We start from the raw sequence: 55,223 nt of genomic DNA, 5'->3' as shown, positions 1-55,223 counted from the left end.
TACCAGCCGGGTTCGGTGTCGGTGGGCTCCGCCCGCAGCCGCCACCAGGCGGAGGTGGCGGACTGCGGGTCGAACTGGAGGCGGTGGCGCAGGTCGGTGCTGTGCAGGACGATCTCGGCACTCAGGGGGTCGGAGACGGCGCTCCATCCGGCGGCGGCCAGACCGTGGGTGACGTGGCGGGCGTCTCCGGGGCCGGCGAGGTGGCGGGGGCTGGTGTCGAACGGGATGCGCCCGGCGTGCTTGTCTGCGTACGCGGCGAGCTGCCGTTCGCTCAGCGGCACCAGCAGCACCCCGGCTCGCTCGTGTCGGCGCTGCCGTACAGGTCGCGGAGGTCGTCCAGGACGTAGTGGAGGGTGTGCTGGTCGGTCTGCTCCCACGCGGCCGTGCGCAACTCGGTGATCAGAAGGTCGACCTGCGCGGTGCGCGGGACGTCCGTGTGGTTCTGAAGGGCACGGGCGAGGGCGCGCAGCGTGTCGGCGAGTTGGACGGGCAGGCCCGTGTACTCGTCGAGGAGAGGCTCGACGAGGGCGAGGGCCTCCACGGGGTCGGGGTTCTCGCGCAGGTAGTCAGTGAGGTCCGACAGCGTTTCGGTCAGTGTGTGGATGGTGTCCGGAGTGAGTGTGGGCATCGGGCTCCTTGGGACGGGGCGTCGGGTCAGCGGCGGGTCCGGGCGCCGCCGGCCGGGGTGTAGGGACGGGCGGTGGTGCGTGGCCGGGTGCTTCGGGCGCTGTTGCGGGCCCAGGTGGCGGCGCGGGCGGCCGTGATCCGGGCCTGCTGCCACGCACTGAGCTGGGAGGGCTTGACGGAGACTGACCAGGTACGGATCTGCGCGCTGTGCGGTACGCGTCCGCGCGGGCGCATCACGGGATCGGGGCTGGCGAGTTCGGTCGAGAAGGCTTGCACCAGGTGCATCGGGGTGTTGGGCGTGAAGTTGGCCGTCCAGCCGTTGCCCTGCTTGTCCTTCGCTCCGGTCCACCACATCGCCATGCCGTCGGGGCTGTGGTGGTATTGCATCCACGTGGTGCCGTCGGGGCTGGTCGCGGTGTAGTGATCGCCCTCGAAACGCGTGTGCCAGTTCTGCTCCTGCAACGGTGCCCACGCGTTGGGAGCGTGGGCGGAGCGGGGGCGGGTGAGGGCGTCGGTCAGACCGGCGACGATCTCCACCGGGGTCTGCCGGCCGAGGTGCGCCGTCCACTCGCCGTCGGGTCCGTCCGCTCTGCCGTGGACGGTCCACCCGCCGGGCAGGACGTAGGGGTCGTAGGCGACACGGACGGTGCGGTCGGGGCTCTCCATGAGCAGGGGGCCGTTCGTCTTGGACTTGTCCCGCCAGCCCGAGGCGCGCAGGAACGCCGCGACGTGGCGGACGTCGCCGCCGCCGGCGAGGGTCCGGGGCTGGACGAGGTAGTGCTGCTCGGCCTGTTCGCCTGGCCCCCAGCCCTGCCATTGCTTCTTCTTCACCGGTGCCGCCGGATGACGAGCGGTGCGGGTGCCGGGGGCTTCGCCGCGATGGTGGCGGGCTGGGTGCCGGCGTGCTGCAGGGTGTCCTTGTGTTCGTCCAGGTCGAGCGTGATGTCGTGCAGTTCGTTCGAGGCGCGGCCCAGAGCGAGCCATACCTCCGCGGGGAGGGCGCCTCGTTCGGCCTGGTCCTTGGCGAACACGCTGCCGGTGGCGACGAGGTGGGCGACGCCGCCGAGTACTCCGGCGTCCGGGTCGAGAACGCGGGCGATGACCTGCGCGGCCTGGGGAGGGGGGAGCTGAGAGAGGTGATCGGCGAGCTGGCCGAGCTGGCGGGTGATCTCGTCGGCCAGTCGCACCGGATAGGGGGCGGGGTGGGACATGCTCCTCCGGGTCAGGGGGTCGGTCAGTGGTGGTGGCGGTGGCCGACGCGCTGCGTCTCGGCGAGGACGGCCTCCGGGCGGGCGTCGGCCAGCGGGGAAGCGCGGTTCGGGCCGGTCGGGATGCAGGCGCGCAGATAGCGGCGGAACAGCGCGGTCGCGAGTCGGGGTTTGAGCCGGTGGCTGATCGGCGGGGGTGTGCGGGCTGCTACGGGTTTCTCCGGGATTGATTGGTGCGGTGGGCGGCCCCGGAGAGTGCCGGGGCCGCCCGGGCGGTCTTACGGGGTGCGCCGGGCCGGTGCGGGGTGCGAGGGGGAGCTGGCCGGTGGCGGATGCTGCGTGGAGGGACGGGCTGCACGGGTGCGGGCCTCGTGCACGGCTTGCCGGTAGGGGGCTTCGTCGAAGACGTCGGGCGTGCAGTTGACCTCGTATCCGGCCAGGAGCAGGGCGGGGATGGCGCGGGTCGCCAGGCGCTTCTGCTCGTCGGCGCTGAGGTGTTCGGGCACGGTGTGCCAGATGTAGAGCGGCCCGCTTGTGGGGTATTCGTGGCGTTCGAGGCCGAGTTGTTCCAGCAGGTCGTGGAGCTTGGCGGGGGCGCCGGTGGGGGTGTCGGCGTGGATGGTGGTCGTCAGGGCCTTGATGTAGATCTCGACGTCCGTGCCGTATTCGTCGGCCAGGTTGGCCATGTCTGTCTCTGCGGGGTCGGTGGCGGGAGGCCGAGGGCTGGGCGGTGCTCGGCGGCGGTGTGGGGGCCGCCGGTTGCGGAACCCGGGCGGCGTGGTTGCGGGCGCGGAGGATCACGTGCGCGGCCTGGCTCAGGGAGTTGGCGGTGTCCCCGAGCCGTGCGAGGGGTTCGGGTTCCTTGCCGGGGGAAGTCCCCTGGAGGTCGCTGGTGGCGATCCAGGCCCGGACGACCACTTCCCTGGTGCGGGGCAGCAGCCCGTTGACTGGGGCGGCGATCTCGGTCAGCACCTCGGCAGCCTCACTGCTGGTCTTGGCCGCGGAGGCCCGTTCGGCGAGATGGGCGAGGTAGCGCAGGGCCGCGTCACGTTCGCCGTCCGGTGTGGCCAGCATGTTCAGGGCGGGGTCGAGGTGGACGCTGTGGCCGGCGGCGAGCAGGGCGTGCGAGGCGGTGGTCGCCTTCAGCCGCTGCTGCTCGACGGGCAGGCTGTGGGGAAGCCGGTGGTAATCACCGCGTGGTCCGGCAGCGGAGAGGGAGCCGCCGGTTCGCTGGAGGATGTCCGCCGCCTTCTCGGTGCCGCCGATGGCGACGACCAGGCTGCTGCGGGGATCCTTGGTGATGGTGATGTACTCCAGCACCCAGAACTCGGACTCCGTCTCCTTCATCGAGCCCTGGTGGCCGACGCACGACTGCCGGCCGGAGAAGCCGGCATGGAGGCTGGGGCGGAGGTGGGCGCGGTCCGGCCTGCGGGGTGCTGGAGGGCGGTGCCGATGCCGAGCGCGTCCAGCTGCGGGCCGATCTCGCGCAGGGCGCGCGCCTGCGCCCTGGTGTCGTCACCGCCGAGGCGGTAGATGCCGCTCTGCGGGTCCTGGACGAAGCCGTGGGCGACGAGAATCACGCCGGCACGGTCGCCGAGGGGTGCGGTGGCGACGCTGCCGTCCTGCTGCCAGGTCAGGACGACCCGGTCGGCCTGGGAGGGCTGGATGCCGCCCAGGGCGTTGTGCCGGACCTGGGCGAGCGCGTGATCGTAGCGGGCGAGCAGGTCGCCGGCGACCTGCTCGGCGCCCAGGAACGGATCGTCGGCCAGGGCGATGCCGTTGGGCTCGGGGACGGCGCGGTACGCCTCGTCGGGCAGGGCGCGAGGGGCGATGGCGGCGATGAGGAAGCCGTCGCGTTCGTCGTGCCGGTCCAGAAGGACGAGCTGGGCGCCGTCCGGGCGGCTCAGGACGGCTGCCTGATGAAGCGGGCCCTCGGCGAGGGACGCGGCGACCAGGTCCAGGTCCCAGATGCGGTCGGCCAGTCCGGCGAGATCGTCCTTGGCCTCCGGCGGGAGGTGAGTGCTGGTCCAGGTGTCGGGGAGTTCGCCGATGAGGACGTCGGCGTACGAGGCGAGGCGCTCGGAGGTGTTGTGGTTGTGCATGGTGTCCTTGGGCGAGGTGGGTCAGCGGCGCAGTCCGGCGGCTACCGGTGGCGGCGGGGCCGGGAGCGTGCGCGGCGGGGGCGGGCAGGCGCACACGGCAAAGCGTTCGCGTTCGGTGGTGGGGACCTCCCCGGTGCAGGTGCTGCGGCCGGGGTGCGGGGCGTGCCGGTCGGCGAGGGCGTTGCGGGTGTGGGCGAGGTCGGTGCGGATGATGTGGAGGTGCTCGTCGGCGAGGTAGCGCAGCCGCCGGGCGGTGTAGGGGTCGGCCGCTTGGCCGAGACCGTCGTGGAAGTCGGCGGTGGCGGTGAGCACTTCCTCCAGCGCGGCGAGGATGCCGTCGTGGGCGGCGGTCAGCTCGGTCAGATCGTCGGCAGCCTCGTCCGTGGTGGTGGCGTCGCGAAGGCGCTCGGCGAGGTGGGCGACGGAGGAGCCCAGCGGCAGGTAACTGGACGGCCGGGCGTCAGTGTCGAAGTCCGGGGCGCAGTCGACGTGGTATCCGGCGGCCCGGAGGCGGGCGACGGCGTCGGTGGCAAGACGGGACTCGTCATCTTCGGCGAGGGCCGGTGGGAGCGCGATGGTAGGTCTCGTGGAGACGGACGACGGCGACGAAACCCGCGCGCTGGAGGATGCTGTGTGCCTCGGAGTCACCGCCGCAGGCGAGGAGTTCGTCGGAGTGCGGGTCGTGGCGGATGTCCAGGAAGTGGTCGGTACGGGGCAAGGAGACGTTTCTCCTACGGCGATCGGCGGGCGGTGCGCCGGGCGGCGGGCGGTACGGCGGCGACCCGGGGCTGGACCAGCTGCGCGGCGGTACTGTCCAGGTCCTGCTGGATGGCGTGGAGGCGGCGGGCGATCAGCTCCAGGCGGTGCGCCGTGTCGGTTCCGGCGGCGCCGGGCTGGCGGGCGATCCGGTGCGCGGTGTGCTCGACCAGTCCGCGGACCGTGGCCAGCGGGCCGGTCTGCTCGTCGGCGAGTTGCGCGAGGACGCTCGCGAACTGGGCCGATGCCGTGGGCGCCGTACGGATGGCGGGCCGCGCCGCGGGGCCGGAGCGGATGGGGATCAGGTGGAGGTCCTGCTCGATGCGGCGTGCCTCGGCCGAGAGGCACCGCAGGATATCGGCGGGCGGGGCGTGCCACGCGCCGTCGAGGTGGATCAGGTTGGCGATCAAATCGATGCGTCCGGGCTGCGCCTGAACGGCAATCCACCGGCAGCCGTGCTCCTTGCCGGGAATCTCGATGCCGGCAACGCGGGCGAGCCGGTGGGCGGTCTCGGCCCACTCGGGGCCGGTCAGCTCCCGGTCGTCCGGGTGAAGCCGGACGTCGAGGTGGAGGATCGCCCGCCGGTCGTCGTCCGGGCTGGCGGCGAACGGGTGCTCCAGGTACGGGTCTTCGAGGTGCTCGGCCCACTGGACCGATGTCCAGGTCTTCTGCTCGTCGTCCAGGGTGAAGTAATCCAGGCCCGGCCAGTGGGCGACGACCGTGTACTCCGTCAGACCCTCATTCGGCGAAACTGGCCGCCCCAGGGCCTCGGCGAGCGGGTCGTGCGGCGTGTGGGTCCGCTCGTGCAGGCGGGGGATCACCGGCCGCCCCGGACGTCGGCGATGTGCACGAGTTGGTTGAGGGCGGTGGTGGTGTACCAGCCGCAGTCGATCAGCTCGTCACGGCCCGCATACCGCGGCAGGAGCGCGTCTTCCATGGCCCGCAGGTAGATCAGGCAGTCCGGGCAGCGGCGCGAGAGGTGCACGAGGTAGCGGGGGTGGCCGGTGACGTAGGTTTGGGCGCCGCCGGTCGCATCACGCAGCCGCCAGCCGTCCTCGTCGGTCGGGGTGTGCCAGGACGGGGCGACGACGCGCATCGCGTCGCCCCACAGGTCCCCGCCGGCCACCCCCTTCAGGACGACGACGGTGTCGCCGGCCTGGAAGTGCTGGTGCGTGATGTCCCGGGCGGGAGTGAGCGGGTCGGGCGTCGGCGCGAACGCCGAAGTGGGCGGGGGCTGGGACATGCGGTTCCTTCCACGCAATCGGTGGCGGGGTGGGAGGAACAATGGTCCGGAGGAACGCCGGTTTGGCTAACCGGCGTTTCCCGGCTATGTTCCCCCGCCGTCAGCGGAACGGGTTCTCCGTACCGCGGTCGTTCTCGCCTGCAGCGTTGAGGAGTTCGAGCAGGTCAGAGCCCTCGGCGTCGCGCTGGTCGATCCACCATCCGGCGGCGGTGATGGAGCGGGCCTTCTCCTCCAACTCCGCCCAGTCCGCCTCGTCCCAGGTCCCTTCCACGACCAGCGCGGTGTGCGCGGCCGTCATCAGCTGGTGGCGGGAGCGCTCGCCCCACTCCAGGGCCTTGGCCGGGCCTTCCAACTGCTGCATGTCAAACTGCTTCGCCCACGCGACGGCAGCCACCTGCTCAGCGGCGCGCTTGGCCGCGAGCCACTCTTCCTTGGATTCGGTGTCGGCGTCGCGGGCGGCCTTCCAGCAGTCGGTGCAGTCGCGGCCTTCGAGCCAGCGGGCGAATCCGGCGCGCCGGTCGGCAGGTCGGTCGGACAGGTTGTGTGCCACTTCGTGTCCACAGCTGTGGACAATTTTCCAGGTCGTACGGACAGCCATATTCGGGGTGATCTCCTTGCGGTGGCGGGCAGTTCAGGGGTTAAGGGCGGGTCTGTGCGATCGAGTAGACAGATGGTGGTGGCCTGCGTCGTCGCGGAGGGTCGTACATCAGATGCACGATTCATGCGGCCCACGGAGGTGGTCTGGAGTGCTTGGCGGTGGTCTCGGGGACGCTTCCGCCTTCTGCGTCGTCTCAGCGTGTCCTGCGGATGGCGTCTGTGGCCGCCTTGGCGATGGCGACGGGAGCGCTGGAGGGCCGGGGCAGGTGCAGCAAGGTGGTTCCCGGCAGGTGCTGGGACTTGGCGGTGAGGGTGAGCTGGAGTACGGCGCAGCCGGCGGTCGTGAGCTGCTTGACGCGGGTGACGGCTTGAGCGGTTTCGTCGCTGCCGTACCGGGCGTCGGTGACGATCACGAGGAGGCGGCCGGCGCCGGGGCGGCTGAGTTCGAGGCCGTGGTCGAGTGCGTCGATGGCGTCGCCGAGGTTGTGGTGGCCGCCCTTGGCATCGAACGTCGTCACGCGCTCTGGTGCTCGGTGGGTGGGCCGGATCAGTGCGGTCAGGTGCCTGTCGTAGGCGATGGTGGCGGTGAGGGAGTCGGGGTCGGTCAGGGCTGCTGCGCGTGCCACCATCCAGGCAGCGGACGCGACGGGCGCGCAGGCGGCACGCATGGAGCCGGAGACGTCGACGGCGATACCCACACGCAGCGGTGGGGTGGGGGAGTTCCGGCGGCGGGTGTGGGTGAACGGTTCCGCGGTGGGGACCGACCCGGCCGCACGCTGGGCGTCGCGGGCGAGGGCCGCGCGCATGTTGAGGCGGCCGGGCGGGGTGGGGCTGGTGGTCCGCTCCTCGGTCCGCTCGCGGTAGGCGGCGGCGCGCAGGGCGCGGCTCAGGCGCGCGGCGGCACTCTGCTCGGCGGCGGTGGGCCTGCGGGTGCCGGTGACCGGGTTGCCGGAGGGCGCCGGTGTGCCGTCGGGGGTGACGGTGGTGCCACGGGCGTTGAAGACCGACTTGGCGGTGGCGGCGGCTTTGCGTCGCCGGCCGGCCCGCTGGGCGCGGTCCTGAGCCTGCGCCTTGGACTGCGCGGCCATGGCGTTGGTCGCTGCGGCCTGTGCCGCGAGATCGGCGGCATCGGTGGCTGCCGTGCTGTCCATGACGACCCCCACGGCGCCGGACAGCAGATCGGTGAGGTTCTCCGGCACGGGCAGGGCGGGGGCCGCGGTGTCCAGAGCGTCGCACCATTTTTGAGCGTGCGCGAGCATGGTCGTGGCGTCGTGGTCGGCGCACTGATGGGCTGCGGTCCAGATGCGGGTGAGTGTGGCCAGCAGGTCTGCGCCCAGCACCTTTTCGCACAGATCGGCGACGGCCCGGGTCTCGCCGGCGTCCAGGATGCCGACGTCACGGCGGCCGAGGACCAGGGCCGCCACGCCGGCGGCGTGCTCGATGCCCTGGAGGGTGGGGTGGGCGATGTCGGGCATGACCAGGGTTCGGGCACTGGTGCGCAGGTACGCGCGGTCCGTGGGCCGCGTGATCAGATGTGCGCCTTCGACACGGCTCTCCTCCAGCAGGAGCGCGGCCTCGACGACACGGGGGTCCGCTCCGGCAGGCTGTCTCCAGACGGAGTGGGCCGCGTGCGCGGCCTCGTGGACGAACACTCCCCAGGCGGCGGGATACCGGTCCTCATCGCCCACGATCCGCGGATGGATCTCGTGGGGCTTAAGCGGGGCGAACAGGCCGGCGTCGAACTCGACCTCGCCCAGAGTGGGGAAGAACGCGGCCGGTGCGCCGCTGCGCGTGCCGGGGCGGCAGGTGACGAGGAGGTCCTGGCGGCCGGAGAGGGCGACCAACCGATCGCCGAGTTCGGCTCCCACGCGCAGCCACGCGTCCGGGGAAGAACGGGGTTGCGCGGGCGGGGCGCCGTCGTCGTCCCATCGCGCGAGGTCGGCGTCGTCGTCCCGGGTGGTGGCGGGCGACTGGACGTGGTGGTGGGCGCTCAACGCGAGCGGCCCCGGTGCGCGGAGCCGGTGCTGCCCGCGGGCTGCCGGACGGCCGAGGCGGGGAGCTGCTTGCCGAGGGTGAGGGGCGCGATCTTCGTGACGCCGGCAGCCTTGATGACGGCGGCGGCGACGGCGTCGCGATCCTCCACAGGAGCGATGCCGACCAGGTTCGCGAGCGCGGCCTTGGTGCCGAGGACGGCCTCGGTCTTCTGGTAGCTGAGCAGTTCCCGCAGTTGGGGGGCCCAGCCCAGCTCGCCGAGTTCGACCTGGTGGGCGAGGTGTCGGGCGACCCGGACAACCCGTGCATCGATCCTCAAGGCCAGGGCGAGGTCATAGTCCGTGCCGATCTGGATCTGCACGCTGAACCGGCTCGCGAGCGCCTCCGTCAACACCGCCCCGTGGACGCCGGGATTGTGGCCCGCCACCACGTAGAAGCCCGGCTCGGCCTTGATGGTCTCGCCCTTGTGGGCCTTGACCTGGATCTGCCTGCGCCCGTCCATCGCGGGATACAGCGCCGCCAGGACCTTCGGTGAGATCAAGGTGGCATCGTCGATCAGCAGGGCGCGGCCTTCGGTCATCGCGGTGACCAGCGGACCGTACTGGAAGACGTAGGCTCCCGCGTCGTCCTGCGTGTACTCGCCGATCAAGTCGCCGACCGTGGTGTCGCCGTCACCGGCGACGGTGAGCAGGTCCTCGAACGCCGCCTCGACCAGACTCGTCTTGCCGGTGCCCGGAGGGCCGTAGAGCAGCACCGGCACGTCGGCGTCGCGCAGGCGATTCAACGCCTCGACGTCGGGCAGATCGGCCAGCTCCCGCGGGTGGTAGAGCTGGCCCCCCGCGCGGCGGATCGGGCCGGTCCGCCTGGGCCTGGCTGCTGCGGGAGTGGTCGTGCGAGCCGTGGTCGTCTGGGCGCGGGGAGAGTGGGTGCCCGGTGGGCTGATCACAGCGGTCTGCGCGGCTGCGGCGGTTTTCGCGTTCGCGCGGAACTCCGGTTGTCCACTTCCGCCTTGGTCGGCTTCGCCGCGTCGCACCAGGGTGAGGGCGGCGTTGCGGACGGCGCCGTGGGAGTGGCCCAGCTGCCTGGCCATGTCCCCGATGGTGAGCGTGTCCGCCGGCCGGTCGGCCAGCAGTCGGGCCACCTTGGCCCGTAGTTCGCCGCCCTTGGTGCGCGCTGGACCGGTAGGCGTTCCGGGTGCGGTCAAAACGAGGCCCCTTCAACAGGTGCGGGTGCGGGTGAGGGTTGGGTTGGCGATGCGCTGGAGAGGCTGGCCGCTCTCGGAGCGGATCACGGACTGTGCCGACAACGGCGACCGGGCCAACCGGGGCGTACCGTCGGCGCTCACCGGCCGACCGAGGGCTCGGTCCAGGTGCACGGGATGGCCGGCGACGAGCAGCTCGCCGGCTGCCGAGCAGGCCCGTGCGTCCGCTCCGTACCGGGTTCCGTCGCTCGGCAGACGCAGCCTGGCGTCTCTTCGAAGCCGGCCTGGAGCAGGATCCGCCGGGCGGCGGCGTTGTAGCCGGTGGTGGTGATCTCGCCGGTGATGGTGTGCCGGATCGTCATGAACGGCTCTGCTGGTGCTTCGGGCAAGGCGGATCTTCTATCGGTGGTGGCGGGAAAGTGGTGGGGTGTTGGGTGAAGGCGAGGCGGGCCCGGAGCTTCCAGCACATCAACGGTGCGTGGCTGGACCACGAACGATGGGCAATGACTGCCGACATGCTCCAGGTCTCGACGGGCCTCACCGCCCCGCAGCTACTGACTCGCCTTTCCGCACGTTCTGATAGCCGGGTGTACCAACAACAGCCATAAGTGGATCTCCTTAAAAGGGTTGAAAAGTAGGGGACTTGCGCCTTGATCAGGGCGTCTTGTGCCGGCCTCGGAGCGGGCGGCGGTACCGGCAGCCCGGAAGCTGTCCGGTGGTGCCGACGAACTGCCCGGCGCCGATCGAGACGATCAGTCACGCGTACGCCTCGCTGGTGCGGCTTGCGGGGGGTGAGGAGGCCGGCGACGTACGGGCTGCCCAGCACCGCGCTGTAGGTGATGCCCGGCGCCGGAGCCGCGGGTGCGGTCAGGGACCACGGGTGCTTCCTCGGTGGTTAGCGGTGGCGGGCAGGCGTGCTGGTGCGGGTCGGCGGAGTGGGGGGTGTGGTGTCCACGGCGGGGCGCGGGCGGATTCGCAGCACGGGGGTGCGGTGCGGCGGCAGGACGGCGACGGTCGCGCCGAGGTCCTCGGCCGCCTCCTCGACTTCGCGGGTGAGGAACTCGATCTGCCGGCCCAGCGCCGAGAGACGGGCGGCGATCTGGCGGCCCTGCACGGTCTCCAGAGCGCTGGCGAACTGGCCGCTGGTCTCCAGGAGTTCCTGGAGACGGACCATCGGGCCCGGGGTGTAGCCGCGTTGGACGGCGCCGAGGAGAGCTTCGGAGGCGTCTCCTGCGGTCCGGCCTTCGACGACGTCGCGGATGAGTTCCTGCAGCGACACCTCCGGGACCGGCGCAGGGCGGTTGAACCGGGAGACGTCCGCGCGCAGCACACCGGGCGGGACCGGGACGGGCAGTGCCTTTCCTGCCTCGTATTCGTGGGCGTAGTGCCCGATCACCTGCCAGCCCGGCGCGTCCGGGTCACCTCGCAGCGCGACCAGCGTCGAGTCGTCGTCTTCGACAAGGTGGGCGAGGGTGATCGGCTGCCCGTCGGCGGCGTACCACGACTCGGTCCGCTCAAGCCCGCCTCGCCTCTGAGCGGCCTGGGCCATCTCGGTCCACATCTGCTGTTCCTCGTCGGTCAGCGGGGCCTTGGGGCGGTGGTGTTTGTGCTGGTCGGCAAGGTTGCTGGCGATGGAGCTGTGGTCGGCCCAGGCGGTGAGGTGTGGCCACAGGGCCGAATGACGCGCGAGTTCGGCAGGGGAGCCGGGGGTATCCGGCTGGTCGAGGGCCCGGCGGATCTCGGCGGCGGAGGCGGCCAGGGCGTCCAGCACGGCCCGCCACCCGGCCAGGTGCCGGGCCGGTGGCAGTTCGTCGAGCGCACGGCGGGCGGCATCGAGCAGAGCATCGGCGTGCGGGGCGAGATGGGTGGTGTACGCCTCCACCGCAGCCCTGTTGCGGTGGGCTCGTGCGGCTGCCGCGGCGCCTGCGTGGACGGTGCGACCGTAGCGGTCGCATGTCATGTCGAGCGCGGCCTCGCTTTCGCGGTCGATGACCGCCATCCGCAGCCGGAAGTTGCGTGCACTGTCCGTGAGTTCCGGTGTCACCGGGACGGAGCCGTCGGGGGTCGGATTGCTCGCGGGCGTCATCGGGACCGTCCACTGCCCGAGGCCGTCAGGTGGACGGTCGGTGCGTAGGTGGGCTTCGGTGGGATCGGTCGGGCCGAGGGCGGGGAAATGGTGGGCGGTGTGGCGCGCTGCGTCGTTCGGCCGGCTGCTGCTTGGGCGAGACGGCTGCGGCGCTCCTGGAGCCCGTTCGGCCGGTCCGGGCGTGGTGGGCCGGCGGAGAGGGACGGGTCGGGGCGAATGTCGGCCTGCACGCTGTAGCCGAGGCTGCGCAGGTCGTGGACGGCTTGGCGGGTACGGCGCAGCCCATCGCGTTCCGGCTCGGTGAGCCGGTACAGGCCCGGCGAAAAGGGGACGGGCTCGAACTGCTCGCGGACGAGGAACCACTCGGCCAGGTGAGGGGTGAAGCTCGGTGCGGCGGTGGCGACGAAACCGTGTTCGGGATGGGCACGGAAGCGGAAGTGGTCGGACAGAGAAGGATTCCTTCTTTCTGCTGGTCAGCGGCGAGGGGACGGCGGGTGGGTCGTGGTACGCCGGGCTGGTCTCAAGGGGGCGGTCCGCCGGGGGAGGGCTGGGCGAACGTCGGGGCTGGGCATGCTGTCGCTTCCGTCGTTCCGTTTGGTGAAGGCCGGCCTGGTCCAAGGCGGTGTTGGACCACTGGTACTGCTCGCCGTGGGCGATGGCGGCCAGGGCGGCGGCGCGGCTGTAGGCGAGCTGGATCTCGGCAAGAGGGTCCGGGGGCATCCCGGGGTCTGCGGGTGTCGTTCAGTGGCGGTTCGGCTGCCGTGACTGGGCGGCGGCAGCTGGCTGGGTCCGTGGGCCGGTCGTGCGCGGTGTGGACGGCCCAGGCGGTGCCGGGGTGGAGGTCGGGCGCAGGGCGGCGGCGGTGTGGTGCAGGCGTGCGCGGGCCGCGACGTACTTCTCGGCCGTCATGATCCGCAGGACTTCGGGGTCGTTGCGCAGAGGCGAGTGGGTGAGCTCCTCCACGGCCTCGCGCTGGAAGCCGGTCGTGGCGTAGGTCAGGGCTTCGGCGAGTGTGTCCAGAACTCGCGTGATACCGGCGGCGGCCCGGGCGAGCTGGACCAGGGCGACGCGTTCGGGCGGGTAGACCGTCTGCGGTGTGATGAACCGTTCCTGCGCGTGTTCGATGGTGTGCTGCAGATGGTGGGCCAGCACGCCGATGTCATCGGTGAGCGTGACCAGGTCGACGGCGTCGGGGCTGGTGGGGAATGACGCGGCCAGTTCCTCCAGACGCCTGGCCAGATAGTCGAATGTGGCCGGAGTGACGGAGGAAGACATCAGCTCACCCCCGCCGCAGCGCTTGTCTCCCGGGCGCGGAGGGCGGCTCGCAGGCTGCGTCCGTAGTTCCACGCATGCCGCCGAGCCTCCGGCTCCAGGACGTCATAGGCGTCCTGGCGGGTCATCTGGCCAGGGTGTTTGCGGTACCGGTAGACCGGCAGGGGAAGCAGGATCCCGGGGGCGAGGCTGGTGACGCCGAGGGCGGCGCAGTAGTCCTCGCCCTGGACGAGCCCGCCCATCGGAGCGGCGCGCACCAGGTCGGTGCGGGCGAGGATCGTGGTCGGCCCGATGGGGATGGTGTCCGCCGGTGACTTCCAGTACGTCCACACGTCGCCGGCCTCGTGCCAGCCGGGCGGCACGGGACATCGCCACAGGGTGGTCGAGCCGTCGGGGTGCCGGTCCTCGCTCCATCCCGCACACCAGCCGACCCCCGTCGATTCCAGGATGTTCAGCCGTACGGACATGGCGTCGTCGGTGAACTCATCATCGTCATCTGCCCAGTTGGTGTACCGGGTGCGGACATGGGCGAGGGCCAGGTTCCGTGCGCAGGCGGCGCCCACCGGGCGCGGCAGAGCAAACGTGCGGACGCGGGAGTCCTGCGCGAGCGGGTCGGGCAGGCGGTCCGGTGAGGCGCCGTCGAGCGCGATCACGGCCTCCCACGGCACGGACTGCCGGGTGAGGCTGGCGTGCATGGCGGTCAGGTAGTCGAGCCGGTCTTCGCGCAGGCGGCTGGCGATGACGACGGTGATCAGGGGCAGGGCGTGCGAGGACAGGGGAGGCTCCGGGAAGCGAGAGTGAACTAGCGGCGCGTGGCGGGACGCGGGGCGTGGGCCTTCGCCGGGGATGCAGCGGGAGCGCCCGGGGACGGCGTGCTGTGCGATGCCCGGATAACCGGTGCGGGGTCGAGGGAGGACCAGGCCGCCGGGTCGTCGTTGAAGGCGGTGCGCGGGTCGATGGCCCAGTCCACGATCGGGCCGAGGTCCTCGTGGAGGAGGCTGATCACCTCGATGCCCTCCTTGTGCAGGATGTACCCCCACTGCATGTCCTGCTCGTCGGCGGTCTCGTCGGTGACCGACATGCGCACCGGCGGGGAGCCGTCCGGGGTGATCAGGTGGTCGAGGTTACGGCTGGGCCACTGCTCGCCGCCGGTCAGCGCGGCCACGAGCGAGGGCGGGGCGCCGTCGAGGAGGTCGGTGCCCAGCTCGTCCCAGCCGACGGCGACGTCGTCGATGAGGTGACGGGACATGGCTTCCACGTCGCGTCCGAACTTGTACTGGTAGGCGGCCAGGAGCAGCGGGAGGTGGTGGCTGGGTACGCCGTCGAGCTGGACTTGGATGCCGCTGTATCCCGTACCGGTGGTGGGGCGGGCGATGAAGGAACGTGTGGACAGGGAGTTCTCCGGATCGAGCAGGGAAGCGGGGGCGTCGGGCGGCCATCAGGGTCGCGCGGAGCGTCAGGGGCGGTGCGTTACACGCGGTCCGGTCAGGAGGCGACCGGGGGCCTGAGGCGTCGGTGCGGGCGCAGGTATAACCGATCAGTCGGGACGGTTCGGCCTTCGCGGGGACGATGGCGGCGTCGTTGCACACGAACGTGTACGTGATGGAGGTGCCGGAGGCGCGGGCGCGACGGGGGCGGTCACGGCGGGGGTTGCCTGGGTGTCGGCCGCGCTGCGCAGCATCCTCGCTGTCTGAGCGAGGCGCCCACGGGCGGCGGCGATGCGGTTGACGAGCGCTTGGTGCGCGATGGTGATGGCGTGGTCACGGGCGGGGCCTGGCGGCTGGTGGGGGAGGTCGGACAGACGACCGAGGTCGTGGACAGCGGTGCCGAGGGCGGCGAGCGCGGCCCCGGCGGGCTGGGCGGCACGGGCCAGCGCGAGGGTGGAGCGGCGGTCGGTGGCCGTCAACACGTGGGGGTAGTGAGCGGCGGCACGGTGGCGGAAGGCGGTCTCGCCGACCAGGTAGGTCAGCAAGCCGGCGAGACGACGAACTTCATCTTCCAGGACCTCGCCGATGGCGGGATCGGCGCGGATCTGGTCGGGGAGCGGTAGGTGGTCGGCGATGGTGTTGAGCCGGTCGGCCACGTCGTGCAGCAGCATCCGCTGGTCAAGATCAGAAACCAGGGGGAACTCCAGGAAGGGTGTGGGCGACCTCCGGTGCGGTCATGGGTTCCTGAGGCGTCGGGCGGCCTGGTGGTAGCGGGGCAGGAGTCGTCGGGAGACCGCGTGCGCGGCGCGGACCGCTTCTGCGGGGGCCGCGATCGCGTGCGGGGCGTTGTCGTCGCCGAAGTAGTCGTGGGTGATGCCGGCCAGAGATCGTGCGCCGACGAGGACCTGGTCGCGGTGCAGTGGGCGGTCGATCATGACGAGCTCAAGGCGATCGGGGCCGGTGAGGATCGCGGCGCGGGGAACGCGGAATTGCATCCAGGCGCTGGCCAGAGACGCGTTGTCCCACAGGTCGTCGAAGAAGTCGAGCTGGCTGTCCGGATCGGCGAAGTCGGTTACGTGGGAAGACCATTCGCCGGGCAGACGGTGACACAGGCCATGGGCGAGGGACTCCAGATCGCTGCCAAAGGTGGCGATGCGGACGGCCTCACGCTGGCAACGGCGGTACTCCCGTTGCTGGTTGTCGCGCCACAGTTCGTCGACTCGCTTGCCCGCAGCGGGAGAACCGGCGTCCGCGAGGACGCGGGGCAGGTGGTATTCCACGCCGATGCCTTGCCGGTCGGCATCGGCGAGGAACCGCCTGAGCCGGGCCGGAACGTCGTGGTCGTACCTGTCGTGGGTCAGGATGGAGCCGAAGACACCGCGTGGGCGCCAGAAGCCGTGCTCGGCCAGGAGCGTGTGGGCTGCCGTGGGGGCATCGGTGCTGGTGACGGCGATGACACCGACCTGTTCATGATCGCCGAGGCTGATGGGGTGCATGCGCTCGCCTGCGGGTCCGTCGGTGCCGGGCAACGCGACGCTCGTGCGGGTGGAGTTGGTACTGGACGTTGATGAGAAGGTCAGCTCCTGCGGCCGGTACGGTGTCGGCTGTTCAGCGGGTTCTGGCACGGGGACCTCGTGGTGTCGGGAGGGCGGGGGCTGGATCGGTTCTCGCCGTGAGCGGGTGCTTCTTCAACCTCGTGGCAGCCTCGTGATCAGGCATGCTGCGTCGGCCGAGGTCTGCTCGCGCAGGCGGAGCCGATGACAGTGCGCCCGGGGCGGGGAGGGGGTGTGTGCCGCCGACGAGGGAGGGGCGGCCATCGAGTTCGTCGAGCCAGCTCAGGAGTTTGGGCAGGTTCTTGTCGGGCCCAAACGCGAGGTAGGTGCCGTCGGCGCTGTCGCAGCCGAACCACTCGGCTATCCCCAGCCTGATCCGGGAGTTGACGCGGCCCATGTGCACGCCTTTGCCGCGGGCTTTCGCCTCGCGGGCGAGCTGTTCGGCTACGGGGCTGAGTTTCCACTCGGTCGATCCAGCCAGGAACAGGACGTCGAAGTCGTCCCAGGGCAGCAGCCCGGGGGCATCGCAGCCGTCCTGGGCCGCGTAGGCCGCGGGCACGCCCAGGTCGCGGATGCGGGCCAGCCACGGCAGGGACTCGGTGAGGGTGCCGGCGGCGTCGAACGGCTGGTCCGGGGCGAGCGCCCACAGGCAGCGATCCGGCCCGTACCGTTCCACGGTCCGGTGCAGCCAGGCGAACCACACTTGGGTTCCGGGCCAGTAGCGGCCCTTGCCGTCGCTGCCGAACTTGGAGTTGTCACAGGCATACAGCGCTCCCTCGGGGATCCGGCTGCCTTGCGCGGGGGTGGTCATGCAGCCGATGCGGCCGGCGCTCATCGCAGCCCGTATCTCAGGCCCCGAGGGAGTGCCGAGGTAGCGCACCGTGGACCTCCCCGGAGGCGACGCCGACCGCCGTCCGGGCCACCTGCCGGCCGGGCGGAAGGCCGCGAAGTGGCTGTGGCTGGTGGACCTCGCCATTTCGGGAAGGCGGCACGTTCCTGGTCTTTGAGCCGGGCGAGGGCGCGGTGAGCGTCGGGTGTGCCTGGTTCACCGTGTGCGGCCGGGCATGGGGGTGGTCGCCGTCGGTGGCCCCGGGCTCGGGCCCGGCGGGAGACCGGTCCGGGTGGTCCGACGCGTGGCCAGGGCACGCATGCGGTCGACAGCGGTGTGCAGGTCCTCGCCGAGACTGCGCAGGGTGGCCGCGGCGTCCTGAAGGTCGTAGTGGAGATCGAATCCGTCGTCCTGCTCGGTTTCCTTGGCCTTTTCCGCGGCTGCTTCGAAGAACTCGCCGAGCCGTTCCAGCAGGCCGCTGGTGGGGTCCAGGATCTGGTGCAGCATGGCGGCGGCGTCCGTAGGCGACTCGGTTGCGTTGAGCCGGTCGGTGAGCACGAGGAGTACGTCGCCGTAGACGAAGGTGCGGTCCGCGTTGCCGGGGACGTCCGCGGGCTTGGGGGTGCGGAGCGCCGGCTCGGCTGCGGACGCGGGCGTACGGGCGGTGGGCGAGGAGGGAGTTGGCAGCAGTCCGAGCTGGGCGAGGCGATGGTCGATCGACTCGATCAGGGGCTGTGCGCTGTCGCCGTGCCGGGCTTCGGGCCGCTGGGGTGCACCGGGGGCGTCGGAGGGCGCCGAGTCGTAGAGGACCTCGAACAGCGACGGGTTGTCGGGGTGCTCGCGGGTCGCGATCCAGCCCTCCGGGCTGCCGGGCGGGCGGTCGGAGGGGGGCTCCTGCGGCGGACCGATGATCAGGTGACTGCCGTCGGGGAGTGATACGCGCACGATGTAGGCGCTGAGGCCGAACTCGATGTCGCACTCCAGCCCGCGCTCTCGCAGTGGAGTGGTGATGTGCGCGTGGCGGCCCCACAGCTCCTGCCACCACGGCGTGTCCACGTTGCGATGGTCGGGAAGCGGTGCGAGCGCAGCCGCGCGGCGGGCGTCTGGAGTGCTCTCCTGGTCAGCGGCCACGGTTCCTCCTGCGGGAGGCCGGCGTGTGGCGGGGCGGAGGTATCCGGCGAGCGGGGTCGGCTTCCGGCTTCGGCACCGGACTGAAATCGAGTACGTACTCGTCGTAGGCGGCGATCAGGTCGTGCTCCATCTGAGCTTCGCGTTCGGCGACTTGTGCCATGAGGTCGTCGTGCTCGGCCTGGCACTGCTGATAGTCGGCCCAGTCGGCGTCGTTGAAGTGGGCGGGGCGGTTCAGAGGACTCCTTGAAAGGGTGGGGGCCAGCCCGGGTCAGCGGTGGCGACCGCCCGGTTTGGGCGGCGGCACCGGGCTCTGGCGGTGGGAGGGCTTGAGGAAGAAGCGGTGGAAGTCGAGGTGGTCGGTGAGTTCCTGGACTGCGTCACCGAGCGCCTGTGCCGCGCGCCGCAGACAGGCACGCGCCGTCGCGTGTTCGACGACCATGCGGTTGTCCCGGACGTAGCCGTCGTTCACTCCGTGCGGTCGGGGCAGTGAGAGCGCGGTCTGCGCGGTCTCGGCGAAGTGCGGTACGGCCTGGCTCGACAGGGTGACCGCCGACGCCAGATGGGCGAGGACGGCGCTGCCGGCACGGTTCGTACTGGAGGTGGTCCGGGCGAAGTCTGCGGTCAGCTGGACCACATCACGGGCGAGAGCCTGTGCGTCGGTGACGTGCTGGAGAAGCGCGGTGTAGGACGGCGAGGCCGGGACGTGACCGGTGTCGTCCAGCAGCTCCCACTGCTCGAACGCGCCGGAGAGTTTGCCCCTTACAGAGTTGAGCGCGTCGATGAGGTGGAGGGTGGTGGCGCGCGGGATCAGTTCACGCTGGATATCAGGCTTCATGAGCCTTTTGCGGTTTTTATGTGCATTCGGGCGTCGGTGTCGAAGAGTGCCAGCTCGTACGCGTGCAGGAGGTGCTGCACGATGAAAGATCGTCCGGCGACTTTCCACAGGCCACGCCCTCGGTTGAGGTGGGCGATGGCGTCCATTTCGACGGAGGTCAGGCCGAGAAGCGAGGCCGCGGCGTGGAGTTGGTCGGTCTCCTGGCGGTAGATGATGCGGGTGCTGCAATCGGCGAGGAGTCCTTCGGCCAGAGCTCGGCCCTGTGATCCGGCGTCGCCGGCGGTGAGCAGGTCGGACAGCCGGTGGATCACCATGAGGTTGGCGATGCCGAGGCCGCGTGAGAGTTTCCACTGGGCCTGCATGCGCTGCAGCAGGCCGACGTGCCGCATCAATCGCCACGCCTCGTCGTACACGATCCAGCGCCGGCCGCCGGATGGGTCGGAGAGGGCGGATTCCATCCAGGCGGAGGCGCAGGTCATCGCGAGGACGAGGGCGGTGTCGTCGCCGGAGCCGCCGAGCCGGGAGAGGTCGATGGTGAGCATCGGTGCGTTCGAGTCGAAGGCGACGGTGGAAGGAGCGTCGAACATGCCGGCCAGGTCACCGTGGACGAGGCGGCGCATGGCGTGGGCCAGGTCGCGGGCGGCGTCGCCGAGTTGGCCCGACATCATCCCGGCGGCCTCGTCGAGCGCGCTGGGGTTGTTGAGGGTGGTGGCGACATCGCCGAGCAGCGGGGTGCGGCCGGTGGCGGCGGCGCGGGTGACGACGGCGTCCAGGGCGACGTCCAGGGCGGTGTGCTCCATGGGCATCAGGTCCCGGCCCAGGACTGTCCGGGCCAGGGAGCCGAGCAGGAGGAGGCGCCGTTTGCGGATCTCGCCGACCCAGTCGTCCTCGGAGACGCTCTGCGGGCGCGGGGCCGCGTCCAGGGGGTTCAGCCGTCCGGGCAGTCCGGGGCCGAGAGCGACGGACCGGCCGCCGAGGGCTTGTGCCACCGGCGTCCATTCGCCCTTCGGGTCACACGGGACGTAGACGCGGTATCCGAAGGCCACCGAACGCAGCGCGAAGCTCTTGGCGAGCGCGCTCTTGCCCTGGCCGATGACCCCGGCGAGCAGGAGGTTGGGGTTGGTGAATCCCTCGACCTTGCCGTACAGCGCGAACGGATCGAAGACGAAGGACGCTTCCGCGTGGACGTCGCGCCCGATGTAGATGCCCTCCGCGCAGAGTCCGCCTTCGGCCAGGAAGGGGTATGCGCCGGCGGCCACGGCCGTCGTCATGCGGTGGGCGGGCAGCTTCAGCCGGTTGTGACGCGCGGAGGCGGGTCCGGGACGTCCGTTCGTCGGGTAGAGCGCGGTGGGCATCTCGCGCTCGGCGGACGTGCTCTCGGTCTGGTGGGCACTGGCTTCCGCGCGAGCCTTGGCGGTGGCCTCGGCGAGCCGGCGACGGGCGGCCTTGCGGCTGGCACGGTCGGTGCCGTGGGGGGTGAAGAGCGGGCTGGCGGAGGCGCGGCGGGCGCGGCGGGCGGGCCGGTGGCTCATCGGTGGCCCTCGTTTCTGCGGGTCGTGCTCATCGCACGCAGGCTGTGGTGTGCGGGCGGAGGTCGGTGGGGGTGGTCTTGCGGCGGATGACATGCCCGGCGGCGAGGTGGCGCTGGCAGATCGTGAGCACGGGCGGTCCCTCGGGCAGCCGCTCTGGATGGCATGCGCTTGTCTCGGCTTCTGCGGCCGTGTTGTTGGGCAGCAGGTGGAAGGCGGAGTGGACCTCGCTGGTGGCCTGCCAGAGGCGGGTGTGCGCGGTGGCGAGGTGCCGGCCGGCGGCGGGGTGCGCAGGCCGGGTGTTGTCGGCGAGCCGGTCCAAGAGCTGGTGCAGGGCGGTGAGGTGGGCGTGCAGCACGTCAAGGTGCAGCCGGTCCGCTGGCCGGGGCGGGTTCGCGTCCGACGGTGCCAGGGCCCGGGTGTGGTGGCGGACTCCGGCGCTCGCGGCGCGGAGGTAGGGGTGCGCGTCGTCCGGACGCGTGGGAGCGGTCAAAGGTGGTGGTCCTTCCTGCCGGCAGGCAGGGGCGGTGACGGATGATCGAAGAGCGGCGGGCGCCACTGCGCTGACCGGCGGGGACGGGCCCGGCTCACAGGGCGGTCCGGGCGAGCGGGAGCGCGCTGAGGGCGAAGGCGTCCGGCTGCTGGTAGTTGAGCCGTCGCAGATCGACGCCGGAGGTGACGGCGTGGGTCTCGATCTGTGCGCAGGCGGCGTCCAGGAGGGCGTCGGTCTCGGCGGTGACGGTGACCAGTCCGGTCAGGGCCACGTCGGCGTGTCCGGCGATGAGCTGGCGCTCACGCTGCTTGACGTCGGCGTACTCGACGGAGTCTTCCTCGCTGTCGACCTGCCCCCGGCGGGCCCTCTCGTTGGCGTCGGCGATGATCGCCGCCTTCTTCCGCTGGACGTCTCGCAGCGCGGACTCGAGTCCCTGCGGCACGTATATGAGGGAGAGGCTGCGCCGCACGCCGGCCGTGAACATGATCCCGTGCAAGAAGCCGGCCCCCATCTCCGTCCTCGGCCAGTTCTCCACCCAGTACGTCGCGTGCCGTGCGCTGTCGGTGGCGAGGCGGTCGTACTCCTCGAACTGGACGACGGGCCCGGCGGCTGCGGGATCGGCCTCGGCGCGGCCGGTCTCGGACCACTGCTGGAGGGGGGCGAGCGCCTTCGGGTCGTAGGCGGTGCGGATGACGGCGGCGATCTCCCGCGCGGTCAGCCACCCGGTGACCTGGAGTCCGGCGTTGCGGGCGGCCTGGGCGATGGATGCGGTGGTCTGCTCCATGACGGTGAACGCCCCGGGCAGCCCTCCGCCGGCCTGCGAGATCAGGCGCCGGGCGGCCTTGAGGTCGAGGGAGATGGCGAGGTAGGTCTCGTGCGGGGCGGCGGCGGGGCCGGCCGAGGCGACCAGTTCGGAGTAGATCTGTCCGGCCACTGGGGTCTGGGGCTGTCCGTTGTGGGTCCAGTGGCGGGTGAGGGTGTCGCCGCTGTCAGGGACGGTGCGTTCCAGCACCTGGACGGTGGCGATGTGCCCGGTGCGGGCGATGCCCGCCAGCGCGCGGCCCCAGCTGCTCACGTTGTGGTTCTGCGTCGCGGGGTCGAGGAGGGCGAAGGCGCGGCTGCTGACGCGGGCGATGGCGGTCAGGGTCTGCTGGTGCGGGTCGTGGATGGCCGCGGCGCCGTTGGCGGAGTCGCCGGGGGTGACCACCTTGAGGGAGGCGGTGGTGCCGGGCAGGTGGAGGATGCCGTCCTGCCGGGGCCGGGTGATGGGCCGGGCGAGCCAGAGGGTCTGGCCGGTGCGGCGGCGGTGTGCGTAGCGGGCGACGATCGGCGCCCAGTCGATGAGGGAGCGGCCGTGCCGGCGGATCGCGACGAGGGCACCGGATGCCGCCCACAGCGGGGCCAGGGCGACGGCGCCGAGCAGTCCGGTGGAGACCACCGTCATCAGCAGTAGCGCCAGCGTGCAGGAGACGAGGACGAGTTGGGGCAGGGAGAGGCCGAGGAGGATGCCGCGGCGGGACCGGTGCGGGAACTTCACCGTGACCGGGGCGACGGAGAGATCAGTCAAGGGGCGGGTCCTGGAGACGCGGGTGGAAGCCGGGGGCGGGAGGTGCAGCGCACGTCCCGCCCCCGGTAGACGGGCAGGGGATCAGAGGCCGGTCGGCGGCGGAGGTGAGGCCGACCCGCTGGACGTGGCCGTCTGTGAGCCGGAGGACGGGGGTGCGCCCTGCGGCGGCGGGGTGGTGGTCGGCGCCGCGGACTGCCATCCGCCGCCCTGGCCGGAGGCGGCGTTCGCTCCGGACCCGCCCGGCCCCGGGCTGCCGCCCGCCTGGCCGCTGGTGTCGTCGGACACGCTCGTCGGCGCGGGCTGGACGGCTTTCTCCAGACCGGACTTGACGCCACCGCCACCGGGCGAGAAGCCTGTTCCGCCGCCCTGTGAACCTTCCGTGCCCTCTCCGCCGCCGGTCGGGTTGGCGGCGACGTCGCCGGGGAAGCCGCCCCCGCCAGCGGCGTCGGGCCCCTGCGGTGCGGCGCCTGCTCCGGCGGCAGCGCCACCGGTTCCGGCAGTGGCCGCAGCCGCGGCGGCCTTACGGGCGGCCTTCTCGGCATGCGCCTTGGCGATCTGCGCTCCGGCGCCGCCGGCCCGGTGGATGGACTCGCCGTCGGTCCCGTCGGCCGCCCAGTGCACGAACTTGAAGACGGCGTACGGACACAGCAGGACCAGAATCATGATCACGATGCCGGACATGACGTCGGCCAGAGCGGCGATGCCGTCCTTGGCCTCGGTTTCGCCCATGGCGGCGATGCCGAGGATGAAGATCACGGTCATCAGGAGCTTGGAGACGACGAGGGTGGCGGTGGCCTCGATCCAGCCCTTGCGCCAGCGCCGCGCGACCTCCCATCCGCCGCCGGCGGAGGCGAAGACAGCCAGCGTGACCATGACGAGGATGCCGACTTTGCGGACCATCATCACGCACCAGTAGAGGAAGGCGCCGACGGCGGCACCAAGGCCGGCGACGACCGCAACGAGCCATCCCAGCCCGGACAGGCCCGCGATCTGGTTGACCTTCACGATGCGTCGCACGGCCGACTCGATGTTCAGGTGCGCGGTCTTGAACAGGCCGTCGCTGACGGCGTCGACCACTTCGACGGCGACTGTGGTCACAGAGATGGCGCAGAAGGCGAACAGGACGCCGCTCATGGTGCCGGTGAACGCTTGTGTGAGGGCTTGTCCGTCGCGTCGGACTGCGGCCCGCACCAGTTGCGCACAGAACGTGGCGACCAGCAGGAACAGGCCCAGTGGCAGCAGCATCTCGTAGTTGTCGACGAACCACGTGGCGTTGAGGTCCACCTTCGTGGTGGTGTTGACTGCCTCGGCGGCCAAATCGGCTGCGGCTGCTGCCAGTTCACCGGCGGACTTCGCCATCCAGTCACCGATGGCCTTGCCGGGGTCCGAGGCGAAATCGACCGCGTCGCCGACGGCGCACAGCTTGTCCGCCAAGGGGAAATCACAGAAACCCACGAGGAGTTACTCCTCCTTTCTTGTCTCAGGCGCGGGTCACTGGGTGACGCTCGGGGCGATGGCGGCCAGGGTGCAGTCGTGATTCGGGCGGCACTGGACGGCGAGGGTCACGGCCCGTTCCTCGGCCCCGCCGCCCTTCTTCCAGCTGAGCGTCTGCTTGCCGTTGACGGTGACGACGTAGATGTACGCCTCGGTGATCGCGGACGGGTCGTCGGCCAGCGCCTGCTTGAACGCGGAGGGGTAGTGGCCCTCGGTGACGCTGGCGGTGGCGTGCTGGTCCTGGTCGGCCATCCGCGACCACAGCACCGGATCGGGGACCTGGCCGGAGACCGAGGCCCAGTCGGAGTACTTGGTCTCCGTGGTCATCCAGGCGCGCATGCCGGCGAGTTGCTGGTCGCGGCTGGTGTCGCGGGTGTCGTAGGACCACAGCATCTGGGCCGCCGCCTTGGCGTAGGCGACCGGTTCGGCGATCTGCGGAGGATGGGACACCGACCCGGATCCGGAGGAAGGCTTGGGGGCGGCTTCGGAGGAGGACGGGCTGCCGGTCGGGGCGGGTGCGGCGGTGTCCGGGGCCTGGTGGCCGTTGCCGCCGCCGGTCAGCAGGGCGACGATCCCGGCGATTGCGAGCAGGACTGCGACGGCGGCGGCGACGATCGCGATGCGCCGGTTGGCCGACCAGCCCCTGCCATACGAAGACAGGGAGAGAAATCGTTTCTCCATCAGTGCACCTGCGACCCGAGGGTCGAGAAGAACGCGACGATTCCGTTCGCGGCGCCCAGACCCAGGGCGGCGCCTGCGGCCACGACCGCGCCCTTCTTCCCGTTGGCCTCGGCCTGGTGACCGCCCGTGTGGTGGCCCCAGGCCCACACGCCGAGCGACACGGCGAGGGCGCCGACGACGGCGATGATGCCGAACAGGTTGATCGAGTTGACGACGTTCTTCAGCACGCTCAGACCGGGCAGGCCACCGCCCGACGGCGTGATGCCGGGATCGTAGGCCAGGTACTGCACGGTTTCGAGTAGAGGCAAGGAGGCTCCTTGGGCACGCCGAAACCCGGCGCGCGGGAATCACAGAAGGAAAGGGAGGAACGAGGCAGCGCCTCGCAGAAAGGGCGGGCAGACACCGTGCAGGAACCGGCTGGCCCGGTCGACGTCCGCGAAGAGACGACATCGCTCGCACGAGGACGCAGCAGGTGCCGCGCCGAGGGCGCGGACCGAGCCGGTGCTCCCGGCGAAGGCGCGCCGGCTCAGGGGCCGAACCGGCCGAGGGAGACCCCTACTTTGGGGCCGACGGCTTCGGCGCCGGGTTGGTCTTGTACGGGTTCGCGCAGTTGTAGATTATGTAACCGCGGCCGATCTTCTTGCCGTCCGACTTCCGGGTGACGGTGCCGCGCGTGTACCAGGTCTTCTCGGACTGCTTGTAGACCCACTGGTCGTAGCGGACCTTGTCGTGGCGGTAGGCGATGCCCAAGACCGTGGACGTCTTCGACGGGGCTTTGCGTACCTTGACCGCACTGCAGCTGATGGTGGTGGTGCCGGTGTCGTACGCCTGGGCCGTGGTGGCGGTGGCCAGGCCGCCGGCGGCGACGGCCAGGCCCAGAGAGGCTGCCGCGAGGGCACGCTGGGCGCGGTGGCGGGTTATCAAAAAGATGCTCCGTACTGTTGGGGGAATCTCGGTCAGAGATGGTGGGCCGGGGCGGTCGCGCCCCGGCCGGTGTCAGAGGACGCGGCGGGCGGCGAGAATCGTCCAGTCCCTGATCGGAGTGATGCGGACCGGCTTGGTGGTGCGCGGTGCCTCGATCACGAGGCCCTCGCCCATGTACATGCCGACGTGCTCAGGACGGGCGGCGGTGCCGCGGCTGAAGATCAGGTCACCGGGCTTGAGCTGGGCTGGCGAGACCGCTTTGCCCTCGGTGACCTGCGTGTACGTGGTGCGGGTGAGAGTGACGCCGGCATGCGCGTACGCCTGCTGCATCAGGCTGGAGCAGTCGCAGCGGCCCATGGGGTCAGGACCATGCGCGTCGGTGCAGGAGCCGCCCCACTGGTAGAGCGTGCCGAGCTGGTGCATCGCCCACTCGATGGCCTTGTGCGCCTTCGGATCGGCGTCCTTCGGGATCGCGTAGCCCTTCGGGACGCTTCCCTCGGGGATACGGCCGAAGCCGGAACCGTCCTGGCCCGGAGCACAGCCGGTCGTGCCGGTCGATGGCTGCTTGCCCTGGTCAGCGTCCTTGCTGTCCGCGTCGGTGCCGCCGCCCGGGAAGGTCTTGGCGATGGCATCCTGCAGCGCGGTGGCCAGGCTCTCCCACTGCGCATACGCGTCGGGGTAGCCGGATCTCTGCACGGCCCGGGCGGCCTGGGCGACGGTCATCTGCTGCCAGCCGCTCACCTTGAGCAAGTGCTTGTAGAACTGCTCGGAGGCGTAGACCGGATCGCGGATCTGCTGAGCACTGCCCCAGCCCTGGGAGGGACGCTGCTGGAACAGGCCGAGCGAGTCCCGGTCCCCGTAGTTGAGGTTGCGCAGCCGGCTCTCCTGCATCGCGGTGGCGAGCGCGACGATCCGTCCCTTCCTCGGGACGTCGAGCGAGAGGCCGGCGGCCACGATCGTCGCCGCGTTGGGCACTTGTTCAGCCGGCAGGTCCAAGCCCTCGACGTGGACGTTCTTGCCGGACGCGCCGTCGAGGATCTTGGTGACCTGATCGGCGACCTCGTCGGTGTCGATGCCGGTCAGGCAGCTGCTGAAGGAGCCGCTGCTCTGCACGGCGTCGGCGGAGGAAGCCAGCATCATGCCGGTGCCGGCGATCAGGATCGGGGAGAGGAAGACGACGCCGATGCCGGCGGCGAGCGCCTTCAACCGGAGCGGATCGCTCGCCGGTCAGCGCATTCGGGCGCGGGTGGGTGGCGAGACGTCATGAGCGTGTCCTTCGGGGTGCAGTGTCCGGCCGTGCCGCGTGCGCGAGGCGTGATGGGAAGGGCGCGGCGGCCGGGGCGGGCGATCAAAGCGGGCCGGTGGGGGCGAGTTGCCGCTCGCTCCGCGTGGCCGGGCGGTGAGCTAGGTGTGCCGGGGCAGGGAGATACCTCCGTGAGGTGGGGTAGGGGATTAGTCAGCGGCGGTGTGCGCCGGGCGGTTCAAAAACAGTAGGCGCGGATCGGCGGTTGACCAAAAAGCTGGCGTGAGGTACCGGAATCCGGCACCTCGGCAATGCACTTCTTGGTCGTCGGCGCTTTCGCCTCTACAGTTTTTGGACTCCCCCTCGCCTTCCTCGGTCTGCGGCCCTGGGCTTCTGCATGCCCACTCCCGGCCCGCGAGGATTTCTGTGCGAGGCGGTTAGTTCTCTCCGCGATTCCGCACCCGAATAGGGGTTCCTCTTTGCCTTTTTCCCTGCACCAGGGCGACGCGCTCAGTGTTCTCGCCGGCCTTCCGGACGGCTGCGTCGACTCCGTCATTACCGATCCGCCGTACAACTCGGGCGGCAGGACCGCGAAGGAGCGCACCACCCGCTCCGCGAAGCAGAAGTACACCTCCGCAGACGCCCAGCACACCCTGCCGGACTTCACCGGCGAGAACATGGACCAGCGCAGCTACGGGTTCTGGCTGACGCAGATCATGACCGAAGCCCACCGCCTCACCCGCAGCGGCGGCACCGCGCTGCTGTTCACCGACTGGCGTCAGCTCCCGATCACGACGGACGCGATCCAGGCGGCCGGGTGGCTGTGGCGCGGGGTACTGGCCTGGCACAAGCCACAGGCACGGCCCCAGAAGGGCCGGTTCACCCAGAACTGTGAATTCATCGTCTGGGCATCGAAGGGAGCGATCGACGGCTCCCGGAACCCCGTCTATCTGCCCGGCCTGTACTCGGCCTCGCAGCCCTCGGGGGCGAAGCGCCAGCACATCACGCAGAAGCCCGTCGAGGTGATGCGCGAGCTGGTCAAGATCAGCCCCGAAGGCGGCACAGTGCTCGACTTCTGCGCCGGCTCCGGCTCCACCGGGGTGGCCGCTCTGCTGGAAGGCAGGGACTTCATCGGCGTGGAGAAGACCGAGCACTACGCGTCGATCGCGGCCGACCGGCTCACCGAAACGATCCGCGAGACCCTCACGCAAGACGACGTGATTCTCACCGTCTGAGACCGCGTTTGAGATCTGACATGGGACGATCGGTCGGTGACTCGACTCGTGAACCGTGACCTCTCCCTTGAGGAGCTTGAGCGCGACCGTTGGTCGGTCCCGTCGGGCGGTGAAACCCGGCTGATGGCGACCGTGCGCCAGCTTCGGCGCAATCCGATCGGTTGCCTGACGGTTGAGGACATGCGGCTATTGATCGGGCAAGACGTGGGCCTTGCCTATCTCCTGCCCCTGGCGGTGGAGGTCCTCCGGGTCGACCCGCTGGCGGAAGGCGACATGTACGAGGGTGATCTGCTGGCCGCCGTGCTCACCAGAAGTGCGGAAGTCTGGAGCGAGTCCCCTGAGCTCAAGCGGGATGTCCGCCTGATCGTCTCGGAGTTGGCCGACGTGCCGCCTGCCTTGAAACGTGAGGTTGAGAGGTTTTTGGCTCTGTAGCTCGCCGACAGCAGCTACCGCGGCGAGGGGCCGGCAGGTTGTCTACGGGGAGTGCTGCACGAGCGGTCGTGGGCCGGGACGCGTCGCAGCACGGCCCCGGGTGAGCCGACGGACCATGACGCCGATCATGGCCCATCGAATCATCGTCTCGGCGTGGGCTGGGCTGGTCTCGTAGTCCCGGGCCAGGCGCCGGTGGGCGGTGAGCCACGAGAACGTCCGCTCTACCGCCCACCGCTTGGGCTGGACCTGGAAGCCGCGCTGGTCAGGGTCCTTGCGGACGATCTCCAGGTCGCGGCCGAGGATCTGTGCGGCCCACTCGACCAGGCGGCCGGCGAAGCCCTGGTCGGCCCAGATCTTCTTGACGCTGGGGTGGTCGAGCCTGGTCCACAGCAAGGGCCGCTTTGCGCCGTCGCGGTCCTGGATGCTTGCGGCGACGACGTGGACGGCCAGGAGCAGACCAAGGGTGTCGGTGACGATGAACCTCTTGCGGCCCTTCACCTTCTTGCCTGCGTCGAAGCCTCTGGTGGCCGCGGGAACCGTGTCGGCGGTGCGGACGGACTGCGAGTCGATCAGGCCCGCGCTCGGCTCCGCGCCGCGGCCGTCGGCTTCACGGACCTTGTCGGAGAGCGTCGTGGATGCGCTCGACGGTGCCGTCGTCGTGCCACCAGGTGAAGTACCAGTACACCGTCGGCCACGGGGCGAAGTCCTTCGGCAGCTGCCGCCAGGCGCATCCGGTCCGCACGACGTAGAAGATCGCGTCGACGATCCGTCGCCGTGGATGCTTCTCCCGACGCCCGCCCTTCGGGCCCACCCGCGCAGGCGGGAGCAACGGCTCCACCAGCGCCCACTGCTCATCCGTCAAGTCTGACGGATACCCACCCCCACCACCGCTCACGCTGAGCTCAACGAACGCCTCAGTAACGGGACACGGCAGATCTCAAACGCGGTCTGAGCCGCGAGCGCGCTTCCCGCCAAAGCGACCGGCGCCCTAGTCGGCAATCCGACGAAGCGGACTTGCAACTCGCCGGCCGGTCCGAGCATCGCCGCTTCCGTCTTCCTCACATTCCGCGTCTCGTAGGAGGCCGAACTTCTTCATGCCCGAACCCATAAAACCTCCTGACGATGGGGAGTTGGAGCCGGTACGCATTCCCGATCCGCAGCTGGAAGGAATCGAGGCGAGCGTCCGACGGCTCATGGAGCAGTCGGCGCAACAGGCGCAGCAACTCGACCACCTCGCGTCCGCCCCAGCGCCGAGCGGATCGCCGTTCGCCGCGTTCGGCATGCCGGGGCTCGGCGGGCCGCCTGCCGCCGCTCCGCCGGAGCCCCGCCCAATCCTGGAACTCGACGGGGAGGAACGCGAAGACGAACTCGACGCCTTGTCGGACTGGATCGACGACTTCTTCCTCCCGGTCTACGGGGCGGAGGTCACCACCGCAGCGCCCTGGTGCCTGCAGTGGCAGGAGCACGACGACGTCGTGGCCTGGCTCCACGCCCTGTGGCTCGCCTACCAGCAACACAAGGACCCCGAAGCCGGATTGAGCGGCCTGTTCGTGTGGCACCGGGACTTCCTCACCCACGCCGTTGCAGCGATCCGCGCACCGGGCGGGCCGCTGTCGGCCTGCATGACCTCTCCCGACCGGCCCGCGCACCGTCTTCTGCCCGGCCCGCCGCCGTCCGCGCGCACGGAGACGCTGGCCACGGCGGAAGCCGGCGGGCCCGCCGAGCCGGACGAGCCGACGTCATGACCGCGGGACAGGGGCAGCCCGCCTTCGGACTGAGCTTCGACCCCCGCGCGTTGACGGATCTCCTGCAGGCCCCCAGCGATATCCGCGACCTCACCCTCGCCTACCTGCAAGAAGTCGTAAACGCGCAGCGTTTCGGGCTACGTCTCGACGGTGACCTGGAGGGCTACCGCAAGCTGTTCGTGGACTCGCGCAAGGACTGGCGCGTCGTCTACGGCGTCCGCCCGGCACCCGCGGAGTCCGCGCACCCGAAGGACATCCACGTCGTCGCCATCCGGCCGCGGGCGGGCAACGACGTCTACGACGAGGTCGGCCTCCGCCTGGGGATGACCCGCCGGCCGCTGAGTGCCCGCACCCACGCGGCACGTTCGCGCTCCCCGCAGCTGACCACCCGCACTCCGGTGCCCCGCCCCGGTCCACCGGCCACCGCACTGCCGGGTCTGCCCCGTCCCGCACACAACCCCGCGCACCATCGCACCCGCTGAACGCACGGAATCTCGCCTATGCCCCCTGAACCCGCGCCGACGCCAGCCCGGCGTGCGGTCTCCCCCCTCGACCACCGCCTCGAAGCCGCCACTGGCCACGACATCGACACCCTGTGGGCCTACCGCGACCGCGGCATCCTCGACGAGCCACACGCCCACCTGGTCGACCGGCACCGCGAGCTGGCCAAGTCCCAGACCGGCGTCACCTTCTACCTCCGCCTCCTCCACCGTCTTTCCAGCGGCGAGTTCGACGTCGACGACGCCCTGTTCACGCGCATCAACCGCACCGTGGACCAGCTGGAGGATGTCACCGGCGCGCGGGACGCCGCCGCCGGGAAGGTGCTGGCCGCCCTGGAGCCCATCGAGGCCGCCGCAGCGGCCTTGGCGCCCGGCGCGAAGCCGCTCTCGACGGACGACCAGGCCGCGCTGCTCGCCATTGCAGGCGGCGCCAAGCTCTACGAACACCTGCTGACCGGCCGGATGTCCGTCACAGCCGCCTCCGGTACCCGCATCCCACACGCCAAGCTGCAGCGGCTGGAGGACGCCGGCCTGGTCGTCCGGGATACCGGCCATCCCGTGCACGCCGGCCAGCCGGTCGCACTCACCGACGCCGGACGCGCCGCGCTGTTCGCCGCCCGTCGGACCCCCACGACACGGGCGCCCGCGCAGCCGGCTCGCCCCGGCACGTCGCCGTCCACCCCGGTGCAGCGGCGCTGAACTCCACCGAAAGGCCCTTGTTGACTCCTACCGAACCGGCGCCGCCCCGGAAGCCCATCCCCCAAGTCGACTTCGAACTGGACGACTTCGATGCCGACGAGGAGATCTACCTCGACTTCTACCGCAAGGTCGCCGTCCACGAGGACATGCTCGTTCCTCTCGCCGCACACCACACTCCCAACGGCGCGCACAGCTTCTACGTCCTGTTCGACCGCACCGCCACGTGGGGACACCCTGGTATGGCGCAGCTGCTCGCCGTGCATCTGCAACGGGACCGAGAGAAGCGGACGTTCACCTTCGAGCAGGCCGCTATGCCGCTGCCCGCGATGGCGCAGTCCTGGCTCATCCACCGCGGCTGCCCGCAGAACGCCATCGGCCTCGACCCCGAGCTGGGGCCACCGCCGGCGGACGAGGCGACTCGTGCGCTGGAGCGACGCCTCGCGGGCGACGGCGACCACTACGCCATGGGCTACTCCTACACCCGCGACGACCCGGACGACATGGTCACCGTCGTGGCACTGCGCGCCCTGGACGAGCGAGCTCCCAGCCCGTTCCGCGTCGTAGTCGAGGAGGTCGACACCGACGCGTGGACGCACACCCTGCGCGAAGGCGGCTTCGAAACGGTGGGCGAGGCCCTGCAGTGGTGCGAGGACCGGCTTACCGGCGAGGCCGGTCCCCTCCCACCGGTCCGCCCGACAGCCGCAGCCAGCCGCCCGACCGGTGTGGCAAAGGCCCCTGCTCCGCGCCCGCCCGGCCGCTCGCGCTGAGCGCCAGGGCCGACGCGGGCGGCGAAACATAGCCGACGATCGCCGGTTAGCCAAACCGGTGATTCTCCGGACTCTTATACAGCCGCCGGGACAACTCCCGCGACGCCATTCCACGCAATCCCTATGCCTTCACGGAGGTTTCTTCCGCATGCGCTCCACCCGAATTGCCGTATCCGCGGCGATGCTCGGAGCAATCGCTCTGCCGATGCTGTCCACTACGCCTGCGAGCGCGGCCCCCGCCGCTGCTGCCGCGACGGCCACGAGCATGGTGACGTCCTGCCCGGACCTCCCGCCGCTGCCGTACAAGGTCCACGCGTCGGCAGTGACCATCCGGTCCAAGGCCACCACGAAGTCCACCGCGGTCGGCGTGCTCTACAAGAGCCACAAGTTCACCGTCCACAAGAAGAGCGGCAACTGGCTCTACATCACGGACAAGTCGACCGGCGTCAAGGGCTGGGTCTCCGGCACGTACGTCTACCGCGACACCCGCATGTGCCTGGACTGACAGGCATTCAGCACCTGCCTGTAAGCGACTGAGCCGCCGGGTACGGCCGCCCCTCACATTCCCCCAGGCACCGGTCTTTCCAGAACAGGAGTTTCCCTTTTGTCCGACGGCATATCTGATGACGCCGAGGATGTCGTGGGCGTGCTCACCGAACGGATCGAAGCGCGCTTCGCCATGGACATGAACCAGTTGAAGGCCGCGGTCGCCGCCGCGCCGACCGCGAGCCCTGACGCCACTGACGTCGTCAAGTGGCACGGCCTTCTCGTCCAGGCTCAGTCCGCGCTCGACCGCGCGGAGGACGACCTCCTCGCCGCGCTGGAAACCCAGCTCAGCGAGGTCGACGACCCAACGATGGGCCTCGCCCACCGCGTGAACGCGGCCGTCACCGCACGCGACGGCCGGGCCATGGTCGTGCGGTGGCTCCTCGACCCGGACGCTCCAGGCAAGAAGGACCTCGCCGCCGAACGGCTCGCCCGCCTTCGCCCCCGAACCGGGCCCGCGGTACAGACCAGCGCTCCCCACCGACCCGCGGGTACACCCGCGCCGGCGTCGGCGTGGCGGTCGGGAAGGCCCGTCCGTTGAGCCGGGTCAAGGCCAGCACCATGGACGGCGACCTGCAGAAGGTCTTCGGGAACCCGGTCCCGGAGCTGTACGAGACGGCTGCCGGCCACGATGCCTCGCCCGCCCTCGCCCGTGCCCTGGAACTGCGCTCCTTCCTGGCTCTGACTGAGGAGCAGGTCGCCCGCGTCCGCGACCGCGTGCACGCGGACATGGATCCGGACCGCGACATGGGCGAGCTGTCGGCGGACAAGCTCCGCTTCGACGCGCAGTGGCTGGAGGCGGCGCTCGATGCCCGCGACGGCTACCGCGCAGCCCTCGGCGAACTGCTGCGCACCATGCCTCCGCCCGACCGGCGGGCCCGTCCCGTCCGTACGACGCAGCTCAGGGCCACCGCAACCCTGCCCCCGTCCGCCGTCCCGGCACCCCCGCGTGCCGGGGCGGCCCAGGCCCGCCGACCCTGAAAGCCCCGCTTGTCCCACCTCACGTCCACCGAGATAGCCGGACGGATCGAGGACCTGTACGGCGCGCCGCTCGCAGACCTCGAAGCCCGCGCCGAGGACCAGCCGCCCGGCCTGCTCTCTGCCCTGCTCGGCATGCACGACGACCTCGCTCTTGCCGAGCGCAGCATCGACTTCCACCGCGACCACCTCGCCCGGCTCATCCATCCCGAGCGGCAGATCGGCCGGCACGAGGTCTCCCACCTTCTCGACGGCTCCCGTCGGCTCGCCGAAGCCGTCGCAGTCCGCGACGTCCAGGCCAAGTCGGTCTTGGCCGTTCTGCAGAGCCTGGCCCGCGTCCCGGCCCCAGCGCCGTCTCCGCCGACTCCCTCGCTGCCCGTTCCGGCTCCGCCTCTTCCGGCCCAGAGCACGGCGCACAGCCGCTGACCGCAGGCGATCCCCCTTCATTCACCCAGGAGTTCCTCCCTTGGCCATCACTGCTCTGCCGCCTGACACCGACGCCGACATCATGCGGGTCACCGAGGCCCTCGCCATGATCACCCCGCGCTGGAACGTAAGGATCCTGCTGGCACTCTCCGGCCCGCCGCTGCGCTACACGGAGCTGGCGGCCAAGGTGTCCTGGCTGCAGAACGGCCAGCTCCACCCGAAGCTCAAGGCGCTGTGCGACGCCGGGCTCGTCGAGCGCACCGAACACACCGCACGGCATGTGACCTACGGCCACACCGAGCGTGGGGTCGCCCTGCTGCCGGTCCTGCCGATGATCGTCACCTGGGCCGAGGAGCACCTGGAGAAGGCTGACCGCCCGCTGCCCGCGATCGAGCAGATCGAGGACAGCCTCACCCTGCTCACCCGGCGCCACGCCGCCGCCCTCCTGTGGGTCCTCAAGTCCCGTGGCGAGGTCAGCGGGCGGGCCCTGGCCCGGATCGTGATGCCCAGCAGCGACTGGACCAACGTGTACCCGCCGCTGCGACAGCTCGTCGCCGACGGCCTGGTCGACACCGAGGGCCTCGGACGGCCCTACCGGCTGTCCCCGGCGGGCGACGGCCTGAGCCCCGTTCTCGGCGCCCTGTCCGCGTGGTCTGCCGGACAGCCCCTCAACCAGGCGGCCCACCACCCGGTCTGGGGGCACCCGCAGGCGAAGCCCGCGCCGAGGCCGTGGGTCAGCAGCCAGTCCCGGCCGGCCCCCGCAACCCTCCCACAGGCCCGGACGGGTGAGTCCTCCCCGGCGTGGCACAACCGCGATCTCTTCTCCCACGCCACACCCGCCCGCCCGCAGGCGGCCATCCCGGCGGGAGGCCCGCGCCGATGACCACCCCCTACACCCCTGCCGAAGTGAGCAACGCGGTTGAGCTGCTGGCCTCGCGCTCCTTGATCCGCCTGATCACCGAGATCGACGACAACGGGGCGATACCGCCCAGGCGGCTGGCCGGCACCCTCCCCGATCTCTCCTCGCACCAACTGCGCCGCGCTACTGAGACCGCCCGCGCCCACGGCCTCGTCTGGACCGCACCCGGCGCCGGCCTGGAACTCACCGAGTCGGGCTCGGAGTTGGCCGACCTGTACGACGCGGCTGCGCGCTGGGCCCGACGCCACGCATATCCGGCACCGGTCTGCGAGTTCAGCAGCCGCATCCGCCACGTCCTCGACCTCCTGGCGCCCTCGCTCGCGGCCGAGCGCGCCGACGGCCTCCCGCGGCCGTCCGTCGCGCGCCTGCCCAGCGACGAGGCCGAGGCGGACCTCGTCCGTCCCCGCGCTTTCCTGATCCAGTGGCTGGCCGGCAACCCGCAGGTCACCCGGGTGTCCGAGCCCGAGCCGGTCGCGTGAGCGCTGCTGTCATGCCCCGGCATGCACGCCACACCGCCGGGCTGATGCGCAGCATCTACCTGCCGCGCACGGCGGACGCTCTCGCGTTCGCGATGTCCACCTACGGCATCCCACTGCTGGTCCTGGCCACCACGCGCTCCGCCGCGCTGACGGGGGCCGCGTTCGCCCTGGAGTGGCTCCCGCGGCTGGCGGCGTTCGGGTGGGCCGGATCGATCGTCGACCGGCGCGGGGCGGCCATCGTCTTCCACCTCGCCTCCCTGGGACGCGCGCTGGCCCTCGCCGCCGGGGCGGTTCTGCTCCACCTCCACCCGTCCGGCACCGCGGCGAGCGCGACCGTGATGGTGCTCGCGGCGACGACCGGCGTGCTCACCGAGTTCAGTTACATCGCGGCCGAGACGGCGGGCGCTGCCGCCGGCCGCCGAGCAGGAAGGCAGGCCCACCGCGTCCAGGCCGTCCTGCTCGGCATCGACCAGACCTCGACCCTGGCCGGCCCCGCCCTCGCAGGGGTACTCCTGCTCGCCGGGCCGCCGCCAATGCTCGCGGTGATCACCGTGCTCTCCCTTCTCGCCGCGCTGCTCGCCCTGCGTACACCCCCCTCGCCCGTCGCCCCGGCCCGCGCGCCGAAGGGGCAGTCCGGCGCCGGACTCCTTACCGGGTGGCGCACCATCCGCTCGCTTCCCGCGCTCGGCTGGCTCGTGACCGGGCTGACCCTGTCCAACCTGGCCACCGGACTTCTTCAAGCGGCCGGTCCCGTGATCGTCGTCAAGCACTTCGGGCAGTCCACCACTGCCGTCGGCCTCGTCTGGTCCGCCGCCGCGGCGGCCACCCTCTTGGCCGTCACCGTCTGCCGGTTCGCAATCGACCGCCTGGGCCTGTGGCCGGTCGGCGCAGCCTGCGCCGCCCTCGCCTCGCTCGCCTGTCTCGCCGCCGCCCAGGCCCCCGACTACCTGTTCTACCTGGCCCTGGTCGCGGTCCTCATGGCGGCGGACGGCGGCATGACGGTCGTCCTGCGCACCCTGCGCTCCCGCCTGATCCCAGCGGAGAAGTTCGGCAGCACCCTGTCGGCGACCATCCTCATCCTCCTGCTGCCCTTCCCCGTCGCCGGCGTGCTCACCGCGCTCACCCCGCCCGACGCTCTGGGCCACGTCATCACCGTCTGCGCCGCCCTGCAGGCCCTCGGCCTGTTCTGCGCCTTCCACCGCCTGCGCACCGATCCCGCCCTGCGCACCTGACCCTGCTGCGCCCCCAGCCTGTGGAGAACCTGATGCCCACCGCCGTCCTCGGGACGAACCGCGTCAGCGGTCGCACCATCACCGAACAGTTCAACGCCTTCGACGCGCACAACCCGCACGTCTACCGCGCTCTGGAACGCATGGCGGCCCGCCGCCTGGCCGCCGGCGCCACACGGGTCAGCTTGAAGGACCTCTTCGAAGACCTGCGCCGCCAACTCCCGTACGGCGTCGCCGGGCTGAACAACAACTTCACGGCCCTCTACGCCCGCCGACTGATCGACGACCACCCCCACTGGGCGGGCGTGTTCGAGCTGCGCCGCCGCCGGGCCGCCTGAGACACCCCCTTTCTCTTCCCTCGTCCTGCCGCCTACCGACTCGGAGAACCCTTTCTTGTCCGCTCGCCCCCTCGTACTCGTCGTCTCTCCGGGCGATGAGGCGGATCGCGGCTACTGCCTTGAGCAGGTGGCCGCGGCGTACGACATTGTCCTGCTGACCAGCGCCGAGCCATCGTGGGAGAAGCCGCACATCGTCGACCACGCCGTAGCCGATCTGAACGACACCACTGCACTCCTCTCCGCCGGCCGGGCTCTGGCGGAACGACACGACCTTGCCGGCGTCGTCACCTGGGACGAATGGAACCTCATCCCCACCGCCCGCCTTGCCCGCGCGCTCGGTCTGGCCGCGAACTCCGTCGAGGTGATGCGGGCCTGCCGCAACAAGGCCACCGCCCGCACGCTGTTTGCCCGCCACGGAGTGCCGTCGGCCGCCTCGATGAAGGCACGTACCTTGCGGGAGGCTGAACTGGCGACGAGGACCCTCGGCTTCCCCGCCGTCATCAAGCCCGCCGCAGCGGCCGGCAGCATCGGCGTGATCCGCATCGACCGGCCCGAAGAGCTGCCCGCAGCCTTCGCGTTCGCCTCGGCCGGCGCAAGCCGCAGCCGCGAGGACACGGGCGTCCTGGTCGAGGAGTACCTCGACGGCCCCGAAGTCTCCGTCGAATGCGTCACCCACCGCGGCACCACCACCGCCGTCGCCGTGACCCGCAAGAACCTGGGCCCCGCACCCTACTTCGACGAGACCGGGCACACCGTCGACGCCGCCGATCCGCTCCTCGCGAAGGTCGCACCGACCGCCGCTGCTGCCATCAAGGCCCTGGGAATCACCGACGGCGTGCAGCACGTCGAGATACGCCTGGTCGGCGGCTGGCCCCGGCTGATCGAGGTCAACGCACGCCTGGGCGGCGACATGATCGGCCACCTCGTCCACCTGGCCACCGGCGTCGACCTCGCCCGGGCCGCCGCCGACATCGCCTGCGGACGTGCCCCCGACCTGACACCCACCCGCCACCAGGGGGCGGCGATCCGTTTCATCTACCCCGCCTACTCCGGCACCCTCACCGCCCGCCGGGTCACGAAGCCCACCGGGGGAGTGGAGCGCGTGCGCTTCCAGCGACAGACCGGCGACCCGCTCGTACTGCCACAGGACGGCGGCGATCTGTACACCGCCCGTATCGGCTTTCTGATCACCACCGGGCTGACCGCCGCCGTTGCCGAAGCTCGCGCCCAGGAGGTGTACCGCAACCTCGACGTCCAGGTTGCCCCGGTCCCGCCGGCGGCCCTGACTACCGGGGAGCATGCCGCGTGAGGCAGACCGCGGCGCCCGAGCTGGTGCGCAGCCGTCGCCTGCTGACCGGGTACTTCGCCGGACTGGGTGTGGTGATGGCCGTCTTCGGCGCGCGCATGCCCGCAGTTCAGAACGCCGCCGAGGTGAGTACCGCTGGGCTTGCCCTGGTCCTGCTGGCCGCCGCCCTCGGCATGGTCGGCGGACTCCAGGCAGGCGGACGCCTCGCCAGCCCGGCCCGTCTGCCCGTTGGCTTTGTCAGTGAGTCCTGGCTCTGGTCCACTTTCTGGGCTCTGTCGCTGATTTGGGGGTGGTGACGATCCAGCGTAGATGGGCATCACCTGGGTGTGGGGGATGTGGTTCGCCTCGCCGACCTTCTTTTTTCGGGGATTGGGGCGGCTGTAGAAGCAGTGGCTCTTGGGGATACCGAGGTCCGGCTTACTGTGCGGTCCACGGTGGGGTCGGCCGCCTGTCCGGGATGTGGCTGGAGATCCTCGCGGGTGCACTGCTACTACCAGCGGTGTCTGGCGGACCGTCCCGTCGCCGGCCGTCAGGTGCGACTCGATCTGCGGGCACGCCGTCTCGTGTGCGGTAACGGCAGCTGCGGGCGTCGGACGTTCGCCGAGCAGATACCGGACCTGACTCGTCGACATGCCCGCCGCACGAACGCGCTCACCACTCAACTCACCGACATTGCCCTGTTTCTGGGCGGACGTGCGGGAGCCAATCTGTGCGGGCGTCTGGCTGTGACCACCGGCAAGGACACCCTGCTCCGCCTGCTGCGCGCACTGCCCGTCCCGGTGCCGGAATCTGTCCCGTGTCTGGGAGTCGATGAGTTTGCTGTGCGCCGCGGTCGGACCTACGCGACGATCCTCGTCGACATGAACACCCGGCGCCCCGTCGACGTCCTCGCAGACCGCACCGCGCAAACCTTCGCGGCCTGGCTTCGCGAGCACCCTAAGGTCCAGATCGTCTGTCGCGACCGTGCCGGCTCCTTCCGCGACGGCGCCCACGCCGGTGCACCACAGGCCCGGCAAGTGGCCGACGCCTGGCACCTGCTGCACAACCTCGCCGAAGCCGTCGAGCGCGTCGTTGGACGACGCCGTGCTGACCTGCGCGAACCCCTCACAGTCCGGCCCAACCAGGACGGCATCCATACATCCGCAGACGTCCACCCCACCGCCCTGGACGAGCTGGACGTGCACGGACGGCCTCGACCGCTGGTCCCGGCCCGCGAGCGCAAGACCGACCGCCACCAGCGTCGACCGCAGCCGCTCGGTCCGTCGCCCGAACCTGCGGGTGAGTCCGGGTACTTGCTCGGCGAAGGTCTTGCGCGGGCAGCAGTCCTCCGCGCAGACGAACCGCCGCACACGTAACGACACCACGACGAGCTTGCCCGCTGTCGGCAGGTCATGCGGAAATCGCAGGTAGGAGCCATGCTTTCGGCCCGACCAGCACCCGCACCCTGGGCAGGCCGCCCGCCCTGCGGTCGTACGAGCCTCGATCCGGACGGCCGTGTCGGTCACCTCGACCGACTTCACCAACACGCCCTCGACCGAGGAGAACAACAGCTCATCCAGCTGTGGCAGCACTTCGTTCACGGCGAAGGACTGTCGACCACACCACCGTCCAGCCGGGCGATTTTCGGGCGAACTCAACCGGCATCACGCGAAGATCAACGGTCACCCTGCGTACGCGCCCACAAGAAGTGGACCAGAGCCAAAACACAGTGCCATCGTGGCTTTGTCCACTTCAAGTGGTTCTGGCACGACTTCCGTGAAGCGGTCACGCTCAGTGTTCAGCGGGTGCTTCGAGGGCTTCGAGGATTTGTCGTACTTCCTGGCGCCACCGCTCGGCGTCGGCGCTGTCCACCCAGCCGCTAGCCATCTCTGATCCGTCCTGGAGAACCCGGTCCAGTGCGAGTCTCGCCGAAACGCGGAGGGAGGCGGGCAGTTCGGGCAGGGGTTGACTGGGGCCGTCGTCGGGGTCGATCACGATGGGGCTGTCCGGGAGGGCGCTGGCGACGAGGGCGCCAGCGGCAATGGCTTCGGCTCCGTCTCCGCCATCGACGCGTTCTCCCGAGTCGGTGACTCGCTGGAATGCCCGCCCCAGCACGTCGATGACCTGCTGATGACTGAGTCCTTCGAGTTCATCGACGAAGTCTGCGGCGAGATCGCTGTCGAAGGGGCCGGTTCCCCAGGTTCCCATGCGTTGCTCCTGATAGGGCTGTCTCGGACGAAGGCATGGTTCCAGGAGCCACTGACATCGGTCACTGGGCGAGGAGGACCCGCTTGCGGAGCAGTGCGAAGCCAGCCCGGCCGAACATCTGGCGCTTGAGCATTTTGATCCGATTGACGTGTCCTTCGACGACGCCGGAGCTCCAGGGCAGGGTCAGGCCGGCGATGACTGCGCCGCGGTCTCGGTCGATGCCGGCCGCGAGAGTGTGGAGGCTGGGAAGGTCGTCCTGGCGGACGGCGTCGAGCCACTGCGGGAGTCGTTCGCCCTGGCGCTCGGTGAGCATTTGGGCGAAGGACCGGACGTGACCGGTCAGGGCGTCGAGTTCAGGGCAGTTGGCCAGGATGGTCTTGAGCCGGAGCTGTTCGATCTCGGTCAGCGTCTCGGGTCGGCTGAGGATCCATCTCGTCACTACGCGGGGTGCCGGCGGTTGCGCGGTGACCGGCCGTGGCGAGGATCGCTTCTCTCGTAGGTAGGCGCTGACCCGGCCGTAGCTGCCTCGATAGCCCAAGGGAACGATCTCCTCCCAGAGCTTCCAGGCATTGGTGCAGCCCTCGTCCCAGCGTTCGTCCAGGTAGGGCTTGTACTCGTCGAGGACGGAGGTCCTGTTGTGCTGCCACTGGCCGCGAAAGAGGTCTTCCGGCTTCGCAGCGTCGGCGAGGCTTTTGACGGTGCGGTGGGTCATCTGGAGCTGACGCCCGATGGAATGGCGGCTGTGGCCGGCTTCCAGCAGCGCGTGGACCGTGGCGTGCCTGGCTCGGACGCGGTTGGCGAATCGCTCGCTCCGCCATGGAGAGTGCGCCTTCTCCTCGCGCGGCGCCGGTTCGTCGGCATTCGCCTCACGATCGGGGACCAGGACGCGAAGGCACTGGCGGTGGCGGGCGACAGCCCGCTCAGCGGCCTCCCCGAGGTTGTGCCACAGATGCCAGCGGTCGGCGACCTGCGTCGCCTGAGGCGCCCCGGCTGTGGCACCCTCTGCGAAGAACGGCGCGCGGTCCCGGCAGACGACCTCGATCCCTGGCCGCTGGGCGAGCCAGGCGGCCAGGCTCGATGCTTCTCGATCAGGCAGCAGATCGATCGGCCGGCGGGTCTCGACGTCCACCAGGACAGTGCCGTAGACCCGTCCTTTGCGTGTGGCGTACTCATCAACACCCACCACCCGCGGGGCAGGGACTTCGGGTTTGGGCAACGCGTCGAGCAGCCGCAACACCGCGCTGCGGCTGACGGGCACTCCAAAGGCCCGTGCCATCCGGGCGCCAGCCCGGCCGGCAAGGGCGAGACCCACCGCGGCAAGAGTCGACCGCAACCGCTCCGTCCACCTGCTGTGCCGCCGGGTCAGCCCCGGCAACTGCTCAGCGAACGTCCGCCGAGCACACGAAGACTCCGCACATAAGAACCGCCGGACTCGCAGTTGCAGGACCACCAGACGTCCCCCACTCGGAACGTCCGCAGGAAACCGCAGGTAAGAGCTGTGCACCCGGGTCGACTCGCTCCCACAGTCCGGGCATGCCGCCCCAGCCGCCGTACTGCACACGTCGATGCGTATCGCCTCGCGGCTCACGTCCAGCGACAGCACCGACACGTCCGTGATGGACGGTAACAGCAGGCCCTCCAAGCGGGGCGGAGTCTCTTCCACGACGCCGCACTGTCGACCACACCAAGGTCGGCCCTGGTCATTTTCAGGCAACTTCCCGGAGCGTGATCGAAGCGTCAGCCGTCACTCACCGTGCACGCATCACGGAAAACGAGCCAGAACCCTTCAAGTGACAGCGTTTGTCGGCTGGTTCGGTCAGCAGTTGAACCCTGGCGCGCGGGCGAATGTTTACGAGATTTGGGTTCTGGCACAGATCTTGGGGAGCCGTCGCGGAGAGTCATGCGGTGTTCGAGTACGGGGGTGTCCTATCTCGTTCAGTCGAGGCGTCTACTCAGCGAATCCAGTTGCTTGGCTGGCGCGGCCAGTCATTCATCCGTTCGAGTTCGCAGCCACCGACGCGCGCGTCTCCAGCAACACGTTCAGACCCGAACAGTCGAAGAAGCTCACCCCGCTCAGGTCGACCCGCACCTCCTGCGGAGCACCCGTCAGACACTCCTGGAGCGCGGCACGCAGCCGCGACGCGGACTCCAGATCAACCTCACCGGCCATGGTCAGGACGGCAGCCCGACCCTCCCGCACGACTTTGGTGATCAGCAACGTCGTCATGTTCCCTCGGAAACCTGGCCGCTCTTCGCCAGCCGATAACGGACCTTTTCGTGGGACAGCCCCACCACATCGCCGATCTTCCGCAGCCCCCACCCGGCATCCTGCGCCGCGGCCATCCCTGCCATCAGAGCCTCGTCGGCCACCTCAACCAGCGCATCATGCAGCTTCGCCGCTTCACGCAACCGCAGCTCAGGCGGCAAATCCCGCAGACCGCCCCAGAACCGCGCCACTTCTGCCCTCAGCAGACCAACCCTCGAGTCGCCGTCCATGAGCACAGCCTGGCCGCCTACCACTCAACTGTCAAAACTTCTGACACCCTTGTCCGGACGACGTCCACCGGAATTCTCTGATCGCGCCGAACGGGATGAGAAACAGGTACGTAGTCGGCGTTCGACGCGTGCCGCACCGGAGGCGGTGATCGGTGCGAGGCTGTTGTCGCCTCGACGGCGGGACAGGCTCCGCGACATGTCTCAAAAGTTGTCGGATGGAAAGCTTTCGGCCAACTCCCCATGGTGAAGACCCACCCACGGCGCCCCGGCCGGAGGGAAACCCGCCGTGCGTCATACCTTCTGAACCCTTTGTCCAGATGAAGGGGAGGGACCGATTCCCGCCCGCGTGGCGGACGGGATCACGGGAAGAGCCCGATCTTTTGTGTGATTGCTGTGACAGGTTGTGTGCGCCTAGTGGCCGCTGGGGTTGCTGGGATCTGCTTTCTATGGGGGGAAGCCATGCACACGCGTGTCTTCGGCATGCCGTCGCGGCGTGCCCGTAAGAGATCCACCCGCCTGCCGGCGCTGGCGTTTGTCACCATCGCCGCACTGTCCGCTTCGGTGCTGCCGGGCGCGAGCGCGGTGGCAGACGAGACCACACCGGCCACAGTCTGGGGCGCGGGCAGCCCCGACTTCAGCATGCCGGCGGTGAAGGTCGGCTCGAACAAGCCCGTGGCATCCAAAGCCGCGACCAACCCGACGAGCGATGCGCTGGTGCCCTGGTCGCGCGGGCAGGCCGAGCGGGCCAAAGGCAGCTCCGCAAAGGCGAAGGCGTCCGCGGCCGCCGGTGATGCCGCGATCCTGAGCGTGGTGCCTGAGGGACAGGGGGACGTCCCCTGGCATCGCTCCACCAGCTTCGCCATCACCGACGCGCTGACCGCACGGATCGACTACTCGACCGGCAACCTGATGCTGACGGCGACGGACTTCGACATCGCCGGCGTCGGCCAGCGCCTGCGACTGGCGCGGACCTACAACTCCCTCGACGCTCCCTGGGGCCGGGTCTCGCAGCGCTGGTGGCAGCAGTACGAGCGCTACCTGTCCATCGGCTCCTCGGAAGTGATCTTCTACGACGCCTCCGGTGCGACGGTCCGCTTCACCAAGAACACCGACGGCTCCTTCACCACGCCCAAGGGCTACTCGCAGGACCTGAAGAAGAACGCGGACGGCACCTACACGCTGACCAAGTGGAAGTCGGGTGCGAAGGAGACCTACAACCAGTACGGGACCCTGACGAAGATCACCGACCGCAACAAGGGCACGATCACCGTCACCCAGCACGACGAGAACGGCGAGAACAAGGGGTTCAAACTCACCGAGACCCGCTCGGGCCGCTTCATCGACCTGGTGAAGACCTACGCGTCGCAGTGGCAGGCCAAGGACAACGCCGGCCGCACGGCGGTCTACAACCTCGACGCGGACGGCAACCTGACCTCCACCACCGACACCGAGGGCAAGACGGTCGCCTTCCGCTACGACTCCTCCGGCCGCATCGACAAGATCACCACGGCAGAGGGCCGGGTGACGGTCTTCAGCTACGACGACGTCAACCGGGTCACCTCCATGCTGCGTGGCACCGGCTTCCACAGCGACGGCCACACCGGTCCGACCTGGACCTACAGCTACACCGCCGCCTCACCCACGGCCGCCGGGACGACCACGGCCAAGGACCCGGAACTGCACGCCACCACATACGCCCATGACGGCGACGGCCGGGTCACAGAGGTGACCGACGCGCTGGGCCGCAAGCGGTCCACGAAGTTCGACGCCAACAACAACATCGACTCCACCACGGACGCGATGGGCTCGGGCACCACCCCGGGCAACGTCACCGACTACGGCTTCAACACCCGCAACAACGTCGAAACCGTCACCGTCCCCACCGGCGGCAAGACGGTCAACACCTGGCAGACCATCGCCGGCGGGGACGTACCCAAGGACTCCACCAACGCCGACGGCGAGAAGACCAGCTTCACCTACGACACAGTCGGCAACACCACCTCGGTCGCGCAGACCGGCACCGGCGGCGGCAACGTCTCCTACGACTACAACCCCGCCACCCCCACCTGCGGCGGCTTCGAGGGCCAGCGCTGCAAGGCGAAGACGAAGATGACGTCCACGAAGACCGTCGTCACCGACTTCCGCTACGACGCCAAGGGCAACCTGGAGTGGGTCAAGCCCCCGGCGCCGCTGGACAAAACGACGTTCACCTACGACGACCTGGGACGCACCAAGACCGTCACCGACGCCCGCGGCGTCACCAAGACGTACACCTACGACAACCGTGACCGCATCCGCACCGTCACCTCGCCGAACACGGTCAAGGTCGAGTACTGGTACGACGGCGACGGCAACCTGGTCCAGCGCTCGGACGGGACCGGCACCATCAAGTACGAGTTCGACCCGCTCCAGCGCGAGACGGTCCGCCACCTCCAGGACGGCTCCCAGACCCTGCTCGCCTACACCCCGGCCGGCAACGTGGACTACTACCAGGACCCGGCCGGCAAGGTCGACTACACCTGGAACGAGGCCAACAAGCTCAGCGAGCTGAAGGACCCGCAGGGCCGCGTGACGACGTACAAGTACAACAACAACGACGTCCGCACCAGGACCACCTACCCCGGCGGCACTGTCCAGGAAGTCGGCGTCGACAACTCCAGCCGCCCCAAGAGCATCAAGGCGACCTCCCCGCAAGGCACCCTGGTCGACCTGGCCTACACCTACGGCTACGGCACCAACGCCGCCACGGACGGCTCCAAGATCCGCACCCTGACGGACAACGTCCGCAACAGCAAGCGGACGCACACCTACGACGGGGCGGGCCGCTTCTCCTACGCCAAGGAGGAGAAGTCCGGAGCGATCACGGACTCCTGGCAGTACTGCTACGACCTGGCCGGCAACCTCACCTCCCAGGGCACCGACCAGGGCTGCCCGCGCGGCACCACCTACACCTACAACGACGCCCAGCAGCTGACCAGCAAGTCCAGCACCACCGGCACCTGGTCCTACGACGCGATCGGCAACGAGACCGCCGCCGCCTCCACCGACGACTACATCCGCACCGGCGGAACCTGGAGCGACCACTCCCAGCTCAGCTCGATCAGCGTCAACGGCAAGACCTACACCGGACAGTACGGCTCGACCGACCAGAGCGAACGCATCCGCCTCGGCGACACCTCCTTCCACAACGGTCCCCTCGGCCTCTCAGCCAAGACGACGGCCGGCGTGGACATGGGCTTCAACCGCGAGCCCGGGGGCACCTTGAACTCCATGACGACCGGGGGCAAGACCTACCTCTACCTCACCGACGCGATCGGCAGCGTGGTCGGCCTCGCCGACGAGGACGGCAACAAGGTCGACACCTACGCCTACAGCCCCCGCGGTGTACGCATTCTGGCCCAGTCGTCCGAGCCGGTCGCCCAGCCCTTCCGGTTCGCCGGCAACTACCAGGATCCCACCGGCCTCTACCACCTGAAGGCCCGCTACTACGACGCCAACATCGGCCGCTTCACCCAGCCCGACCCCTCCGGCCTGGAGGAAAACCCCTACCTGTACGCCGAAGGCGACCCCGTCAACCGCATCGACCCCCAGGGCACCCTCAGCCTCAGCTCCGTAGCGGGCGCTCTGGGCCCGGCCGGAGACCTCGTGACGGGTGCCGTGCACCTGTACCAGGGAGACGCCAGGGCCCTGTGGGGCGATGTCGCCGGCGTGGTGGCCGGCGGCCTGGCCGGAGCGGCCTGCGGCGCCGCCGTGACCGCGTCCGCGCCCGCGACCCTGGGAGGCTCGCTGGGAGCCGCAGCCGGCTGCTACGCCATCTCGTGGAGTGTGGGGCAGATCGCCTCCAGTGCGGTCAGCGGAGGCTAGAACCCGATGTCCGGGGCCGGCGCCAGGCTCGGTCCGGCCCCGGACCCCAACCAAAGGAGTGCACATGCCGAACGTCGGATGGTCCGTGGGACAGCGTGCGGCGGTAAAGCGGTGGATGCTGTTCACCTCGCTCTTCGCCGTGGCCGGAGCCATCCTGTCCGTGGCGTTGATCGCGGCAGGCAACTCAGGCGGCTGGGTGCTCCTGCTCCTTACCGTCTGCATCTACGGGGCCTGCTACCTCTACATCGGAAGCATCAAGAAAAAGCAGCCTCGTTGAACCGCTCGAATGCGGCAGGCTGATGGGTGCACCTGACATCCGGCACTACCCGGCGGCCTGCCGGCCGCACGGGGAGGTGTGACACTTCCGCGAACGCGTCCCGCTGGACGCTCTGATGCACCGAACTCACGACCACGGCCTTCGTGCTGATCCACTCTGTGACGGAGCTTAGGATCAGACGAAGGCCGCCTGCGTGTCCGCTGAACTGGGAAGACGCCGATCAACTTCGATCCGCGTTCGACACCGGACCATAAATGACAAGGTTAGTGCCTGTTCCTCAACCCGCTCACTGGATTTTGAAGGGGTCTGGTCGGACACGACCGACACGGCCCGTCCGCGGCTGTACGTTTCACCTTCGGCGCGTGTTGACCGCGTCGAACCACTTCTGTGAAGGGTGATCCGTATGAACGGCCCTGCCGGCCCCCTTGCCCCAAGTAGCGCCGGTGGCACCGCACCGGCCTTCCGGGTGGGGGTGGTGCAGATCGCCGCGCCCGTGCTGGGCGGCGGCCTGGGGGGCACCGTACTGGCGTACGTGCTCGTGGCGGCCACTGGTGGGCGCATGACGGCGGGGGAGCTGTGGACGTGGGTCTCAAACGCCATGATCGCGAGCGTGGTCGTTCCAGCCCTGGTTCCTCAGTACCGTGCAGAGCTCAGCGACGACTTCCTCGTCCTCCGCGGAGGCAGGCGCCGCGATATCGCGTGGCGGGACATCATCGGCATAGAGGTCCGGAAGACCGCTGGGGTCCGGACGCTGGTCGTGCACGTCTCGGATGGACGTCGGATACCGCTGCGCGCGCCAATGTCCTTTCTGGACCGCCGCTTTGATGACAAGGCCCAGGTCCTCATGGACTGGTGGACTGCTCACCGGGGTGGCCCCGGCCGCGTGTAGCGGCCGAATCGGGGCGGAATACCCCTGTGCCCCGACCGAAGCGATCCAGCGTGACCTGGCCGCCGCGAGACTGACGGGCGTCGACGGTGGGTGGAGAGTGTGCTCAGGACCGCGAGGTCGGGTCGGTGCGGGCCAAGGTGATGACCCTGGCCTTGAGAAGGATCAGTCGCGGTCGGCTTCGCGGGATGTCGGCTGGCCGCTTCTGCGGGAGTTTCATCCCAGGACGCGCAGGTCTGGCGAGTCCAGAGCTCCGGCCCCGTGACCTCGCGGTGCTCGGCGGCCAGCCAGCGTCCGATCTTTGCGAGGACACTGCGGTAGCTGCTGCGGACGCCCGGCGTCAGCGTCGAGGTCGCATGCCAGCGCTCGACCCAGTCCGCCCAGCTGCCCGCAGTGCCCTCGATCGCCGTGGTCCAGGGCCGTGCCGGGGGCGCGGCGGCGGATCGGCGTGGCCGAGAGCGGCAACGGCGCGGTGGATCCCGTGCAGGTCGCTGGCCCACTCGCTCTCCTGCATTGCCGCCGACGCGCGGACCGCGTCCAGGGCCGGAGTGGACAGGTCCTCCAGCCGAGGACTGCGGTTCAGCAGCAGGATCTGGCAGACCGCCGAAGTGAGCCGGCTGGGACGGCGCTGCTAGCCCCAGTCTCCGAGGACCGCGAGGACCCTTCCTACCGCGCGAGCTCTACGACATCCAGTCCGAATCCCGAACCGAGCAGCAGACCCAGGAATGGCTCTCACGCTACGCGCTACGTGCCGCCATCGAGAGCAGGATCAGCGAGTTCGTCAACGGCCACGGCATGCGCCAATGCCGCTATCGCAGCGAAGACAAGGCCCACGTCCAGCACGTCCTGAACCGCCATCGCAGTCAACCTCGAACGCATCGACGTCCACCTGCCGCCCACACCCGCCCGCCAGCCCAGAAACCCAACCGCGCTCCAGGGCTTCCTCGCCTGGCAGCACATCCCCCGGCCGCGGTCCTGGCGCGCCGCCACCCACCCCGCGGGCTAAGGTGATCGTTCTCAAGGTGGTCATCATCACCTCGCGCCGGATCCCTGGAGCCGCACGGCTGGGGCATGCCAAGTCTCCCATGACCGTCTTGGAAGACCGCCCCCTGGACTCAGTACTTGATTCGACCGATATGTGCAAGAACGTCCTGGAGGTGGCGGACGGCATCCTCCGCCTCCGTGTAATCCTCAGGACCCGGAAGAACAGTGCCGAAGGTGCCGCCACGATTAGCGGGCAGGGCACGCCAGCGCAGAACCGGTTCGAGCGCGTTGAGAGCGCCGGAGAGGAACCAGGCCAGGTGGCCGTGAGTACGAGCGAGGGAGATGGCCAGGACGGCGAGCGTTTCCCGCAGATGTTCGAGTCGGGTGATCTCCGGCAATGCCTCCTGGACGTCCGGCGATCCGACAGCGTCGCGCAGGCCGGCCTCGGTCTCGAGAGCAAGATCGCGTTCGCTTGGAGCCAGTTCCCACACCTGGTCTTGGATCTGCTGCTCGGCTTCCTCGGCCAGCACCGCGATGATCCTCCGCATGTCCATGCGGAGCACTCTAAATGAACCGTTCCTGCCGCCTGGCGCCGCTTCGTTCGCTCCCTCTGGTCTAACGATGCGCCAAAGGTCCTACCGATTGGCCGTCAGACCAAGGCGCTTCCAAGATCCCCGACAGCGTCAGGCACTTACGCAGCCTGGCCAGCGCCTCTTCGACCGCACGGCTGCGCCGCCCGCGGAGCAGACCCGCCGTACGCGCCCACAGGCGGAGCCCGTGCAGCATCCCGTTGAACTCGATGGCCTGGTTGGCGACGACCAACTTCGCACGTTGTCGCGTCATCCTGTCTGCACGCTTCTTGACGTCGTCGTACGACGTGATGGTGTAGATGACGTCCGGGGCCTGGGGGACGCGGAAGGTGATGGTGCCGGCGCACCACTCCAAGAAACGGTCTCGCAACGCCTGCTCGTAGATGAGGAGCGCCTGGTCGCCGACGATGGTGTACACGTCGTAGTACAGCACGCCGTAGGCGAAGACGGTGCGCAGCCGCTCGAAGGAGTCGCGTGTTCCAGCCGCGACACCCGCCGTCAGGTCGCAGTCGGCGATCTGACGCTGCTGGAACTCCGCAGCGTCCTCGGGCTTCATACGGCCGCCGAGCTCGTAGGGATTGAACGCAGCGACAGATCATCCGCAGCGCGCAACTCCTCAGTGGACGTTAAGTCCGATCTTCCCCGGTTCGTGGTCGCTCGATCGTGGTACTGATGGCCGCGCGGGCCATGTAATGGGCATGTCCATGTTGAGATGCGGGGCATGGAGAGAAAGCCGTACCCCAGCGACTTATCGGACGTGCAGTGGGCGTTGATTGAGCCGATGATCACAGCCTGGAAGCAGGCGAGGGTGGCGCGGTCAGCGACCGGTGATCCCGGGGCCTGCGATCTGCGGGAGGTCGTGAACGCGATCTTCTACCAGAACCGAACGGGCTGTCAGTGGCGCTATCTGCCCCATGACCTTCCCGCCTGGTCGGCGGTGTTCTACTACTTCACGCTGTGGCGTCAGGACGGCCTTGACCAGCGGATCCAGGAACTCCTGCGCTGCCAGGTCCGGGAGAGAGCCCGACGATTAGAGGACCCGTCCCTCGTGATCATCGACACCCAGTCCGTGCGCGCGGCCGCGGGTGTCCCGAAGACCACGACGGGGCTGGACGCCAACAAGAAGGTCTCGGGCCGCAAGCGGGGACTGGCCGTCGACGTGCTGGGGCTGATCATCGGCGTCGTCGTGCTTGCCGCATCCGCCCACGACAACACCGCCGGCACCGCTCTGCTCGACCAGGCCGCCGAGCGGTGCGGGATGCGTCTGGAGAAGGCACTGGTGGATCAGGGCTTCAAGGACGAGGTCCTCATCCACGGTGCCCTGCTGGGCATCGACGTCGAGGTCGTCCACCGCAACCCGGCTGACCAGGGCAAAGGCTTCGTCCCGCAACCGAAGAGGTGGATCGTGGAGCAGGTCAACGGCACGCTGATGCTGCACCGCCGACTGGCCCGCGAGTACGATCACCGGCCCGACACCTCCACCTCGCGCGTCTACTGGGCCTCCATCGCGAACATGACACGCCGCCTCACCACACCCGCTCCGTCCTGGCGCGACACCCTCGGGCTGGCCGCGTGAACGTCATCGAGCTCCTGGCCGACCTCCAGGCCCAGCACGACGAGACCGCAGCCCGGGCCGGCGAACTGCGCGACCAGATACAGCACTTGACCGCCGCCCTGGCCGAGACCGAAGCACGACTCGGCGGACCTGGCCACCACCCGGAAGGTCATCGCCGAACTCGCACCAGCTGGAGGCCAACCCGCACCACCCGAGACGAACACCGCCTACCAGGCCATCGTGAACACCTTCAACCAGCATCCCGATCAAGAGTTCCGAGCCCGTGAGCTGCACGAACTCCTCGGCATGTCCACCGACGAGGCATCCGTCAACATCACTCGCAGCCGCCTCGGACGCCTCACCCGCCAAGGCTTCCTCACCCAACCTGGACGAGGCCGCTACCAGAAACGGACTTAACGTCCACTCAAGCGACCGGATCTCCATGTACCTCTCCTCACGATGGGAAACGGGCCACCATGCCTCTACAGGCCCCCGGTCGGCCACCCCTTTCCTTGGGGTGACTTGGTGAGGTCGATGCGAAATGACTCGGAACGGCAGTTGCCCTTGGACAACGAAGCCAGTCGCTCTGTCTGTCGGCGACGCTTGAAAAGCAGCCGTCGCCGACATCTGTCACCACGGACATGTACGAAGCGGCCCTCTCCGCGGCGCGCATCGCGGACCCGAACGCTGCCCTCACCGATGCCTCCGCCCACATTCTCGCCATCTCCGGGCCCTGCCCGGTCTAGGGTGTCGCCTCATGACGCTGTTGATCGTGGGTGGGTCCGGGTTCCTGGGCACCGAGCTGGTCCGGCAAGCATTGTCGGCGGGGCGCCCGACGGCCGCGACCTATACGACCAGGCCCGGCATTGCTCCTGGGGTTACTTGGCGCCGCCTCGACCTGCGGGATCCAGGGAGCGTGGAAGCGGTCGTGTCCGAGGTGAACCCTCGCGTCATCGTCAATGCATCGAGCGGAGGGGCCGACTGGGCAGTCACAGCCGAGGGACCCGTCCGCCTCGCGATCGCCGCAGCGAAGGCCGGAAGCAGAATGATCCAGATCTCCACCGACGCCGTCTTCTCCGGCAAGAGCCACGTTCCCTACGACGAACACTGCAGGCCCGACCCCATCACCCCGTACGGAGCGGCGAAGGCCGCCGCGGAAACGGTGCTTCTGTTCCATCCGGACACAGCCGTGGCCCGCACCTCGCTGATCATCGGCGACGGACAGTCCGAGCACGAACGCACCGTCCACGAACTGGCCACCGGCACCCGCGAAGGCGTCCTCTTCACAGATGACTTCCGATGCCCGGTCCACGCGAGCGATCTGGCCGCAGCGCTCCTCGAACTTGCGTCGGGCGATACGACCGGCGTCCACCACCTCGGCGGGAACCAGGCTCTCAGCCGGCACGAACTGGGCGTGCTCATCGCCCGACGCGACGGACTCGACGCATCGCGACTGGCCACCGGCTTGCGGGCCGACAGCACCCTTCCCGGGCCTCTCGAAATCCGCCTCGACAGCCGCTCGACACAGCGTAAGCTGCGCACCACGCTGCGCGGCGCGCACCAGTTCCTCGTCCCCACAGCCTGAGAGGCCGATGGCATGCCGTCGGCCCGCCTTCGTTTCGTGGTTCCGGGCACGCCGGATGCGGCACGACTTGGTTCGATAGCAGCGACTGGGTTCGATGTCACGGACCGCAGTTGTCCGCCGACATCGAACCAAGTCCGTGGAGTTCCTTGCCACCCAACGTAGTCGTCGCAGGTCATAGCGTTGGTGAGTGGGGACGGCCACACCAACGCCCTTGTCAATCAAGTTAGTCGCCGCAGGTCAGCGCGGGGCGGACGACTGGATTCGCTGTCCAAGGACATCGTCCCAGCTCAGGGCGCTGCACACGACTAACTTGGTGTAGGGACTCAGGACCCGTGTCATCTCGCGGTGCTGTGACCTGCAGCTCCTCGCGGTGTCTCAGGCTGTGGCCGGCTGTTCGGTCTCACGATCATGGCCGAACCCCAGGCCGTCTCCGAGGGCGCAGGCCGGAGCAGGCCGCTGACCTGCGGTGTCTCACGAGCGGCCACCGAATGGCCATCGGCCCTGAGATTCGGCCACGGATCTTGAGATCCCACACTTGGATGTCAAAGGACAGTTCGCCGGGGGCAGACAGGAAAGATCGCGGGAAGACTGGCCAACGTGCGTGAGGACATGTCAACCTAGACGACCTTGCAAGAAACCCCAGGTCAGAGAGGTGATTGCCCGTGACCGTCGCGCCCGTGGGCTCCGGTTTCGCTACCACCGTTGAAGCCCTGCGGCTGCATGAGTGGCAGCTCGGACCCGGCCAGCCCACGCTCGTGATGGACCAGTTCCCCGCAGAGGACTTCCACCTGATTGTGGACGACCGCTCGGACGTGCACGTCAGCTCGAAAGACGGCCGCTTCTACCTCGGATGGTTCCCGCTCGGCCGTCCCGGCACGGACGGCGAGGGATGGAAGATCGCTGTGTCCGGCACGGCCAAGGTGCGTGGTTACCACCTGTCGTTCGACATCGAGACGCCGTCCGACATCGTCGCCGCCGCCGTGGTGCCTGTGCTGGAGACCTCACGTCGTGTACGACAGCCAAGCGCCCACGAGTAGTTCTCGCTCGGGCTGCCGGTCAGATGTCGGGCCCCGCCCTTCTCACCGCTCACTGTTTCCGCTCACCCGAGGAGGCTGTTCGTGACGACCCCGGAGATGACCGTCGGTGATCTCATCGACCTGCTGTCCGCCTGCGACCGGGATGCTCCGGTCCGCCAGGCCATGAACCCCTTCTTTCCGATGGCGCACCGCCTGGCGCAGGTCGTGCAGTCCGTGGATGAGACCGGCCGGACCGTCGTCTACCTCGCCGAGGGGCAGGACGAGGACGCACAGCTCGGACATCTGCCGCCCGAGGTCGCCATCGCCCTGACCTGGCAGGGCCCCGTCCAGGCACCCTCGCGCCGCCCCCGCCGCAGTGCCGGCGGCAACTAGACCCGCACCGACCCTTGGAGGCGCCCCTGTACCCCGACTTCCCGCCTGACCCGTCCATTCCGCCCGGCGGCCAGCCCGCGTTCTGGGTCGGCCCCCGGCATCTGGCCGGTGACGACGGGTGTCTCTACGACGGTGTTGCCGACACGCTCTCCGGTCTGGGCTGGACGGGCCTGACGATTGTCCGCGGACGTCATGAGCCGGACGAGGCACCCCAGGACCGCCAGGTCCTGCGCAGCACCGTTCTGCACATCAGCTCCGACACCCTCCGATGGGCGCAGTGGAGCCTGGCGGACGAGCCGTTCCACCTGGGAGACCTGCCGATCGCCTGGCAGATCTCCGCCCGCGCGGACACTAGCAGCCCGCTCGCGTCGTGGTCGTGCTACTTCACCACCGACGTCCCCGGCGAGGCTGTGGCCGACTTCCTCGTCGCGCTCGACGCCCGCGACCAGCCCGCCGTGCCGCTCGCCGGCCCCGAACTGGTCCTCGACGCCGTCGCCGCCCACGGCTGGCTCCGCGACATCGACCAGCCCGACGCGGCAGCGACGGACCCGACGTTCACCTCGCGTATCAGCCTCGGCGAGGTACCGCCCCTCATCCAGGACGCCGACCCGCGCGCCCTGACGACGGAGGCCGACGAGGCGGGACCGGCCGGATGGCAGGCATGGGCCGAGCCCGCGCTCGGTGCCCCCTGCCTGTGGGCGGCCTCCTTTGGGGCCAGCGCCCCGCACGACCTCGTGGCAGCTTTCGCCGCCTCGCTCAGCTCGACCGCACCGGTCCTGCGCCGGGTGCTGCCCGAGGCCACCCGGGAGCGACTGCTGCGGGCGCCGGCCTAGTGATCGACGGCGTCCCTCAGCCAGACGTAAGAACCCGGTCCCCGAACAGGATGCTGTTGGTTTATTCGGGCCCCTTCGCCCCGTCGCTGTGCGGCGGGGCGGAGTGCTGTCAGGGGGCTGGTGCGGGTGCGGGCTCGGGGTGTGTGGGTGAGCCAGGCGTCGATGCGG

The 55,223-nt window shown here is 69.9% G+C and carries 64 protein-coding genes and 2 pseudogenes (1 of these 66 running past the window's edge); 27 read left to right on the top strand and 39 right to left on the bottom strand.

Translation table 11 applies throughout. The features are described from left to right. From ACFYX4_RS31235 to ACFYX4_RS31085, 31 genes are all read right to left on the bottom strand, one after another. Window positions 1-281, bottom strand: partial view of a DUF317 domain-containing protein gene (locus ACFYX4_RS31235; protein WP_389340316.1) — the start only. Its footprint begins 541 nt before the window's first position; 281 of the gene's 822 nt are visible here — the first part of the coding sequence; the start codon lies at window positions 279-281; its stop codon lies beyond the left edge, outside the window. Continuing rightward, window positions 272-628 (bottom strand): hypothetical protein, encoded by a 357-nt coding sequence (locus ACFYX4_RS31230; protein WP_389340314.1) that lies wholly within the window; start codon window positions 626-628, stop codon window positions 272-274. The genes ACFYX4_RS31235 and ACFYX4_RS31230 overlap by 10 nt, the downstream gene beginning before the upstream one ends. A 26-nt stretch (window positions 629-654) precedes the next feature. Continuing rightward, on the bottom strand, window positions 655-1,458 hold the full coding sequence (locus ACFYX4_RS31225; protein ID WP_389340312.1) for a DUF317 domain-containing protein: 804 nt from the start codon (window positions 1,456-1,458) through the stop codon (window positions 655-657). Next, the gene (locus ACFYX4_RS31220; RefSeq protein WP_389340310.1) at window positions 1,455-1,838 is read right to left on the bottom strand and encodes a hypothetical protein; all 384 of its coding nucleotides are present in this window, start codon (window positions 1,836-1,838) and stop codon (window positions 1,455-1,457) included. Before ACFYX4_RS31220 ends, ACFYX4_RS31225 begins: the two co-directional genes overlap by 4 nt. Before the next feature lie 275 nt (window positions 1,839-2,113). Continuing rightward, window positions 2,114-2,521, bottom strand: a complete 408-nt coding sequence (locus ACFYX4_RS31215; RefSeq protein ID WP_389340308.1) for a hypothetical protein — start codon at window positions 2,519-2,521, stop codon at window positions 2,114-2,116. 657 nt (window positions 2,522-3,178) lie between these two features. Then, window positions 3,179-3,937 (bottom strand): hypothetical protein, encoded by a 759-nt coding sequence (locus ACFYX4_RS31210; protein WP_389340306.1) that lies wholly within the window; start codon window positions 3,935-3,937, stop codon window positions 3,179-3,181. 21 nt (window positions 3,938-3,958) lie between these two features. Beyond that, complete coding sequence (locus tag ACFYX4_RS31205) at window positions 3,959-4,585, bottom strand: hypothetical protein (RefSeq protein WP_389340304.1); 627 nt, start codon at window positions 4,583-4,585, stop codon at window positions 3,959-3,961. 83 nt (window positions 4,586-4,668) lie between these two features. Next, window positions 4,669-5,514: a relaxase/mobilization nuclease gene (locus tag ACFYX4_RS31200; protein WP_389340302.1), complete on the bottom strand. Its 846-nt coding sequence runs from the start codon at window positions 5,512-5,514 to the stop codon at window positions 4,669-4,671. Further along, a complete protein-coding gene (locus ACFYX4_RS31195; RefSeq protein WP_389340300.1) occupies window positions 5,511-5,936 on the bottom strand; it encodes a hypothetical protein in 426 nt (141 codons plus the stop codon). Before ACFYX4_RS31195 ends, ACFYX4_RS31200 begins: the two co-directional genes overlap by 4 nt. A 100-nt stretch (window positions 5,937-6,036) precedes the next feature. Beyond that, window positions 6,037-6,486 carry a hypothetical protein gene (locus ACFYX4_RS31190; protein WP_389340298.1) on the bottom strand — a complete coding sequence of 150 codons (450 nt, stop codon included), beginning with the start codon at window positions 6,484-6,486 and terminating at the stop codon, window positions 6,037-6,039. 241 nt (window positions 6,487-6,727) lie between these two features. Further along, entirely contained in the window at window positions 6,728-8,527 is a 1,800-nt protein-coding gene (locus ACFYX4_RS31185) for a hypothetical protein (protein WP_389340296.1), read from the bottom strand. Further along, a complete protein-coding gene (locus ACFYX4_RS31180; RefSeq protein WP_389340544.1) occupies window positions 8,524-9,666 on the bottom strand; it encodes an AAA family ATPase in 1,143 nt (380 codons plus the stop codon). The genes ACFYX4_RS31185 and ACFYX4_RS31180 overlap by 4 nt, the downstream gene beginning before the upstream one ends. A 200-nt stretch (window positions 9,667-9,866) precedes the next feature. Then, the gene (locus ACFYX4_RS31175; protein WP_389340542.1) at window positions 9,867-10,088 is read right to left on the bottom strand and encodes a hypothetical protein; all 222 of its coding nucleotides are present in this window, start codon (window positions 10,086-10,088) and stop codon (window positions 9,867-9,869) included. Window positions 10,089-10,621: 533 nt separating this feature from the next. Continuing rightward, window positions 10,622-11,812, bottom strand: coding sequence for a hypothetical protein (locus ACFYX4_RS31170; RefSeq protein WP_389340294.1), 1,191 nt, complete (start codon window positions 11,810-11,812; stop codon window positions 10,622-10,624). Continuing rightward, the gene (locus ACFYX4_RS31165) at window positions 11,809-12,261 is read right to left on the bottom strand and encodes a hypothetical protein (RefSeq protein WP_389340540.1); all 453 of its coding nucleotides are present in this window, start codon (window positions 12,259-12,261) and stop codon (window positions 11,809-11,811) included. The genes ACFYX4_RS31170 and ACFYX4_RS31165 overlap by 4 nt, the downstream gene beginning before the upstream one ends. Window positions 12,262-12,553: 292 nt before the next feature. Continuing rightward, window positions 12,554-13,087, bottom strand: coding sequence for a hypothetical protein (locus tag ACFYX4_RS31160; RefSeq protein WP_389340292.1), 534 nt, complete (start codon window positions 13,085-13,087; stop codon window positions 12,554-12,556). Then, complete coding sequence (locus ACFYX4_RS31155; RefSeq protein WP_389340538.1) at window positions 13,087-13,839, bottom strand: glycosyltransferase; 753 nt, start codon at window positions 13,837-13,839, stop codon at window positions 13,087-13,089. Before ACFYX4_RS31155 ends, ACFYX4_RS31160 begins: the two co-directional genes overlap by 1 nt. Before the next feature lie 47 nt (window positions 13,840-13,886). Continuing rightward, a complete protein-coding gene (locus tag ACFYX4_RS31150) occupies window positions 13,887-14,333 on the bottom strand; it encodes a hypothetical protein (RefSeq protein ID WP_389340290.1) in 447 nt (148 codons plus the stop codon). A 288-nt stretch (window positions 14,334-14,621) separates the two neighbouring features. Further along, window positions 14,622-15,182, bottom strand: a complete 561-nt coding sequence (locus ACFYX4_RS31145) for a hypothetical protein (protein ID WP_389340288.1) — start codon at window positions 15,180-15,182, stop codon at window positions 14,622-14,624. A gap of 63 nt (window positions 15,183-15,245) precedes the next feature. Continuing rightward, window positions 15,246-16,040 (bottom strand): hypothetical protein, encoded by a 795-nt coding sequence (locus ACFYX4_RS31140; RefSeq protein WP_389340286.1) that lies wholly within the window; start codon window positions 16,038-16,040, stop codon window positions 15,246-15,248. A 79-nt stretch (window positions 16,041-16,119) separates the two neighbouring features. After that, window positions 16,120-16,899 (bottom strand): hypothetical protein, encoded by a 780-nt coding sequence (locus tag ACFYX4_RS31135; protein ID WP_389340284.1) that lies wholly within the window; start codon window positions 16,897-16,899, stop codon window positions 16,120-16,122. Between the two features lie 210 nt (window positions 16,900-17,109). After that, window positions 17,110-18,024: a hypothetical protein gene (locus tag ACFYX4_RS31130; protein ID WP_389340282.1), complete on the bottom strand. Its 915-nt coding sequence runs from the start codon at window positions 18,022-18,024 to the stop codon at window positions 17,110-17,112. Window positions 18,025-18,292: 268 nt separating this feature from the next. Then, a complete protein-coding gene (locus ACFYX4_RS31125) occupies window positions 18,293-18,859 on the bottom strand; it encodes a hypothetical protein (RefSeq protein ID WP_389340280.1) in 567 nt (188 codons plus the stop codon). Continuing rightward, on the bottom strand, window positions 18,856-20,391 hold the full coding sequence (locus ACFYX4_RS31120) for a VirB4 family type IV secretion system protein (RefSeq protein WP_389340278.1): 1,536 nt from the start codon (window positions 20,389-20,391) through the stop codon (window positions 18,856-18,858). Before ACFYX4_RS31120 ends, ACFYX4_RS31125 begins: the two co-directional genes overlap by 4 nt. Before the next feature lie 28 nt (window positions 20,392-20,419). Further along, window positions 20,420-20,881: a DUF6238 family protein gene (locus ACFYX4_RS31115; protein ID WP_389340276.1), complete on the bottom strand. Its 462-nt coding sequence runs from the start codon at window positions 20,879-20,881 to the stop codon at window positions 20,420-20,422. A 94-nt stretch (window positions 20,882-20,975) separates the two neighbouring features. Further along, the gene (locus ACFYX4_RS31110) at window positions 20,976-22,448 is read right to left on the bottom strand and encodes an SCO6880 family protein (protein ID WP_389340274.1); all 1,473 of its coding nucleotides are present in this window, start codon (window positions 22,446-22,448) and stop codon (window positions 20,976-20,978) included. A gap of 81 nt (window positions 22,449-22,529) precedes the next feature. After that, window positions 22,530-23,903 (bottom strand): ATP-binding protein, encoded by a 1,374-nt coding sequence (locus tag ACFYX4_RS31105; protein WP_389340272.1) that lies wholly within the window; start codon window positions 23,901-23,903, stop codon window positions 22,530-22,532. A gap of 36 nt (window positions 23,904-23,939) precedes the next feature. Beyond that, the gene (locus tag ACFYX4_RS31100; RefSeq protein ID WP_389340270.1) at window positions 23,940-24,623 is read right to left on the bottom strand and encodes a hypothetical protein; all 684 of its coding nucleotides are present in this window, start codon (window positions 24,621-24,623) and stop codon (window positions 23,940-23,942) included. Continuing rightward, window positions 24,623-24,931: a DUF6112 family protein gene (locus ACFYX4_RS31095; RefSeq protein WP_061334899.1), complete on the bottom strand. Its 309-nt coding sequence runs from the start codon at window positions 24,929-24,931 to the stop codon at window positions 24,623-24,625. Before ACFYX4_RS31095 ends, ACFYX4_RS31100 begins: the two co-directional genes overlap by 1 nt. Window positions 24,932-25,178: 247 nt before the next feature. Then, window positions 25,179-25,547, bottom strand: a complete 369-nt coding sequence (locus ACFYX4_RS31090; protein WP_389340267.1) for a hypothetical protein — start codon at window positions 25,545-25,547, stop codon at window positions 25,179-25,181. 72 nt (window positions 25,548-25,619) lie between these two features. Next, window positions 25,620-26,753, bottom strand: a complete 1,134-nt coding sequence (locus ACFYX4_RS31085) for a C40 family peptidase (RefSeq protein WP_389340265.1) — start codon at window positions 26,751-26,753, stop codon at window positions 25,620-25,622. A 516-nt stretch (window positions 26,754-27,269) separates the two neighbouring features. Between ACFYX4_RS31085 and ACFYX4_RS31080 the strand changes: the two genes are divergently transcribed. Next, window positions 27,270-28,025 carry a DNA-methyltransferase gene (locus ACFYX4_RS31080; protein WP_389340263.1) on the top strand — a complete coding sequence of 252 codons (756 nt, stop codon included), beginning with the start codon at window positions 27,270-27,272 and terminating at the stop codon, window positions 28,023-28,025. Between the two features lie 48 nt (window positions 28,026-28,073). Further along, complete coding sequence (locus ACFYX4_RS31075) at window positions 28,074-28,457, top strand: contact-dependent growth inhibition system immunity protein (RefSeq protein WP_389340261.1); 384 nt, start codon at window positions 28,074-28,076, stop codon at window positions 28,455-28,457. Between the two features lie 42 nt (window positions 28,458-28,499). Here the strand turns inward: ACFYX4_RS31075 and ACFYX4_RS31070 are convergent. After that, window positions 28,500-29,391 (bottom strand): IS5 family transposase gene (locus ACFYX4_RS31070; RefSeq protein WP_389340536.1). Its coding sequence is split into 2 segments (ribosomal slippage): window positions 28,500-29,079 and window positions 29,078-29,391, totalling 894 coding nucleotides; the frame shifts between segments, so codons are not numbered across the junction. 259 nt (window positions 29,392-29,650) lie between these two features. Between ACFYX4_RS31070 and ACFYX4_RS31065 the strand changes: the two genes are divergently transcribed. The 15 genes and pseudogenes from ACFYX4_RS31065 (at window position 29,651) to ACFYX4_RS30995 (ending at window position 39,744) form a co-directional block, all read left to right on the top strand. Continuing rightward, the gene (locus ACFYX4_RS31065) at window positions 29,651-30,202 is read left to right on the top strand and encodes a DUF4913 domain-containing protein (protein WP_389340534.1); all 552 of its coding nucleotides are present in this window, start codon (window positions 29,651-29,653) and stop codon (window positions 30,200-30,202) included. Continuing rightward, window positions 30,199-30,684 (top strand): hypothetical protein, encoded by a 486-nt coding sequence (locus ACFYX4_RS31060; protein WP_389340259.1) that lies wholly within the window; start codon window positions 30,199-30,201, stop codon window positions 30,682-30,684. Before ACFYX4_RS31065 ends, ACFYX4_RS31060 begins: the two co-directional genes overlap by 4 nt. 18 nt (window positions 30,685-30,702) lie before the next feature. Continuing rightward, on the top strand, window positions 30,703-31,401 hold the full coding sequence (locus ACFYX4_RS31055; protein ID WP_389340257.1) for a hypothetical protein: 699 nt from the start codon (window positions 30,703-30,705) through the stop codon (window positions 31,399-31,401). A gap of 17 nt (window positions 31,402-31,418) precedes the next feature. Further along, entirely contained in the window at window positions 31,419-32,168 is a 750-nt protein-coding gene (locus ACFYX4_RS31050) for a hypothetical protein (protein WP_389340255.1), read from the top strand. A gap of 181 nt (window positions 32,169-32,349) precedes the next feature. Then, a complete protein-coding gene (locus ACFYX4_RS31045) occupies window positions 32,350-32,673 on the top strand; it encodes an SH3 domain-containing protein (RefSeq protein ID WP_389340532.1) in 324 nt (107 codons plus the stop codon). A gap of 99 nt (window positions 32,674-32,772) precedes the next feature. Next, window positions 32,773-33,255, top strand: coding sequence for a hypothetical protein (locus tag ACFYX4_RS31040; protein ID WP_389340253.1), 483 nt, complete (start codon window positions 32,773-32,775; stop codon window positions 33,253-33,255). Continuing rightward, complete coding sequence (locus tag ACFYX4_RS31035; protein WP_389340251.1) at window positions 33,252-33,695, top strand: hypothetical protein; 444 nt, start codon at window positions 33,252-33,254, stop codon at window positions 33,693-33,695. Before ACFYX4_RS31040 ends, ACFYX4_RS31035 begins: the two co-directional genes overlap by 4 nt. Window positions 33,696-33,704: 9 nt before the next feature. Next, complete coding sequence (locus tag ACFYX4_RS31030; RefSeq protein WP_389340249.1) at window positions 33,705-34,118, top strand: hypothetical protein; 414 nt, start codon at window positions 33,705-33,707, stop codon at window positions 34,116-34,118. A 40-nt stretch (window positions 34,119-34,158) separates the two neighbouring features. Then, complete coding sequence (locus ACFYX4_RS31025; protein WP_389340247.1) at window positions 34,159-35,001, top strand: winged helix-turn-helix transcriptional regulator; 843 nt, start codon at window positions 34,159-34,161, stop codon at window positions 34,999-35,001. Next, complete coding sequence (locus ACFYX4_RS31020) at window positions 34,998-35,516, top strand: regulator (RefSeq protein ID WP_389340245.1); 519 nt, start codon at window positions 34,998-35,000, stop codon at window positions 35,514-35,516. Before ACFYX4_RS31025 ends, ACFYX4_RS31020 begins: the two co-directional genes overlap by 4 nt. 11 nt (window positions 35,517-35,527) lie before the next feature. Beyond that, window positions 35,528-36,748 carry an MFS transporter gene (locus ACFYX4_RS31015; protein WP_389340243.1) on the top strand — a complete coding sequence of 407 codons (1,221 nt, stop codon included), beginning with the start codon at window positions 35,528-35,530 and terminating at the stop codon, window positions 36,746-36,748. A gap of 32 nt (window positions 36,749-36,780) precedes the next feature. Next, window positions 36,781-37,083, top strand: a complete 303-nt coding sequence (locus ACFYX4_RS31010) for a hypothetical protein (protein WP_389340241.1) — start codon at window positions 36,781-36,783, stop codon at window positions 37,081-37,083. 55 nt (window positions 37,084-37,138) lie between these two features. Next, complete coding sequence (locus tag ACFYX4_RS31005) at window positions 37,139-38,392, top strand: ATP-grasp domain-containing protein (protein WP_389340239.1); 1,254 nt, start codon at window positions 37,139-37,141, stop codon at window positions 38,390-38,392. Next, window positions 38,389-38,619 (top strand): annotated as a pseudogene (locus tag ACFYX4_RS31000) (MFS transporter); the annotation flags it as partial. The gene ACFYX4_RS31005 and the pseudogene ACFYX4_RS31000, both read left to right, overlap by 4 nt. A 96-nt stretch (window positions 38,620-38,715) precedes the next feature. Beyond that, window positions 38,716-39,744, top strand: coding sequence for an ISL3 family transposase (locus tag ACFYX4_RS30995; RefSeq protein ID WP_389340237.1), 1,029 nt, complete (start codon window positions 38,716-38,718; stop codon window positions 39,742-39,744). Window positions 39,745-39,768: 24 nt separating this feature from the next. Here ACFYX4_RS30995 and ACFYX4_RS30990 read toward each other — a convergent pair. From ACFYX4_RS30990 to ACFYX4_RS30970, 5 genes and pseudogenes are all read right to left on the bottom strand, one after another. Next, window positions 39,769-39,894, bottom strand: a pseudogene (locus tag ACFYX4_RS30990) (hypothetical protein); the annotation flags it as partial. 265 nt (window positions 39,895-40,159) lie between these two features. Continuing rightward, entirely contained in the window at window positions 40,160-40,576 is a 417-nt protein-coding gene (locus ACFYX4_RS30985; RefSeq protein ID WP_389340235.1) for a DUF4259 domain-containing protein, read from the bottom strand. A gap of 61 nt (window positions 40,577-40,637) precedes the next feature. Beyond that, window positions 40,638-42,137: an ISL3 family transposase gene (locus ACFYX4_RS30980; protein WP_389340530.1), complete on the bottom strand. Its 1,500-nt coding sequence runs from the start codon at window positions 42,135-42,137 to the stop codon at window positions 40,638-40,640. A gap of 429 nt (window positions 42,138-42,566) precedes the next feature. Next, window positions 42,567-42,803: an STAS domain-containing protein gene (locus tag ACFYX4_RS30975; RefSeq protein ID WP_389340233.1), complete on the bottom strand. Its 237-nt coding sequence runs from the start codon at window positions 42,801-42,803 to the stop codon at window positions 42,567-42,569. Beyond that, complete coding sequence (locus ACFYX4_RS30970; protein ID WP_389340231.1) at window positions 42,800-43,072, bottom strand: hypothetical protein; 273 nt, start codon at window positions 43,070-43,072, stop codon at window positions 42,800-42,802. Before ACFYX4_RS30970 ends, ACFYX4_RS30975 begins: the two co-directional genes overlap by 4 nt. A gap of 459 nt (window positions 43,073-43,531) precedes the next feature. Between ACFYX4_RS30970 and ACFYX4_RS30965 the strand changes: the two genes are divergently transcribed. From ACFYX4_RS30965 to ACFYX4_RS30950, 4 genes are all read left to right on the top strand, one after another. Beyond that, a complete protein-coding gene (locus tag ACFYX4_RS30965) occupies window positions 43,532-46,936 on the top strand; it encodes an RHS repeat-associated core domain-containing protein (protein WP_389340229.1) in 3,405 nt (1,134 codons plus the stop codon). A 64-nt stretch (window positions 46,937-47,000) separates the two neighbouring features. Beyond that, window positions 47,001-47,213, top strand: a complete 213-nt coding sequence (locus tag ACFYX4_RS30960; RefSeq protein ID WP_389340227.1) for a hypothetical protein — start codon at window positions 47,001-47,003, stop codon at window positions 47,211-47,213. Between the two features lie 403 nt (window positions 47,214-47,616). Then, window positions 47,617-48,102: a hypothetical protein gene (locus tag ACFYX4_RS30955; protein WP_389340225.1), complete on the top strand. Its 486-nt coding sequence runs from the start codon at window positions 47,617-47,619 to the stop codon at window positions 48,100-48,102. Window positions 48,103-48,786: 684 nt separating this feature from the next. Next, window positions 48,787-49,110, top strand: coding sequence for a transposase (locus ACFYX4_RS30950; protein WP_389340528.1), 324 nt, complete (start codon window positions 48,787-48,789; stop codon window positions 49,108-49,110). 104 nt (window positions 49,111-49,214) lie between these two features. On the opposite strand, the gene ACFYX4_RS30945 is transcribed toward ACFYX4_RS30950, so the two are convergent. Continuing rightward, a complete protein-coding gene (locus ACFYX4_RS30945) occupies window positions 49,215-49,637 on the bottom strand; it encodes a hypothetical protein (RefSeq protein WP_389340223.1) in 423 nt (140 codons plus the stop codon). A gap of 61 nt (window positions 49,638-49,698) precedes the next feature. Next, window positions 49,699-50,229 (bottom strand): hypothetical protein, encoded by a 531-nt coding sequence (locus ACFYX4_RS30940; protein ID WP_389340221.1) that lies wholly within the window; start codon window positions 50,227-50,229, stop codon window positions 49,699-49,701. Window positions 50,230-50,394: 165 nt separating this feature from the next. Between ACFYX4_RS30940 and ACFYX4_RS30935 the strand changes: the two genes are divergently transcribed. From ACFYX4_RS30935 to ACFYX4_RS30910, 6 genes are all read left to right on the top strand, one after another. After that, the gene (locus ACFYX4_RS30935) at window positions 50,395-51,249 is read left to right on the top strand and encodes an IS5 family transposase (RefSeq protein WP_389340219.1); all 855 of its coding nucleotides are present in this window, start codon (window positions 50,395-50,397) and stop codon (window positions 51,247-51,249) included. 219 nt (window positions 51,250-51,468) lie between these two features. Continuing rightward, window positions 51,469-51,645, top strand: coding sequence for a hypothetical protein (locus ACFYX4_RS30930; protein WP_389340217.1), 177 nt, complete (start codon window positions 51,469-51,471; stop codon window positions 51,643-51,645). A 340-nt stretch (window positions 51,646-51,985) separates the two neighbouring features. Continuing rightward, window positions 51,986-52,813, top strand: coding sequence for an SDR family oxidoreductase (locus ACFYX4_RS30925; RefSeq protein ID WP_389340215.1), 828 nt, complete (start codon window positions 51,986-51,988; stop codon window positions 52,811-52,813). A gap of 662 nt (window positions 52,814-53,475) precedes the next feature. Next, on the top strand, window positions 53,476-53,850 hold the full coding sequence (locus tag ACFYX4_RS30920) for a DUF317 domain-containing protein (protein WP_389340213.1): 375 nt from the start codon (window positions 53,476-53,478) through the stop codon (window positions 53,848-53,850). Window positions 53,851-53,931: 81 nt separating this feature from the next. After that, a complete protein-coding gene (locus tag ACFYX4_RS30915) occupies window positions 53,932-54,222 on the top strand; it encodes a hypothetical protein (RefSeq protein ID WP_389340211.1) in 291 nt (96 codons plus the stop codon). A 14-nt stretch (window positions 54,223-54,236) separates the two neighbouring features. Beyond that, complete coding sequence (locus ACFYX4_RS30910; RefSeq protein ID WP_389340209.1) at window positions 54,237-55,055, top strand: DUF317 domain-containing protein; 819 nt, start codon at window positions 54,237-54,239, stop codon at window positions 55,053-55,055. Window positions 55,056-55,223 lie beyond the last annotated feature (168 nt).

Source organism: Streptomyces sp. NPDC002328 (genome assembly GCF_042890065.1).
Taxonomy (GTDB): Bacteria; Actinomycetota; Actinomycetes; order Streptomycetales; family Streptomycetaceae; genus Streptomyces.
Note: the sequence above shows the minus strand (reverse complement) of the source record. Positions and strands in the feature narration are given on the sequence as shown.

Bases quoted from the DNA above. Each gene is read 5' to 3' on its own strand.
- ACFYX4_RS31010 (WP_389340241.1), top strand. From the start codon at position 36,781: ATGCCCACCGCCGTCCTCGGGACGAACCGCGTCAGCGGTCGCACCATC.
- ACFYX4_RS31175 (WP_389340542.1), bottom strand. From the start codon at position 10,088: ATGACGATCCGGCACACCATCACCGGCGAGATCACCACCACCGGCTAC.
- ACFYX4_RS31045 (WP_389340532.1), top strand. From the start codon at position 32,350: ATGCTCGGAGCAATCGCTCTGCCGATGCTGTCCACTACGCCTGCGAGC.
- ACFYX4_RS31065 (WP_389340534.1), top strand. From the start codon at position 29,651: ATGGAGCAGTCGGCGCAACAGGCGCAGCAACTCGACCACCTCGCGTCC.
- ACFYX4_RS31015 (WP_389340243.1), top strand. From the start codon at position 35,528: ATGCCCCGGCATGCACGCCACACCGCCGGGCTGATGCGCAGCATCTAC.
- ACFYX4_RS31120 (WP_389340278.1), bottom strand. From the start codon at position 20,391: ATGAGCCACCGGCCCGCCCGCCGCGCCCGCCGCGCCTCCGCCAGCCCG.
- ACFYX4_RS30975 (WP_389340233.1), bottom strand. From the start codon at position 42,803: ATGACGACGTTGCTGATCACCAAAGTCGTGCGGGAGGGTCGGGCTGCC.
- ACFYX4_RS31210 (WP_389340306.1), bottom strand. From the start codon at position 3,937: ATGCACAACCACAACACCTCCGAGCGCCTCGCCTCGTACGCCGACGTC.
- ACFYX4_RS30935 (WP_389340219.1), top strand. From the start codon at position 50,395: ATGGAGAGAAAGCCGTACCCCAGCGACTTATCGGACGTGCAGTGGGCG.
- ACFYX4_RS31150 (WP_389340290.1), bottom strand. From the start codon at position 14,333: ATGTCCCGTCACCTCATCGACGACGTCGCCGTCGGCTGGGACGAGCTG.
- ACFYX4_RS31020 (WP_389340245.1), top strand. From the start codon at position 34,998: ATGACCACCCCCTACACCCCTGCCGAAGTGAGCAACGCGGTTGAGCTG.
- ACFYX4_RS31055 (WP_389340257.1), top strand. From the start codon at position 30,703: ATGCCCCCTGAACCCGCGCCGACGCCAGCCCGGCGTGCGGTCTCCCCC.
- ACFYX4_RS31145 (WP_389340288.1), bottom strand. From the start codon at position 15,182: ATGCTGCTGCACGACGTGGCCGACCGGCTCAACACCATCGCCGACCAC.
- ACFYX4_RS30960 (WP_389340227.1), top strand. From the start codon at position 47,001: ATGCCGAACGTCGGATGGTCCGTGGGACAGCGTGCGGCGGTAAAGCGG.
- ACFYX4_RS31220 (WP_389340310.1), bottom strand. From the start codon at position 1,838: ATGTCCCACCCCGCCCCCTATCCGGTGCGACTGGCCGACGAGATCACC.
- ACFYX4_RS31160 (WP_389340292.1), bottom strand. From the start codon at position 13,087: ATGTCTTCCTCCGTCACTCCGGCCACATTCGACTATCTGGCCAGGCGT.
- ACFYX4_RS31125 (WP_389340280.1), bottom strand. From the start codon at position 18,859: ATGAAGCCTGATATCCAGCGTGAACTGATCCCGCGCGCCACCACCCTC.
- ACFYX4_RS31230 (WP_389340314.1), bottom strand. From the start codon at position 628: ATGCCCACACTCACTCCGGACACCATCCACACACTGACCGAAACGCTG.
- ACFYX4_RS30925 (WP_389340215.1), top strand. From the start codon at position 51,986: ATGACGCTGTTGATCGTGGGTGGGTCCGGGTTCCTGGGCACCGAGCTG.
- ACFYX4_RS30970 (WP_389340231.1), bottom strand. From the start codon at position 43,072: ATGGACGGCGACTCGAGGGTTGGTCTGCTGAGGGCAGAAGTGGCGCGG.
- ACFYX4_RS31060 (WP_389340259.1), top strand. From the start codon at position 30,199: ATGACCGCGGGACAGGGGCAGCCCGCCTTCGGACTGAGCTTCGACCCC.
- ACFYX4_RS31135 (WP_389340284.1), bottom strand. From the start codon at position 16,899: ATGAGCGCCGGCCGCATCGGCTGCATGACCACCCCCGCGCAAGGCAGC.
- ACFYX4_RS30985 (WP_389340235.1), bottom strand. From the start codon at position 40,576: ATGGGAACCTGGGGAACCGGCCCCTTCGACAGCGATCTCGCCGCAGAC.
- ACFYX4_RS30940 (WP_389340221.1), bottom strand. From the start codon at position 50,229: ATGAAGCCCGAGGACGCTGCGGAGTTCCAGCAGCGTCAGATCGCCGAC.
- ACFYX4_RS31170 (WP_389340294.1), bottom strand. From the start codon at position 11,812: ATGACGCCCGCGAGCAATCCGACCCCCGACGGCTCCGTCCCGGTGACA.
- ACFYX4_RS31100 (WP_389340270.1), bottom strand. From the start codon at position 24,623: ATGGAGAAACGATTTCTCTCCCTGTCTTCGTATGGCAGGGGCTGGTCG.
- ACFYX4_RS31195 (WP_389340300.1), bottom strand. From the start codon at position 5,936: ATGTCCCAGCCCCCGCCCACTTCGGCGTTCGCGCCGACGCCCGACCCG.
- ACFYX4_RS30965 (WP_389340229.1), top strand. From the start codon at position 43,532: ATGCACACGCGTGTCTTCGGCATGCCGTCGCGGCGTGCCCGTAAGAGA.
- ACFYX4_RS31215 (WP_389340308.1), bottom strand. From the start codon at position 2,521: ATGGCCAACCTGGCCGACGAATACGGCACGGACGTCGAGATCTACATC.
- ACFYX4_RS30945 (WP_389340223.1), bottom strand. From the start codon at position 49,637: ATGGACATGCGGAGGATCATCGCGGTGCTGGCCGAGGAAGCCGAGCAG.
- ACFYX4_RS30955 (WP_389340225.1), top strand. From the start codon at position 47,617: ATGAACGGCCCTGCCGGCCCCCTTGCCCCAAGTAGCGCCGGTGGCACC.